This is a genomic window from Trinickia soli, assembly GCF_002879855.1.
GTDB classification, from domain to species: domain Bacteria; phylum Pseudomonadota; class Gammaproteobacteria; order Burkholderiales; family Burkholderiaceae; genus Trinickia; species Trinickia soli.
Genome location: NZ_PNYB01000017.1, coordinates 1 through 57,671 on the forward strand (window position 1 = coordinate 1; position 57,671 = coordinate 57,671).

Genomic DNA, 57,671 nt, shown 5'->3' on the forward strand with positions numbered 1-57,671 from the left:
CGCGGCGACCTCGGTGAACGCGACCGACGGGCCGAGCAGCGCGGCCGCGGCGATCAGGGCGGCAAGCCATGTGCGCAGCGCGCTCAATTGCTTGCCCCCGTCGCAGCGGCCGGCGGCGCAACCGCGGGTGCGCCGAAATCGACGCGCGGCGGCTTGGCGATCTCGGTTTCGTTGGCCACCGAAAAGTTCGGTCGTTCGTTGAGCCCGAACCATCTCGCCGTCAGGTTCGATGGAAACGAGCGCACGGTCGTGTTGTAGGCCTGAACGGCTTGAATGTAGCGATTGCGCGCCACCGTGATCCGGTTTTCGGTGCCTTCGAGTTGCGCCTGTAAATCGCGGAAGTTGGCGTCGGACTTCAGTTGCGGATAGTTCTCCGACACGACCAGCAGCCGTGACAGAGACGATGTCAACTGCCCTTGCGCCGCCTGAAACTTCGCAAAGGCTTCCGGGTTGTCGAGCACGTCGGGCGTGACCGTGATCGAGCCGACGCGCGCGCGCGCCGCGGTGACCTGCGTGAGCACCTCGCGCTCCTGCTGCGCGTAGCCCTTCACCGTGTTGACGAGGTTCGGCACTAAATCGGCGCGCCGCTGATACTGATTGACGACCTCGGACCAACTGGCCTTGACCTGCTCGTCCTGCGACTGCAATCGGTTATAACCGCAGCCCACGAGGAACAGCGACAAACACATCGTCAGGGAAAACCATGGCTTGCGCATCCGCACTCTCCCATCCTTCGATTGCCCCCGGTTCGGTGCGCGGCTTACCGCGCATCGTCCTGTCAATCGTGCATGGGCGCGGCCAAGATCCCTTGATTCAACTCAACGATCTGGTTGTTTTATACGCGCTCGATAATCATGGCAATGCCCTGCCCAACGCCGATGCACATCGTGCATAGCGCATAGCGACCGCCCGTGCGGAGCAATTGGTACATGGCGGTGGTGGCCAAACGCGCACCCGACGCGCCAAGCGGGTGGCCGAGCGCAATCGCGCCCCCGTTCGGGTTCACGCGCTCGTCGGCGGCACCGATGTCGAGCGCACGCGTCACGGCCAGCGCCTGCGCAGCGAACGCTTCGTTCAGCTCGATCACGTCCATCTGATCGAGTTTCAACCGCGCGACGCTCAAGACCTTGCGCACGGCGTCGATCGGGCCGACGCCCATGATCCGCGGTGCAACGCCGGCGGTGGCTGTGGCTACGATGCGCGCACGGGGCTGCAGCCCGAAGCGCGACGCTGTTCTTTCGCTGGCCAGCAACAACGCACAAGCGCCGTCGTTGACGCCCGACGCGTTGCCCGCTGTCACGGTGCCGTCGGGACGCACGACACCTTTGAGCCTCGCCAGCGCTTCGAGCGTCGTGGCGCGCGGATGCTCGTCTTTCGTGACGATGAGCGGATCGCCCTTCTTTTGAGCCACCGTGACCGCGACGATCTCTTCGTCGAAGCGCCCACTTTCCTGCGCCGCCGCCGTGCGTTGCTGACTGCGTAGCGCGAAAGCGTCCTGATCTTCGCGGCTGATACCGAACTCGGCGGCGACGTTCTCGGCCGTCTCGGGCATCGAATCGACGCCGTACATCGCGCGCATCGCCGGATTCACGAACCGCCAGCCGATCGTCGTGTCTTCGATCTTTGCTGCGCGGCTGAAGGCGCTCTCGGCTTTGGCCATGACGAACGGCGCACGACTCATGCTTTCCACGCCGCCTGCAATCATCAGCTCAGTCTCGCCGCTCTTGATCGCGCGCGCCGCAATGCCAAGCGCATCGAGTCCCGACCCGCACAGGCGGTTAACGGTGCTGCCCGGCACGGTCACGCTCAAGCCTGCGAGCAGGCCGGCCATGCGCGCGACGTTGCGATTGTCTTCGCCCGCCTGATTGGCGCACCCGTAAATGACGTCGTCGATGGCGGCCCAATCGACCGACGCGTTGCGCGCCATGAGCGCTTTGATAGGCAGCGCGGCCAGATCGTCAGCGCGCACCGTCGACAGCACGCCGCCGTAGCGACCGACAGGCGTCCTGATTGCATCGCAAATGAAGGCGTTTTCCATCGAAGATCCTTGGCAAAGGCGCGGCTCGCGCGCATTGCAACTCATCTTGGCGATGGGCGGTTTTATCGTCAAGTGCGATTATCACAATAGTGTGCGATTATCGAACCTTCGCACAATCGAAGGGAAGCATCATGAAACGCGCCGGCCGCCCCCAGGAATCCGAAACGCACGTCGACACCGTCGCGCCAGCCGAGCGCGATGAAGGCCCTGCCGCGGACGCGGCTTCGGTGAGCGACCCCAACTTCATGACCTCGCTCGAACGTGGCTTGGCCGTGCTGCAAGCGTTTTCGCAAGAACGTCGCGTGTTGACGACGTCGCAGATCAGTCAACGCACGGGCATTCCGCGCGCGGCAGTCAGGCGCTGCCTGTATACGCTCGAGAAGCTGGGTTTCGTGGCGGAAGAAGACAACCGGTTGTTCTCGCTGCGCCCGCGCGTGCTCAAGCTCGGTCACGCGTACCTCGCTACCACGCCGCTTGCTCACGCGGCTCAACCTGTGCTGCGCCATATCAGCGCCACGCTCAACGAGTCGAGTTCGGTCGCCATTCTCGACGGCGACGAGATCCTCTATATCGCGCGCGCGTCGACCTCACGCATCATGTCGGTCGATCTTCATATCGGCAGCCGCCTGCCCGCGTATTGCACGTCGATGGGGCGCGTGCTGCTCGCACAATTGGGCGCCGAGGCGCTCGACGCGTACCTCGATCGCACGAAGCTCATCCAATACACGCCGCGTACGATCGTTTCGAAAGAAGGACTGCGCAGCACGCTCGAATCGGTCCGTAACAACGGCTATGCGCTCGTCGACCAGGAATTGGAGGTCGGACTGCGCTCGATCGCAGTGCCGGTGCTCGGTGCCGACGGACATGCGATCGCTGCGCTCAACGTCGGCGTGCAAGCCGCGCGCATCGCGATCGCCGAAATGGAAAGCCGGGTCCTGCCGGCGTTGCGCGAAGGGGCGCAGGAATTAGCGCTGCTCTCGCTCTGACTGCGTCAGGAACGCCAGGAGCGCCGCGTTGAACGCCTGCGCCGCTTCGACGTTCGAAAGGTGCGAGGCATCCAACGCGACCATGCGCGCGCCCGGCACGCGGTCGACGATGAACCGGGCATCGTCGATTGTCGTGACCGGATCGTATCGCCCGGCAATCACCAGCGTAGGCGCGGCGATCCTTTCGATCTCCCCGCGCAGATCGGCCGTGGACAATGCGTCGCAACACGCGGCGTATCCGTGCTGCGGCGTGGCGCGCAATTGATCGGTCAGCCGCGCAACGACGTTCGGCCGCCGCTCGATGACTTCGGTGGTAAACCATCGCCCCGCCGCGCCGTCCGCCACTTCATTCATGCCGCGCGCCCTCACGAGCGCGGCGCGCTGGCTCCATCCCTCGTATGACCCGATGCGCGCAGCGGTATTGGCCACGATCAATGTATCGATTCGTTCGCACGCATGCACGCCGAGCCATTGGCCCGTCAGGCCGCCCATCGAAATTCCGCAAAAATGCGCGCGTTCGATAGCCAATGCATCGAGCACGGTCAGCACATCTTGACCGAGCATGTCGAGCGTGCAGGGACCCGGTGAAGAAATCGAGTCTCCATGGCCGCGCGTGTCATAGCGCACGATGCGATAGCGCTCGGCGAGTGCATCGAGTTGTGGAGACCACATCTCGAGCGTCGTCCCGAGCGAATTCGAAAATACGATCGCCGGTGCATCCTGCGGGCCTGCGGTCGTATAAGCGATACCGTTCACGTGCTGCATGCTGACTCCAATAATGCTCAACGCTCACATCTCTTTGCGGCTCAGGCTCGTGCCCAAAGCCAGGTCGATGCCCGGGCGCTTCACGTCGTTCATTCAAGAGGGCTGCGCCTTCGCAGCGAAGCAATCGATCAGGCTCGCAAAAGCGGCACAGGCGTCACGTCCTGCAGGGCCTCGAACGCAAGCCCTTCGACGATATCGATCACGACGAGACCGCCGGCAGTCACGTCTATCACGGCCAGGTCCGTGTAGATTCGATCCACGCACTCGATGCCGGTCAGCGGATAGGTACACTGCGGCACGAGCTTGCACTCGCCGGACTTCGTCAAGTGATCCATCATGACGAACACCTGTTTGGCGCCGATCGCGAGATCCATTGCGCCGCCGACGGCAGGAATCGCATCGGGCGCACCTGTGTGCCAATTCGCGAGATCTCCTGTTTGCGATACCTGGAACGCGCCCAGCACGCAGATGTCGAGATGCCCGCCCCGCATCATCGCGAACGAATCGCCATGATGGAAGAATGCGCCGCCCTGGAGCAGCGTCACGGGTTCCTTGCCCGCATTGATCAGTTCGGGGTCTTCCTCGCCCGCTGCGGGTGCGGGCCCCATGCCGAGCAAACCGTTCTCGCTATGAAGAAAGATCTCGCGCTCGGGCGGCAGGTAGTTGGCCACCTTCGTCGGCAAGCCGATCCCGAGATTGACGTATGCGCCTTCAGGAATGTCGCGTGCGACACGTTGAGCGATTTGATCGCGCGTCCATTTGTTCATCGAAAACCTCCTCACGCGGCGCGCGCAAGCGTTTCAGGCACCGCGACCACGCGCTGCGTAAAAATTCCCGGCGTGACGATGACCTCGGGATCGAGTGCGCCGAGCGGTACGATTTCCGCCACCTGCGCGATCGTCGTCGTCGCGGCCATCGCCATGATCGGCCCAAAATTGCGTGCCGCCTTCCGATACACGAGGTTGCCCCAGCGGTCCCCCCGATGCGCCTTGATCAGCGCGAATTCGGCTTTGATGGGGTATTCGAGCACATAGGGCTTGCCGTCGATCACGCGCGTTTCCTTGCCTTGCGCCAAGCGCGTGCCGTAGCCGGTCGGCGTAAAGACGGCGCCGAGTCCCGCTCCGGCCGCCTGGATGCGCAGCGCGAGATTGCCCTGCGGCACGAGTTCGAGCTCGATCTCGCCAGCACGGAACAACGCATCGAATACCTGTGAATCGGCCTGACGCGGGAACGAGCAAATGATCTTGCGCACACGTCGCGCCTTCAACAACGCAGCAAGGCCGAGCTCGCCGTTGCCGGCATTGTTGTTGACGATGGTGAGCTCGCGCGCGCCTTGTGCAATCAGCGCGTCGATGAGTTCGGCAGGCTGCCCGGCCGAACCGAAGCCGCCGATCATGACGGTTGCGCCGTCCGTGATATCGGCGACGGCGGCTTCAAGTGACGAAATGGTCTTATCGATCATCGGTATTCGCGCTGGCGACAGCGCCTCCTTCCTTCCAATTGCCGATCAATTTAGAGGCACTCATGCCCCAGGTCAACGGCGATTATCGCAATACTGTGCGGTGATCGCACATTCCTCCCCTGCCCCTCGCGAACCTGATCGGCATGCCGGGGGTCGGCACTCAGATGTCGAAGAACACCGTCTCGCGACCGCCGTCGGGCGTGTCCTGCAAACGGATATCGAGTGAGTACACCGGTACGCCGTCGCGCTCGCTGCGTTGCGCGATCAACGTCTGGCGTCGCACTGCCCATTCGATGCCGCTCAGGACAGGGTCGCGCCCATTCGCTTCGACTTCATCGTTGAAATAGAGCCTTGTGTGCAGTCCAAGATTGATGCCGCGCGCGAACAGTACGAGGCATACGTGCGGCGCCTGTGGCACGCCGCCCGCACCGGCAGCGCGGCCCGGCTTGATCGTCTCGAACCGGAACACCCCCGTATCAAAGTTGGCGCAGGCCCGCCCCCACCCTCGGAACGACGGATCGAGCGGCAGGTTCTGCAGATCGGCGGGATGCGCATATTTACCGTGCGCATTGGCTTGCCAGAGTTCGACGAGGACATCGCGCACGAGCGAGCCGGACCCATCGAATACGCGGCCTTCGATTGCAATGCGCTGCCCGCGTGTTTCGGGGGAAACGAGCACAGGGCCGAAGTCGTTTTCGAAGATGTCGAAGCCCGCCTGCTTCGGCGCAAGGCCGATATGAACGTACGGGCCCGCCGTTTGCGAAGCGGTCTCCGGCAAGCGCACGGGAGCCAACGAAGCAGTCGGCGAACGGGGCGAAAAGGTGGTGCGATTCATGCCTTGTCTCCTTGCCTGGCGGCCTCGAACCAGGTCATGCGCCGACCGCGCAATGTGATGTCGAAGCGGTAACAGCGACTGTCGAGCGCGATGTCGTTGCCGGTGTCTTGCAGCGCGATCAACCCTCGCACCTGCTCTTCGCCCGGTATCGTCTTGACGATCGGGCATTGCGCGATGAGCGGATCGCCCTCGAAATACATCTGCGTGATGAGGCGCTGCGCCCACCCGTCTCCGTTCAGCGAATAGTGGATGTGCGAGGGCCGCCAATCGTTGATGCGATTGCGCCAGGGATAAGGGCCGGGCTTGATCGTGCGGTAGGCGTAGTAGCCGTTTTCGTCTGTGAGCATGCGGCCGCAGCCGCCGAAGTTCGGATCGATCGGCGCGATGTATTTGTCGTTGCGATGGCGGTAACGGCCACCGGCATTGGCCTGCCACACCTCCACCAGAGCGTTCGGCACGGGACGGCCGAACTCATCGCGCACGAAGCCGTGTACGACGATCCGCTCGCCGATCGGCAATCCGTCTTTGGCGAAGTTCAGAATCAAATCGTTGTCGAGCGGCCCGAGCTCGTCGGCGCGAAACACCGGACCCGTGCGTTCCGATACGGTGTTCAACGTCGAAATCAACGCGTTGCGCGGCGAGCGCAGCACGCTCGTCTTGTATTCCGGCGTGTAGGCAGCCGGATGCGCGGCCGTGTCACGCTGGGCGAAATCGCCATGAATCCGGCTGGCGGCAGCCGTCGGCAGGTCTGACATATGAACGCTCTCCTCCGCATAAACATGCCCCGCCATCACTGGAGCGGGACGGGGCGGGATTCCCGACGCCCACTCTAGGGCTCATGCAGACGCGCGTAAATTGACTTCTGCTCCGCGGTTCCATAACGTGCGGGAATGGAAAACCGAATCAACTTTCGGCACGTCAGTTGTTTTCTGGCCATCGCGCGCGAGCGTCATGTCGGCCGCGCCGCCGAGCGCCTGAACCTCACGCAGCCCGCCGTTTCGAAGACGCTTGCCGAGCTCGAATCGCTTGCGAACGTCCGGCTCGTCGAACGCGGTCGACATGGCGCACGCCTGACTCCTGCCGGCGAGCACTTTCTTCGCTACGCCGTCGATGTCGAGCAGGCGATGAAATCGGCCGCCGGGGCATTGGAGCACCCCGTCGCGCCGCCCGTGAAAGTCCTCCAACTCGGCGCGCTGCCGACAGTCGCAAGCGGCATCCTCCCCAACGCGCTGCTGCGTCTTCGCGAACGCCAGCCGCATGCGGGCGTGCGGCTTCAGACGGCGACCAATGACATGTTGCTGTCGGCGCTCAAAGCCGGACGGCTCGATTGCGCGATCGGCCGCATGGCGGAGCCTTCGACGATGCAAGGCATCTCGTTCGAACTGCTGTATGCCGAACCGCTCGTAATGGCCGTGCGTCCGCGCCATCCGCTCTTGAGCGAACGCCGCCCATCGCCCCAAGCCGTACTCGCTTATCCGCTCGTCGTCGCGCCGAGCGGCACGGTGCCGAGGCTCAATACGGACGCCTTCTTCGACGCACACGCGCTATGCGTGCCTGGCAATTGCACGGAAACGCTATCGGTTTCCGTCGCACGCCTGCTCGCGCGCCGCTCAGACGCGGTATGGATCACGCCAGAGTTCGCCGCGCGCGACGATCTGGAACGCGGCGAACTGGCAAGGCTGCCGCTGACTGTTGCGAACGCCGAAGAGCCCGTCGGCCTGCTGCGTCCCAGTGCTGGCGAGCCGATCGAGCTCGTCGAAGCGCTGGCCGCGATTCTGCGCGAGTTGACGCTCGCCGATAACCGGCAAGACGCTTCGCGTGCGCGCCGGCCGCTACGCCCCGTCTCCGCCAAGCGCACTCGCAAGCGTTGAGCGCAAGGGGATGCTTGGTGGAGTACCTGCCCGGCACTTGACCATCGGCGCAAGCCGAGCTTAGGATTCAGGCATTCGTTCGATACTCACGCACTTGTTCGATAATCGAACACATCGTCGATTAAGCGTGTCGGGCCCCTACGTATGACGGCGTTCGAGTGCCTCGACCGCCCGCGTCATTTCCTTCCTCTTCCGAGCTCAATTCAGCGCCATGTTCGCGTACCAAGGACGACTCAACGACAGGCTCACCTCGACCGATGCGATGCTCGACGTATTCGCGCCGAGCGCGACAGTGCAACGCATGCTCGATGTCGAAGCCGCGCTCGCGCGCGCACTCGCGAAAGCGGGCGTGATCCCTGCCTCCGCAGCCGCGCCGATCGAAGCGGCCTGCCATGTCGATCGAATCGATGCGGACAAACTGACGGCCGCAGCGGCGCGCGCGGGCAATCTCGCCATACCGCTCGTCAGGCAGTTGACCGCGTGCGTCGCGAGTCAGGCGCCGGAGGCGGCCAAATACGTGCATTGGGGTGCGACGAGCCAAGACATCATCGATAGCGGCATGGTGCTTCAGCTGCGCGATGCACTCGATCGCATCGACCTGGGTGTGGCCGCTTTGTGCGACGCGCTCGCCACGCAGGCCGCAAAGCATCGCGATACGCCGATGATCGGACGAACCTGGTTGCAACAAGCGCTTCCGATCACCTTGGGCCTGAAGTTCGCACAATGGCTCGATGCGTTTGAACGCCATAAGGAGCGCCTGGCCCAACTGCGCATGCGCGCCATCGCGCTGCAGTTCGGCGGCGCGGCCGGCACGCTGGCGAGCCTCGGAGACGCGGCACAGCCCGTCGCACAAGCGCTCGCGAAAGAGCTCGCCCTGCCTTTGCCGAGCGTGCCATGGCATACGCAACGCGACCGCATCGCCGAGGCGGCCACCGTGTTCGGTCTGCTGACTGGCACGCTCGGCAAAATCGCGCGTGACGTGTCGCTGCAAATGCAAACCGAGGTCGGCGAGCTGGCGGAGCCGTCGGCCGCGGGCAAAGGCGGCTCGTCGACGATGCCGCACAAGCGCAATCCTGTCGGTTGCGCCGCCGCACTGACCGCCGCGGCGCGCGTGCCAGGGCTCGTCGCCACGATGCTGGGCGCCATGGTGCAAGAACACGAGCGCGCGCTCGGCGGTTGGCAAGCCGAATGGGAAACGTTGCCTGACATTGCAAGACTCTGTTCCGGCGCGCTTGCAAACGTCACCGACATGGTAAGCGGACTCGAAGTCGACACGACACGGCTGACAGCCAATCTGCAGATGACGCGCGGCCTCGTCCTTGCCGAGGCCGTGATGCTCGCGCTGGGCACTTCGCTTGGACGTATGCGGGCGCACGAGCTGGTCGAACACGCGTCGCACAAAGCTGTTCAAAGCGGTCGGACGTTGCGCGACGTGCTGTGCGACAACCCCGACGTCACCGGCGTGCTCGACGAGCGACAACTGAATGCGCTATTCGATCCCGCCAACTACAGCGGGCAGGCGCGACAGTTCGTCGACGCCGTGCTCGAACGCTATCGAGCCCACCGCTGATTACCCTCCCATGCCATTCGATTCCCGCACCCCATCATGAAAGACGAAGAACGCTACGAAACCGGTTTGCAGACGCGCCGCGCCGTCCTCGGAGACGCACACGTCGACCGGTCGCTCGCCAACCGCACCCCTTTGACGGAAGAGTTTCAAGCGCTGATCACGCGCTACGCCTGGGGTGAGATCTGGACGCGCGAGGGGTTGCCTCGCCATACGCGCAGCCTGTTGACCATCGCGATGATGGTGGCGCTCAACCGTCAAGAGGAACTGGCGTTGCATTTGCGCGCAGCCGCCAACAATGGCGTCACGCGCGACGAAATCAAGGAAGTGCTGCTGCAAAGCGCGATCTACTGCGGCGTGCCCGCCGCCAATTCCGCCTTTCATCTCGCCGAACGGATCTTTAGCGAGCAAGACGGGCAGACCTGATACGCCACCGCCCGCGCTCGGGCGCAAGGGCGACGCGCACCGAAGGACATCCCTGCGGCGCGCGTCGCTGCCGATCGCGCGGCTTTGTTTCAGAACAGCATTGCCATGCCCAGCATGCCGACGAACTGCGAACGAGTAGAAGACGGCGTGCCGTTTTGCGAATCGCCCACAGCAGGCGCGGCATCGACGATATTGCCTGCGCCCTTGCTGCCGAGCGTCTGGCCACTCGCGTGCTGGTATGCCTGCAACGCATAGAGAGTCGTCCGCTTCGAGAGGTGATAGGCCTCCTTCAGCGAATACTGTTGATAGCGTGCGGCGTCGGAAATCCCGTTCGCCTTCGACGCCGACGTGAGTGCGATGCCGGCGCCGATGTCGAACGCGGGCGTGAAACGATAGCTTGCCAGCGCCGCATACGTATTGAACACGGCGGTCGACCCGAACAGCGATTGCGCGCCGGACTTGTATTCGACGTTCGAGTAAGAGAGCCCGAGCACGAGATTGCCGAGCGTATAGTTGCCGGCAGCCGCGAGATGTTGAATCGCCCTCGCCGAGACATAACCCGTATTGAGCGCCGAGACGCCGAAGCTCCCGGTCGAGGCGGGATCGAAGCCGCCGGTCTGCTGGGCGTTGTCCATGCGCAGATATCCGAGCGCCAGCGAAACGGGACCGCTCACGTAACGCAGTGCGCCGCTATAGGTTTGTCCTTTGCCGGTACTGCCGGCAATGCCGCCGAAGGCGTACATCGCGCTCGCCTGCAAGCCGCCCCAGTTCGGGGACGTATAAACCAGCGCGTTGTTGATCCGCACGGTCGTATCCAGCCCGTCGATGTCGCCGGGGTGGGCGCCCGTTGCGCCGGTCAGCCACGCGCTGCCCGTCAGCGGGCCGACGAACGTGTAATACGGCGTGTATTGACGCCCGGCCGTCAGCGTACCGAATCGAACGTTTTGGAGTCCTAAGTATGCTTCTCGATTGAACATCAAACCGGATGACGCGAACGCCCCCGTATTGAGATCGAAGCCGTTTTGCAGATCGAAGATCGCCGTCGTGCCGCCCCCCAGATCTTCCTTGCCTTGCAAGCCGAACTTGGAAGCGTAGAGGTTGCCCTGTCGCAAGTAGACGTTCGAGCTGCCTTTCTGGTTGTTGACGTAAGTCACCGCGTCGTCCACTGCGCCATACAGCGTGACGCTGCTTTGCGCGAACACGGGCGCGCAAGCGAGCGCCGCAGCAGCGGCCGCGAAGCGGCTGAGTTGAGTCCTGGTCGTTTTCATCGAACGTCTATCTCCATCTCCAAAGGTCATCGCCGCGGGTCTTTCCCGCGGTCTGTGGTGCATGCAAGTGAAACGAAAGTCCCGGACCCTCACGACATGGCGGCGTCCTCCCGGCGCCGCCGCGTTTGCGCAGCGAGCCTGACCGCCGCGTTGGGCGCACCGTAGCCGTCGTATCCGCCGCGGCGCTCGACAATCTCGAGAAAGAAGCGCTTATCGAGCGTTTCCGTATAGGCATGCAGAAACTCGCCGCCGTTTTCGTCGCGGTCATAGAGCAGGTGGTGCGCCCGCAGCCTCGAGAGAAGCGATTCCGGCAGCGCATAGCGGGCCGCGAGATCCTCGTAGTAGTTGCGCGGAATGCGCAGGAGCGGGAGTCCCGCCTGCTCGAACTGCGCCACCGCACGAAAGATATCGTTCGCGCCGAACGCAACGTGATTGAGCCCGGTGCCGTGGTAAGCCTGCACCGCTTCCGCCACGGCCGTATGACGATCGACCGAAGCGTTGAGCACGAGGCGCAATGACCGATCGCGATTGCAAAATGCACGCGAACGCACAAGACCGTATGGATCGGGCACGACGACGCTTGACGACGCCTGAAGTCCGAACACGGCTTTCAAGAACAACGTCCAGCTATCGAGAGAACCCATCGGCAACGCGAGGCAGACGTGATCGATGTCGATCAACGGACCCACTTCGCTTGGGCCATCCACGTCCGTCAGCACAAAGTCCGCTTCGAAGAGCGTCGGCTGGCCCGATCTTTCGTTCACCAGGTAGTTAAGACTTCCATCCGGAGAACGCACTGCCGGCACGACGCGCTCGTCGGGGCCCACGCGTCCTGTGAATGGCACGTAGCCGAAACGGGCAGCCCGTTCCAGCGCGAGATCGGCATCGTCGAGACGAAATGCCGCCGCGCAGAGTGAAAGGCCGTGTTGCTGAAAGAACGAACTGGCGAACGAATCGGGTTCCGCGTTCAAGACGATGGCGGCCGCGCCATGTTGATACAGGGTGACGTCTTTGGACCGATGCTGTCCCGCGCGGCGAAAGCCCAGCTTTTCGAGCCAGCCGACGAGCCGGGTGCGCGAAGCCGCATCGACGGCGAACTCCAGGAATTGTGTCGTCAGGCGCGCCGGCGCCGCAGGGGGCGCGAACAGCGGTAATTCTTCGTTGCCAGCCACGCCTGCCGTCAACGCGCGCGTTTGCTCTTCGAGCAACAGCAGCGACCGGTAGCCGTCGGCAGCCGTCGCGGCGGGCGGTGCCCCGCGAAAGCCGTCATTGAACACCTCCAACGAAAGCGGCCCGCGGTATCCCGCCCGCAAGATGCGGGAGGTGAATTCGGCCAACGCGAAATCCCCCTGCCCCGGAAAACAGCGGTAGTGGCGGCTCCATTCGAGCACGTCCATGTTCATCCTCGGCGCGTCGGCAATTTGCACGAAGCCGATACGCTCCCCCGGGATCGTCTCGATCTCATCCAGCGGATCGTCGATCGACAGCGTGTGAAAGCTATCGAGCGCAAGCGTCAGATTCGGATGATCGACGGCGCGCACGAGTCGCCACGCATGGCGGTACGAATTGACGTGCCGACCCCAGGCCAGCGCTTCGTAGCAGGCCGTCACGCCGGCTGCTTGCGCCTGCTCGGCCAACACGCCGAGTTGTTCGACGATCAGCCCGTCGTCGCACACCGTATCGGGCAACACGCTGCTGCAGACAAGCAAACGGTCCGTGCCAAGCGCATGCATCACGTCGAACTTGCGTTTGATGCGCTCGACATTGCGCGCCAGCCGCTCTGCGCCAACCCCTTCGAAATCTCGGAACGGCTGATACAGCACGATCTTCAGATCGAGATCGTCGGCGATGCGGCGCACGTCGCCCGGCGTGCCGTCGTAATAAAGCAGGTCGTTTTCGAAGATCTCGACACATCGAAATCCCGCGGCGTGAATCGCCCGCAGCTTCTCGGCAAGCGTGCCGCTGATCGATACGGTCGCGATCGATACGGTCGCGATCGATCTGGCTGACGGTACATCGGGATGGCACAAAGTGTCGCTCTGCATGGTCTGCTCGATCCGCTCCAAAACACGCCCCAACTATAGGTGACGCACTATAGATGAACTAACTAGTTGGTACAAATTAGAGAAAACCCCAGAATGACTTCGGCATGGACTGGCGGCACACTTGCCAGCAATCGGACGACGCAAGGCCGTTCGTTCAGCATTCGCTTACACGGAGTCGTTGTTATGACATTTGCTTCGGTTCTGGTCCTGAACGGGCCGAATCTCAATCTGCTGGGCACGCGCGAGCCGGCCATCTACGGCAGCGAAACCCTCGCCGATGTCGCGCAGCGTTGCGCGCAAGCCGGCGAACGCCTTGGACTGGCGATCGACTTCAAGCAGTCGAATGCCGAAGATCGTTTGATCGACTGGCTGCACGATGCGCGCACGAACGTCGACGGCATCGTCATCAATCCGGCCGCTTACACGCACACGTCCGTTGCGCTGGCCGATGCATTGACGGCGATCGCCAAGCCTGTCATCGAAGTCCATATCTCGAACGTGCATAAGCGCGAAGCATTCCGGCACCATTCGTTCGTCTCCCCCATCGCCGAGGCGGTCATCGTGGGCTGCGGCACCCAGGGCTACGTCCTGGCGCTCGAACGCATGGCGACGCTGCTCAAGGCGGGGGACCGTTCATGAGCGCCGAGATCAAACGCGGTAAGCACTCGATCCTCGTCGGCCTGATCGGCAAGGGCATCGGCGGATCGCTGAGCCCGGCCATGCATGAGGAAGAAGGGTGGCAACAGGGACTGAACTATGTCTATCGCCGCATCGATCTGGAGACACTCGGGCTCGATGCCGACGCACTGCCCGAGCTGATCGATGCCGCCGAGCGGATGGGCTTCGATGGGCTGAACATCACTTACCCGTGCAAACAGGCCGTGATTCCGCTGCTCGATGCACTGTCCGAGGACGCGCGCGCATTGGGGGCAGTCAATACGGTGCTGTTCAAGGACGGCAAGCGCCTCGGCTTCAACACGGACTGGTCCGGCTTCATGCGTTCGTTCCAAACCGGCCTGCCCGATGCGTCGCTTGCACGCGTGGTTCAGCTTGGTGCCGGCGGCGCAGGGGCCGCGGTGGCTCACGCGGCACTGGGCCTCGGGGCCGGACACGTTGCTTTGTTCGATGTCGACCAAGCGCGCGCGGCCTCGCTGGCAGATCAATTGCAACAACGATTCCCGGCGGCGACAGTCGTCTGCGGCGACTCGCTCCCCGTTGCGATGCAGGACGCTACAGGGCTCATTCACGCGACGCCGACCGGCATGGCGAAACTGCCAGGCATGCCCTTACCCGCCGAACTGCTGCATCGGGGGCTCTGGGTAGCCGACGTCGTCTACTTTCCGATCCGCACCGCGCTGATCGAGGCGGCGGAAAAAGCGGGCTGCCGCACGTTGAGCGGCGGCGGGATGGCGGTCTACCAGGCGGTGGACGCGTTTCGCATCTTCGCCGGCGTGGAACCGAACGCCGGCCGCATGTACGCGCACTTGCAGGCGCTGCTCTCGCAGTAGCGCAGTAGCGCAACCGCGCAATAAATCCACTACACCGACTCAGGTCGACAGGAGACAAACGACATGGCCCCTCCGATTACACCGCGCTCGCTCAGCGGTGCGCCGCTGCAAGCGGCGACGCACTCGTCCGCGGCTCGACCCTCACGGGCCCGATACCGAATCCTCGGCCTGTTGGCCGCGGGGACGATGATCAATTACCTCGATCGAACCGTGCTCGGCATCGCCGCGCCCCAATTGACGAAGGAACTCGGCATCAACGCAGCGTTGATGGGCGTGATTTTTTCCGCGTTTTCGTGGAGCTATGTCGTATCGCAGATCCCGGGCGGGATGTTTCTCGACCGCTTCGGCAGCAAGTTGACCTATTTTCTGTCGATGACGCTATGGTCGCTCTGCACGCTTGCTCAGGGTTTCGTGGGCGGCGTCAGCGCGCTGTTTGCGTGCCGGCTCGGCCTCGGCGTGACCGAATCGCCCTGCTTTCCGACCAATAGCCGGGTCGTGGCCACCTGGTTTCCGCAAACGGAGCGTGCGTTTGCCACGGGCACCTATACCGTGGGCGAATATGTCGGCCTCGCATTCTTCAGCCCCCTGCTGTTCGCGTTGATGGGCGCGTACGGTTGGCGCACGCTGTTTTATGTCGTCGGCGGCGTCGGTATTGTTTTCGGCTTGATCTGGTGGCGCTTTTATCGCGAGCCTCATGAGCATCCGGCCGCGAACGAAGCCGAACTCGACTATATCGAAGCGGGCGGCGGGCTGACCCGACACACCCCGAGCGCGCAGGGCAACAAGCGCCCGAAGGTGGCGTGGCGCGACATCGGCCGGCTTCTCAAACATCGACAGCTCACGGGTATCTGCCTCGGCCAGTTCGCCGGCAATTCGACGCTCGTGTTCTTTTTGACGTGGTTTCCCACTTATCTCGCGACGGAACGCCACATGGGCTGGCTGAAAATCGGCTTCTTCGCCGTGATGCCTTTCATCGCGGCGTCGGTCGGCGTCATGTTCGGTGGCACCTTCTCGGACTGGCTGCTGCGCAAAGGCAAATCTCCGAACGTTGCACGTAAGCTGCCGATCATTGCAGGGCTGTTGCTGGCGTCGACGATCATCCTCGCGAACTACGTGCAGAGCAACACGGCCGTCATTGCCATCCTGTCGCTCGCATTCTTCGCGCAAGGCATGGCCGCGCTCGGCTGGACGCTCGTGTCGGATATCGCCCCCGACGGCATGCTCGGCTTGACCGGCGGCATCTTCAACGTCGCCGCGAATCTGGCCGGCATCATCACGCCGCTCGTCATCGGCCTGATCGTCAGCACAACGGGCTCTTTCGTCGGCGCGCTTGCATTCATCGGCATCATCGCGCTGATCGGCGCAGCGTCGTACATCTTCATCGTCGGCGATATCAAGCGAATCGCACTCTGAAGTACGCTCGGATTGCGGCCGGACATGCCCGGCCGCCGTGGGCCGCCGGGCCGTTTCGAGGAAAAACCGCCGTGCTAAAATCGCGCCCATTTACTCTGAAGGCGCAAGACGACATGGGAAGACCGGCGGCCTCGCCCAACAGCACCAGCGCCAAAGTCGACGCTCGACGCAAGTACGATCCGGAAGAGACCAAGCGCAACATCCTCGAAGTGGCCACGGCAGAGTTCTCTGCCATGGGGCTCGCCGGCGCACGCGTCGACGCGATCGCCGAGCGCACCCATACGACCAAGCGCATGCTGTATTACTACTTCGGCAGCAAGGAAGGGCTGTACGAAGCGGTGCTCGACAAGGTCTACGGCGACATCCGCGCGCTCGAGCAAGACCTGCACGTCAGCGAACTCGAACCGGTCGAAGGCATGCGCCGGCTCGTCGAATTCACCTTCGACTATCACGATCGGCACCGCGATTTCGTCCGCCTCGTCACGATCGAAAACATTCACGGCGCGAAGTATCTCGAGCAAATGAAGACGTTTCGCAGCCGCAATGCGAGCGCGATCGCGACGATCGAAGATCTCCTTGCGCGCGGCGTGGCGTTGGGGCAGTTCCGGGACGATATCGACCCTATCGATCTGCACCTCATGATCAGCTCGTTTTGCTTTCATCGCGTGAGCAACCGCTCGACGTTCGGCGCTGCGTTCGGGCGCGATCCCTCGCACCCGCGGTTGCGCGCGAAGCATCGCGAGATGATCGTCGATGCGGTCTTGCGATTCGTGAAGAAGCAACGCTGAGCCTTCGCCCGGCGGCGCAAATGCGTGCGTTACGGCGCCCGCGCAGCCGATCGCGCGCTCGCCAGCGCGTCGAGATTGCCTTCGCCGAACCCGTGATAGCCGTTGCGTTGCACGATTTCGAAGAAGATTTCACCGGGCCGGCGCTTCGCGAACGTTTGAAAGAAAAGGCGCGGCGCGCCATCGGGGCCGATTTCCCCGTCGATCAGGATGCGACGCGTGCGCAGCGCGTCGAGATCGACACCATGTCCGGGCAAGCGCGCGTCGATCGAATCGTAGTAGGTCCCCGGCGGTTCGATAAATTCCACGCCATTGGCAACCAAAGCATCCACCGACTCGAATATGTCGTCGGTCGCCAGAGCGATATGTTGTACGCCTTCGCCCGGGTGATCGGGCAGATACGCATGCATCTGCTCCGTCCTTGCCGTACCTTCCTCGTAGAGCGGAATCCGCACCTCCCCACAAGGGGACACCATCACGCGCGAATCGCGCGAGACGTGTCCATCGGGATCGATTGTGTGAATTTCGCTGAAGTGCAGCAGGTTCTCATAGAAGTCGAGCCATTCCTGCATGCGGCCGGCTCCGACCGTTTGCGCCATGTGATCCACACGCCGCAGGCCGGTGCCGGCATGGCTGAGATCGTCGTGCGCCGTCGCAATGTCGATCGGCCTGAAGTCGATGTCGAAGATCGAAATGTCGCCCACGCCGCCGCGCAGCCCGCCCCGTCCCCGCCAACGATCCACAAAGTAAATGTGTGAATCGCCGATCCCTTGAATAGCCGGGATCTTCAGCTCCGATGCGCCCCGGCGCTCACCTTCGAATGGCCACGCACCGAGATCGATCGCGCGCTTGAAAGCGCGCGAGGCGCTGCCGACACGCATGCCGAGCGCGCAGATGCCCATGCCGTACTCTTGCGCATAACGCGCGGCGAACGAATCGGGTTCGGCATTGACCAGAAAATTCATGCCGCCCTGGCGATACAGCTTCACCGCCTTACTGATGTGCTGCGCAATCGCCTTGAATCCGAACTGCTCCAGACGGCAGCCCAAATCCTGCGGCTCGCGCGCGGCAAATTCGACGAATTCGAGGCCGGCCAGCCCGAGCGGGTTGAGCGGGTCGGCAGCCCGCGCGGAGAGATCGTCGGACGATAAGGCTACAGGGCACATGCGGGGAACCTCCGGGCGGCGTTGCCTCAATTTTAACTAAATCGTTCACATTAGGGACAGCATCGGGCACATGCATGGGCGAACCGACCGACTCGGGGCAAACCCGGAAACGGTGCGATTGCCGCACGCCCTTGCGCGATAATCGCGCGTCGAGCGCGAAAAGCGGATTGCGCACGGTCCGAGAGCCGCCCTATCCTCCACGAACCACCCCATGACAAATCGCGCATGCCGCGAAGATAGAGGCAGGAGACACTGGATGACCCCCAACTTCGACACCCCGGACCACGTCCACCGTGCGAGTCTTCACAAACCGAAGAGCCAGGCGCAACGCGCAGCCATCGGCAGCGCCGTCGGCGCTGTCGTCGATTGGTATGACTTTCTGCTTTATGGGATCGTCGCCGCGCTGGTCTTCAATACGGCGTTCTTCCCCAAGGTCAGCCCGACGATGGGTACGCTCGCTGCATTTGCGACATTCGGAGTCGGGTTCCTGTTTCGCCCGTTGGGCGGGATCGTGTTCGGGCACTATGGCGACCGTCTCGGGCGCAAGCGCATGCTCGTCCTGACCGTGATGCTGATGGGCCTGTCGACCGTCGCGATCGGCCTGCTGCCGACGTTCGCGACGATCGGCTGGTGGGCTCCCGTGCTGCTCGTGACGATGCGGGCGGTCCAGGGCTTCGCCGTGGGCGGCGAGTGGGGCGGTGCGGCGTTGATGGCGGTCGAATCCGCGCCCAAAGGCAACAAGGCCTTTTACAGCAGCGGCGTGCAGGTGGGATACGGCGTCGGCCTCGTACTCGCGACCGGCTTCGTCTCGTTGCTGAGCCATGGTCTCGGCGACGCGTCATTCCGCGCGTGGGGCTGGCGTCTGCCGTTCGTCTTCAGCATCGTCCTCGTCGCGATCGGCCTGTGGGTGCGGTCCAGCATGGACGAATCGAGCGAGTTCGTCGAAACGGTCGAGCATCGGCATCGCAAGGTCAAGCTTCCCGTGATCGAAGCGTTGACACGGCACCCGAAGGCGTTTGCGTACATCGTCGCATTGCGGCTCGCCGAGTTGTTCTCGATGTATATCGTCACCGCGTTTGCGTTGAGCTATTCGACGGCCAACCTCGGCATGTCGCGCGACCTGTTCCTCAACATCGGGTTGCTCGTCGGCGCGCTCAGTTGCGTGACCATTCCCTGCTTCGCATGGCTCGCGGACCGCTTCGGGCTCAAGCGCATCTATCTCATCGGCGCAGCGATCGGCCTCGCGAGCGCCGTCCCGTTCTTCGTGGCCCTCGAAGCGCGGGCGACCGTTTGGATCGTGATTTTTTCGGTTCTGCTCGCCAATGTCGCGCACGACATGGTGGTCAGCGTGCAGCAGCCGCTTTTCACCGAACTTTTCGGGGCCGAGTATCGCTATAGCGGCGCCGGGGTCGGCTATCAATTTGCAAGCGTCGTCGGTGGTGGGTTTACGCCGTTCATCGCGGTGGCGCTCACGACCCTCGCGGGCGGCTCCTGGCATCTCGTGGCCGGCTATCTCGCCGCCGGGTGCCTGTTTTCTCTGATCGTCGGCGCGCGCATGAAACCGGAATGAAGAAGGCCGCTCTCGACAAGCGCGATTGGATCGCGGGCCTCGAAAAGGGCCTGGCGATTCTCGAGGCCTTCGATAGCGAACATGCGCGCATGACGCCGACGCAGGCGGCGGCGCTGACCGGCCTCTCGCGCACTGCCGCGCGCCGCTATCTGCTGACGCTCGAATCGCTCGGCTATGTCTATACGGATGGCCGCTTGTTCGGCTTGACCCCGCGCGTGCTGCGCGTCGGGTGGTCGTATTTCGATTCGGCCCGACTGCCGCGAACCGTGCAGCCGTACCTGCAACAGCTCAGTGCATCGACCAACGAATCGGCCTATGTCAGCGTGCTCGACGATTGGGAGCTTGTGGTCATTGCGCGAAACGGCGTCTCCCGCGTGATGACCACAGGGTTCGTGTTGGGCGCACGCGTGCCGGCTCCGCTCATATCGCCCGGCGTCGTGCTGCTCGCGCATCACGAAGATCAAGCCGCCGTCGCGGCATGGCTCGAAAGTGTCGTGCTGCCGCCCTATACACCGCACACGATGACGACGAAAGCGCGCTTGCGCGAAAAGATCGAGCAGGCGCGTGCCGACGGCTATGCACTGATCGAGCAACAACTGCAGCTCGGCGTACGAGGAATCGCCGTGCCGCTCAGAAACCGGCACGGCGAAGTCATCGCTGCGCTCAGTACGAACATGCCGATCGGCGAGGAAAGCGCGGATGCAGCATTGAAGCGCGTATTGCCGCATTTGCAGGAAACCGCAATCGCGATGCTGAACGTCCTTTGACGGATCGAGGTGACGATGCGCCGACGACGATCGATCGCAATGGTCGCGGTTCACTTATTCGCTTACGGCTGCCCGCTGTTAACCGAACCTTAAGGTTGCCGTGCCACTCTGTAACCAGCGGCCGGGAGCAACATCGCCCCTGGACGCAGCCGCCAGAGAGGTACGAATCATGCCTGTCACTACCAGGACCATCGCTATCGCCACAGCGCTCGTCATCGTCCCGGCGCTTTCGTTCGCGCAATCCTCCCACGCACCACTCACCCGCGCTGACGTAAGGGCTCAGTTGATCGAGCTCGAACAGGCAGGCTACAGCCCGGCGCGAAATGACGACGCTTCCTACCCTGCCGATATTCAAGCGGCGGAGGCACGAATCTCCGCAGGGATGGCTGCGGCACAACCGGGCACCGGTATCGGTGGTACAACGGCTGGAACAACGGAGACTGGCCATCGACCCGGCGTTGGACACTGGCGTTCAATGTATGGTGGTCACTGACTCAACTTCGCCAAGCGCACGATGCCGGCAACGGAGGGAAGAATGTCAAAGCGTTTAACTTGGTCTACGTCGCTACTCGCGTGCGCCGCCATTTTGCTTGCCGCACCGCTCGGCGCGGCGGCAAGCGAACCCGCAAAGGTGGTCGTCAAACTGGTGGACGGTGGCAATGGGCACATGTCATTGGTGATCAGCCCAAAGCAGATTCCGCCGGGCCCGGTGGAATTCACGATCGAAAACCAATCGGGCACGATCAAGCATGAATTCCTGTTCGCACGATGGCAGAAGCCGGATGGCGCTCTGCCCTACGATGAGAAAACGCAGCAGGTTCAGGAAGACGCGGTGAAGGGGCTGGAGGGCGTGGAAGATCTGCGCCCGCACGAAAGCGTGACGGCGCAATTCACCTTGAGCAAAGGCCGGTATGTCGTGTTTTGCAACGAGCCGGGGCATTACCGCAGCGGCATGCATGCCGATTTCATAGTGGGATCTGCCAGATAAGCCCCTAGTTGAACGCCGGCGCCTCGCGAGGTCACTCGCAAAGTGCGCCGGCTCTCCCGCCATTTATAGGGCGGCCCCGGTGCTCGCCGGCACCCGCGAACCCACCGCGCTCGATCGCGGGGTTTCCCGTAACACCAGCCGCTCCCATCGCAGGTCGGCGAAACATGGCCCTTGTGTGGCTTCGCTGAACTTGATGTCGTTGTGTTCGGCGTTCCATTCCATGAGTTGGACCCGGCCGTCATGACCGACGCCGACATCCCAACCCACGCAACGATCAAACGCCACCTTCCGATGAAGCGCAAGCACCGTGGCGACGCATTGATCGAACGAGGGCACCGTGACGCCCGCGAATCGAACCTTGCTGTCCGGATGCTCGCGCACGCGCATCCAATTCGGCAGATACCCCACTTCGCTTAGCTCGCCCGTCGTGCAATCCACGGCAACCCTGACGTTGCTGGCCGATTGCACGTGCGTATCGACATCGCGCCCCAGGCGCAAATAGCAAGCGCGAATGGACGGCACGCCGTCGTCGCTGACCGCCGTCGTGATGCGTAGCGTGGCGACCGAACGCGGAGCGAAACGTCTCAACGTTTCGTGCTGGACGATCTTTTCCTGAAAAACTCCATTGCCGAGCGCTTTAATTTTTTCTACATCGAATGTTGTTCGGTCGAGGAAAAAAATCCCCTTCCCTTGCATCGAGTTATCGATTTTGAAAACGACCGTGTCGCGGCCGGCAAACAGGAGAAGATGGACCGCGTCCGGCGCAATCGGCGTGTTATCCGGTGCGATGAAAAGCCCGTTTGCAAAATACGCAATGTCCGGAAACGCCGCGCAACTGAATATTGGCCGTTGCAGCGCTTTCAAGCTCGAAACCTTCCCATACCCACCTTTTAGCTTGGGAACGACCACGCCGCCGTAAAAATTGTCTGGAATCCATCCTTCCTTGAAGCATCCGGCGATGGCCGAATACACATACAACCACGGTGCGTAGCGTGCGTGCCCCAGCACCTCGCGCGCGTATGCATCGGCGCGTGCAATATCCGTTGGGTTCGTTTTACCAAGACACTGCTCAAGCGTGCGGTGAATAGCAGTAGCTTGTACACGGTGATACCGATGAAAACGCACAGCCGCAGCTTGGCGCGCCAGACTCTTTGCGAACGTTACAGCATCGATTTTCATGACCCCTCCTTCCTCTCCTGGCCACGAAAAAACCGCTGCGGGCGCGCACCACCGATGAACGGCAGAGCGCGCCCCATTTATAAACCACGTGTTCAGCGCCATTTTTTCGCAGCTTATTGGCTTGCGCCAGTCCTCGTTCGCTGACCGTTGAAACGAATAGAGCTTACATCCGGTTCATCGCGCAATTTTTTAAAATAATTCGCTGCGGCTTTAAACCAACAGCAGCTATCGCCGCACTCGCCAGCATCACAGTCGCGGCCAGAGCCACCGCGATGTGCAAGCCCGCGATCATCTCGCCTTCCGGGCCGACGACGAGCGCACCGAACACGCCAACGCCCAACACACCGCCGATTTGTCGCGCCGTATTGAGCACCCCCGAGGCCACGCCCGTCAGGCTTTTTTCGACGTGGTCAAGCAGCGCCGTGTTGATCGACGGGACGGCCAGCGCGACCCCGACGCCGATCGCAATCAACGGACAGGCGACCAACAGATAGCTGGTTGTGCGCTCAATCAGCGCTAAAGACAGGAGGCCGACCGCAGCCAACACCTGGCCCGCGATCATCGGCATCCGGTAGCCGAATCTGGCCGTCAGTGCGCCGGAGACGAGATTGGCGACGGTGACGACGGCGGTCATCGGCACAAACGCAAGGCCGGCCTGGAGCGCCGAAAATTTCCACACGCTTTGGAAGAAGAGGCTGATGGCGAACATCAAGCCGTAGTAGCCGAAGTTCAGCGCCAGCCCCGTCAGCGAACTGACGTTGACAGCCGGTATCCGGAACAGCGAGAGCGGCAACATCGGCTGTTGCTGGCGTTTTTCGACGAATACGAACAACTGGCCGGTAACGATGAAGCAGGCCATACCGGCCACTGTCGTCGCATTCGTCCAGCCGCGATCGCCCGTTGCCATCACGGCGACCGTTAGCGCCACCAGCGACACGACCGCAAGCAATTGTCCGACGAAGTCGATACGGCGAGCTGCGTCGGGGGTACTGTCGGGAACATGTCGAATCGTCAGCCAAATGCCGATGATGCCGACTGGAACGTTGATCAAAAAGATGCTTCTCCAACCGAAACTGCTGATCAACAAGCCACCGACGATAGGCCCTGCTCCGAGCGCAAGTGCGGCTGTCCCGGCCCAGATGCTGACGGCTTTGGCGCGCGATGCGGCATCGGGAAAAATGAGGCGCAGCAAGGCCAGCGATGACGGCACGCACAAGGCCGCGCCGATCCCTTGCGCTGTTCGGGCCGCAATGAGCGCGGCCGCATCAGGTGCGATACCGCACGCTACCGAGGCCAGCGTGAATACGGCAAAACCGCACGTGAAGACGCGTCGCGCGCCGAACCGGTCACCGAGCGCCCCCGCGCTCAACAGGAGGCTGGCGAACGCGAGCGCGTAGGCGTTGAGCACCCAGCCGAGGTGCGCCGGGTCGACGGCCAACGCGAACCGGATGCGCTCGAGCGCAACGTTCACGACAGTGACATCGAGGCAAATGATTGCGAAGCCGAGACTGGTCGCCAGCAGTGCCAGACGCGGCGATCGAGTGAGAGTTGCGTGCATGGTGAATAGAATCCGTCGCGAGCATCACAAGCGGGATTGCTTTCCTATCGCTCACAGCACACATTAATTACCCGCAAAAGTTTGATAAAGTGGCCCACGCTTGCCACAGAATCCATTAAAACTTGGTAATTGACGAATGGACCTTCTCAAAGCCATGACCGTTTTCGTTCGCGTGGTCGAAGCGGGCAGCCTCACGGCGGCGGCGGAAGCCTGCGCGCTCTCGGCCACGATGGTCGGCAACCACCTGCACGCGCTCGAAGCCCGGCTCGGCGCCCGCCTCATCCACCGCACAACGCGAAAGCAGCAAGTCACGCCGTTCGGGCGGGCTTATTACGAGCGGTGTGTCGAGATACTTGGCCTTGTCGACGATGCCGAACGTTTGGCGCTCGATCATCTCTCGACTCCGCGCGGACATCTACGCATTACGGCCCCTGCGATTTTCAGCAACGAATGCCTGATTCCCGCCATCGCCGATTACTGCGACCGCTATCCCGAGGTGCAATTGGACGTGGTCACGTCGGATGCCGTGTCCGATCTCATGGAGGACGGATTCGAAGCGGCCATCCGCTTGGGGACGCCCAACACACCCGATCTCGTCGCGCGACCGTTGCGGCCGTATCGTCTTGTGCTGTGCGCGTCGCCGTCCTACCTGAAAGCCAACGGCACCCCGAAAAAACCCGAAGATCTGCGTTCGCATCAATGTCTGACGTACGCCTATCCGCCGCGCTCCGAGCTGCGGGCCGCACAGCCCGAGTGGCTGCTATCGCTGCACGACGCGCATGTGAGCGTCCCGGTGGGCGGGCGCTTGAAGATCGATAGCGCCGCGGCGCTGCGCAAGGCTGTCCTCGCCGGCTTGGGTATTGCGATGCTGCCTTCGATCCTGGTGGAGGCTGACATCAAAGAAAAACGCCTCGCGCGTGTTCTACCCAGGTATGCGCCGCCCGCGCGCCCGCTTAATTTGCTCTACCTGCGCGATCGTCGAATGTCGCCGAAGCTGCGCAGCTTCATCGAATTCGTGATGGAGCGCTTCGGGCCGGTTTCCTCGCGGCGAGAAGCGTCATCACGCTGAAGGGCGGCGCCGCAATCGATTGGGCGTCGGATCAATCGAGCGCTTTACCGCCCGTTTCCTCGAACATCGACACGGCAATCAGCGAAATCGCGACACAGCCGATCATGTACCAGGCCGGCGCCATCTTGTTGCCGGACACGCGAATCAGCCAGGCGGCCACGAGCTGAGCCGTCCCGCCGAACGCCGAAACTGCAATGGCATAGGCGCTCGACATATAAGCCGCGCGCAAATGCTTCGGAAAGTTTTCGGGAATCAGCGCGTAAGAAGGCGCCGAGCCCATCGTATAGCAGAGCATCAGCACGATCAGCGCCGCGAGCACCACGGGCAACGTCAGGAAGTGGGTCATGACCCAGAATGCCGGGTACAGCAGCACGATCAGCAAGATGCGGCCGATGATGATCAACGGCTTGCGACGCCCCAGTCGATCCGACCAGGCCCCGTAGATCGGACACATCACGAGCGAGATCGTGCTCGCCGCCACGCCCGCAAGCATCGACATCTTCGACGGCAGCCCAAGGTATTGGATGCAGTAGGTCGGCATGTAATAGATCATCACGTACGCCGAAACCGACATGCCCATAATCGAAAAGATCATCAGAAACCAGTTGCGCAGATACAGTCCGCGCTTCGGATCGTGCTGCTTCGCAGTTGTCTTCAACGTGCGCGGCTCTTCGCGAATGTGCCGGCGCAGGTAAATCCCCACGGGCGCAATCAACACCCCGAGAAGGAACGGAATACGCCATCCCCAGCTGTGCATCGTCGCTTCGGGCAGCAGGAAGGCGAGGCTTGCCGCGAGACCCGACCCGAGCAACGCCGCCCCGCCCTGACTCGCGAGCTGCCAGCTTGCGCGAAAGCCCCGGCTCGTCGCACCGCCCATTTCCAACAATGTGGCCGTTGCCGCGCCGAATTCACCGCCTTGCGCGAAGCCCTGCACGAGGCGGGCGATCACGATCGACACAGGCGCGGCAAGGCCGATCTGCGCATAAGTCGGCATCAGCCCGATCCACACCGAGCCGATCGCCATCAACAGAATCGTGAGCGTCAGCGCCGGCTTGCGGCCGGCGCGATCGGCGTAGCGACCGAGCACGAAGCCCCCGATCGGACGCATCACGAAGCCGACGGCGAACACCGCGAACGCGAGCAGTGAGGACGTGACCGGATCGCCTGCGGGAAAGAACTCACGCCCGATCGTCAGCGCGAAGTAGCTGTAGACCGTGAAGTCGAAGAATTCGAGCAGGTTGCCAATCACCGCTGCCAATACGATCTTGCGCTGCTGAGACGTCGACATTGCGGGGGCGTCCGCGTCCGTCAGAAGGCGTGAGTCCGTCACGGTGCTCATGCTTGCTCCTTGCTCAAAAAGCGTTCGACCAGCCGTGTCCAAAATGCAGCGCCGATGGTCAGGTTCTCGTCATTGAAGTCGTAGTGGGCGCTGTGCAACATGGGCCGCCCTGCTCCATTGCCCAAGCGAAAGAAGCAGCCAGGGCGCTGCTGCAGGTAGTACGCGAAATCTTCGCTGCCTGACATCGGCGGGAATGGAGCGATGACGTGCTCGGGGCCGACCAGTTCCTCGGCCACGTTGCGCGCAAATTCGGTCTCGGCCTCGCTATTGATGAGGACCGGGTAGCCGCGGATGAAGTCGATCTCGGCCTTGGCGCCGTATGCTTCGGCTTGAGCGGCCACGATCGTGCGGATGCGCTGCTCGAGCGTGTCGCGCACCTCGGGCGAGAATGAGCGCACGCTCATTTCGAGCACGGCGTCCTCGGGGATCACGTTGGGCGCATGGCCGGCGCGGAATGAACCGACGGTCACAACCGCCGCTTCGTTCGGATCGACATTGCGCGACACGATCGTTTGCAACGCCATCACGATGCTGCTGCCCACGACTACGGGATCGATCGTCAGATGTGGCCGTGCCGCATGACCGCCGCGGCCGTGGATGCGTACCTTGACGCGATCGGCGGCGGCCATCATCGGCCCCGCGCGAAAACCGAACGTCCCGGCCGGCACGCCCGGGTGATTGTGAAGGCCGAAGATCGCCTCGCAAGGGAAGCGCTCGAACAGGCCATCGGCGATCATGCGCTGCGCCCCGCTGTCGTAGCCGGTTTCCTCGGCCGGCTGAAAGATCAGATGCACGGTGCCGTCGAAACGCCGCGTTTTCGCGAGGTGTTGGGCGGCGCCGAGCAAGACGGCGGTATGGCCGTCGTGGCCGCATGCGTGCATCTTGCCGTCGTGAATGCTCGCGTAGTCGAGCCCGGTCTCTTCCTTGATCGGCAGCGCGTCCATGTCGGCACGCACGCCGACCGTGCGCGCGCTGGTGCCGGCCTTCAGCGATGCCACGAGCCCATGCCCGCCGATGTTGCGCGTCACGTCATAGCCCCAACCGGTCAGCTTGTCGGCCACGAAGTCCGACGTGTCCGCTTCTTCGTAGGACAGCTCTGGATGGCGGTGCAGGTGATGACGGATTTCGTCGAGCTCCGATTTAGCCTCGGCCAAATCGGCAACTTCGCAGTAGCGGCTCTCGCTCATTGTTTGGCACTCCTCCCTTATTCCCTTGCAGCTGCAACCGAATTGAAACGGCCGGCGGTCGCATTGAAGCAATGTATGGCAAACCGCCGATAACTGTCGCGGAGTATTGCATCGACGAAAATGCCAACCCATGACAGAATCGCGTTCAAAACGTTGCCTTTAAGTCAACGCTCGGGGAGCGAAGCACGATACCAGGAGACACGAGACATGCGCAAGGCAGCTGGCGGCACGGATGCGGCGACCACGGATTGGGTCGACGGAATCGGCGAGCGCGCGCTGCGTTATCTGGCCGAAATCTCGGCGATGGGCGGGGTACGAATGGCGGCCGAGGCGCTCGGCGTCAACGCGTCGGTGATTAGTCGGCAAGTGGCTGCACTCGAGCGGCGGCTACGCTTTCCGTTGATCGAGCGGCGCGGACGGCATGCGATCGTGACAGAGATCGGCCAAGTGCTGATCGATCACTATCGCGACGGGCAACGGCGCGAACGCGATCTGGCCGCGCGGTTGGAAGAGTATCGGCACCTGCGGCGCGGGCGCGTGGCGCTCGGCGTGGGCGAGGGTTTCATCGGCAATCTGATCGGGCGCGCGCTGCAACGCTTTTCGATGACTTACCCCGATATCCTCGTCGAGATCCGGTCAGGGCCCACGCCTACCGTGCTTTCGTTGGTGCGCGATGATGTTGTCGATATCGGCCTGTGTGCGCGTTCCGCGGATGATCCTGCGATGCGCATTCATCTGTTCGCAGAGAGACCTCTATGCGCGGTCGTCGCGCCTACGCATCGCTTCGCACAGATGACGAAGGTGTCGCCCGTGGAGCTTGCCCATGAGCGACTGATTTTCATGACCGAAGCCTTCGGCGTGCAGCATTTCCTGCAATCGCTGCTCGACGACGTCCGCCTCAATGTGATTCCGGCCTATCGCGTCGATTTGTTCAATACGGCACAGACGCTCGCTGCCGCAGGGCTTGGCGTCGCATTCATGTCGTCGGTTACCGCTCGGCGTAGCATTGAATTGGGCGAACTGGTGGCCGTGCCTATCGATCATCCGATCGCCACCGGTTTCGCCAGTCAGATGGTCACGCGTGTCGGGCGGCGGCTTTCGCCTGCCGCCGATCATCTGTGGAAGCAGTTGGCGCAGAGTTTTATGCGGTCGGGGGGGTAGGAGTGAGCCGTCAGGCCAAGTGCTCCGCCCATCTCATCTCACGTACCAGCTTGGCCATAGAAAATCCTCGAGGCTCGTGTCACTGAGACGCGGTTTCTTACGTACGAGATCCTGCCGCATACTTTGAAGAACCGTTTCATTGCTCGATCGAGCACGACTCGCCATGCCGGGCGGAAGGAAAAAGAGCACCTGCTTCAGCCCCTTGTCCTTCCCATTGAAGGGCTCCTGCTTGTCGATCTTGCTGGCGCAGGGCTCCACGGCCATCATGAACCGATCCTCGTCACCTGCCGCCCGCAACTTGTACTGCGTGGTGCACGGTTGCAGTTCCGACCATATCAACTTGGCCGCGCTGCCATGCTTGTCCAGCAGCATGCTTTCCGGATGGCCCACCTGGTCTCCTCCATGCGTGACATCGAAGGTGCCGTCATGCAGCAGAGCGGCGGCGATATTCGATTTTCCTTTTAATAGCGAGCGATTTTCCAGCAAATAGTCTTTGACGGCGGCGCGCACGCGCCGCTCAATGTCCGGGTCATCGGGGTAACCGAAATAATGCTCGACCATATGGATCAAATCGCCTGATAGACCCAATGGATCGATCCAGCCCAACCCATTGCGGCCGTACGCGTACGGGTCGATGCCGCCAAGCATTCGGATCGGATCGGGACTGACGAACTGTCCGATAGCCGGATCGTAATAGCGGAACCGGTTGTAGTGCAGCCCCGATTCCGGGTCGTAATACTGCCCCTGAAATCGCAGAGGTTGCTCAATTTCAGCGCGCATGCCAGCGGGATCCACTTTGCCCCAGGCATCGCAACGGCCTTCCCAGACGAGCTTGCCCGATCGGTCCGTGAGCCGCATCGGCATCCCGTTCAGGTCAGTGTGAAAGACATATTGCGACTCCCAACGAGGAGATATGCCCGGTGATGAAACTTCCGCTTGCTGCGGATCGTCATCAATGCCATCCGGTACGGCCGACGAATAACGCGAAAGGGTACACGCGAGCGGCCGAAACGTTCCCGGATAGTTGACCCATTCGCTCGCCTGTAGCTGCCGCTCGACAGGCAACGCGGATAAGTCGGCCGCCCCCGTCAACGATATCCTGGCGCGCTCGTCGCCATATGCGATTTCGCCGACCAGCGCATCGCCCTCCCAGAAAAATCGATGCGTGTGCTCGCCTTCCGCACGCCAATACGCTGCACCGCTCGGCGCGCGGATTGCCCGTTCGATGCGAGAGACTTTCCGCGTACGCCGATGGAAAACGTCATAGGCATAGCGCGTGTGGACACGCAAAGCCCCGTCTTCCGGCGCAACAGCCCGCCGCACCGAAAGCGCTTCCACCAACAGTCCGTCGTCGTCCCAACGCAACCTCAAATCCTGTTGCTCCTCCTGCTTACGCAAGAGGTTGCCGATACGGTCGAACGTATAGCGGCAGCCCGCGTACTCTCCCTCGCGCAACCAAGTGTCGCCGCCCCGCCGACCGTCTTCACGAACCCGCGTGCTCAACAGATCGCCTGCGCGGTCGTACAGGAAACGATGAAGTTTGCCGGCCGGGTCGAGGTGCGCCGTCAGCTTGCCCATCCTGTCGTAGTCGAACCGCTCCATGCCCAGCCGCGAATCACACCTCTCTTTGATTTCGCGGTTCGGGTCATAAGCGTATTCCGTCGCGAACACGGGACCGGCGTCAGCCAACAGGATCTGCCGCGCCAATTCCCCGGCCGGCGTATACGAGTAGTCGCGCCGCAATTGGTCGCCGAGACGTTCTACGCAAACGCGGCCCATTGGGTCGCGCTCGAGCCTGAACGGGAGCGCACCGTCGATTTGAATCGAATCGATCTCACCCCGTGCGTCGTAACCGTAGCGCACGGTGTGTGCAATCGTCGCGCCGGCCACCGATATGTTCGTGCATCGCTCGATGCGTCGGCCAGCGTCGTCGTACCGGTGCGTTATCGAAAAGTCGTCTTGCCGTTCTTCGACGAGGCGCCCCGCTTCGTCGTAGCGCATTTCTACGCGACCGTCCGGACTGGCCGCCACGATCAACCGACCGAAGCGGTCGTACGAAAAATGTTCCGTGCGGACCCCATCCGGTTGACGCGGATCTTCCACCTGTTTCTCTACGATCCGTCCGACCGTATCCGTTACGTAGACAATCTCTTGCCCCAACGGATCGATGCTGCGATCCAATTGACCCAGTGGACCGTACCGGTAGCGGCGCGGCTGACGCCAAAAATCGATTTCCTCGACGATTCGGCCCAACGCATCGCGCTTCATTTCGTAGCGTGCACCGCGCTTGTTGACTACGCCGATCAGTCGCTCCTCGGTGTCGTAGCAGTACTCGACGACATTTCCGTCGGGCGTCTCCCGTTTGAGAACGTGCCCCAGCGCTGAATAGGCCTGTTGCGTCAAATTTCCAGCCGGATCGAGATGACGCAGTAAATTTCCGTCAGCGTCATAGACGCAATGCGTCTCGCTGCCGCCGGGCTCGATTGCGCGCGTCAGATTGCCATTGCGGTCGTATTCATAGCGAGTGACGTGACCCAGCGCATCGACGATCTGAATCAGGTTTCCCAAGATGTCGCATGTGTACTGCGTGCGATGGCCCAGCGCATCGATCACCCCTGCCGGGTGCCCTCGCTGGTCGTACTCGAACCTCGTGACAGCGCCGCCCGGCGCGATACTGGCGACCGCCTGCCCGCATGGATCGTATTCGTAGCGGACGCCCGCTTGCGACGGCATCGACTGCATCAGCAGGTTGCCTCGTTCGTCCCACTCATAGCGCCATTGCCCGCCGCCGGGCTCCGTCACCGACAGGGGCTTGTTCTCCGCATTGAACTCTGCGAGCAACCTGCCGCCATCGGGCAGTGTGTGCTTGATCAAATTGCCGCAGGCGTCGTACTCCCAGGCGGTCGTGCGCCCTGCGGGGTCGATTTCGGCGTTGGCGCGCCCGCAAGCGTCGTACCGGTAACTCGTAATACCGCCGAGCGGATCGATGCGTGCCAATGGCAGGCCGCGCTCATTGGCCTGGAGAATCGTCGTGTGCCCCAGCGAATTGGTGACTCGCGTTTCTCGATGCTCGATGTCGTAGTCGAAGCGGTAATCGAGAACGCCGTTGTCACCCCATGTGTGATCAACCCGCCACACGCCGTCCTCGTGCTGCCTGTAGCTGTAGTGGAACGACACGCCACGCGCGCTCGTATGCCGCACCATCCGGTGCGGCTGCGCGTACTCGAATCGACGCGGCTGCCCCATCGCATTCGAGGCGGCGACCAGGTTGTCGGCGTCATCGTGCTCGTAGCCTACCAACCTATGTGCCGAGCGCCCTTCTTCGATCAACGTCAATGCCCCCAGCAGAGCCGGAAGCCCGCGAGCGCGGCGCTGGCCCACCGCGGCATCGCATTCGATCACGCGCCCGGTTGCCGCCTCCCTCGTGCGCTCCGTGATTCGCATCAGGTCGCCCTCTGGTCCGCGCTCGAACACCCAGGCGTTGCCGTGAAGATCGGCCATTCGCGTGATCGGCACGATCGACGTCACGTCATCAAAAAGCGCTTCGACGGCCGGCCAACCGCCTCGCGGCAGGTCGAATTCATACTCGATCCCGGCAGCCGTACGCACGACGGGTCGTCCGTCTCTCCGATAGAGGGCATGCCCATATTGCCAATCGTGAATACGCGCAGGCCAGCCGGTCGCACCGGGCATTGCGTCGAACGCAGTCACATGATCCTGGAAATACGCCACCGCGCCCACGGCGCCACCGTGTCGCTTGAGTTCAAGCCGAATGTCGGCCGGTGTCTGCCATCCCATGCCAACCGCGCCGCGCCGCGCATCGTGACTAGCGTAATGCCGCCCCCACACGAGCGGCAGCCGCCCTGAAACCAGGAAATCGCGCTGGCTCATGACCACCTCCCCCGTGATCATGTTCACCGGGTCGGCGCCCAGCACGTTGCATCGCAGAAACCCCGGCTTCAAATGCAGCTTGTCCGCGAGCTTCTTCGCCCATTCCGACCCGCGAAAAGCCTTGAACAGCCCAACCGCCAACGCGGCCATATTCATGGTCGGCGGCCCGCCGACGAACACGGGCCGCCCGACCGGAATCGGCAGCATGAACGACGACGGCATCGAAGGATAAGTCCGCTGCGTATGCACACCGTTATGCTGCGGCGGCTCGAGTCCGATCGACCAGCAGCTCATCGCCGGCAGCGCCATGAACGACATCGGGTCGTTGTTCGCAAGCACGGTCTTGCTGCCCATGTACGACTCAGCATCGTTCGACGGCTCGGGCGGCACAGGCTCTTCGCTCGGCACCGGTGCAAACGATTCGCCCAACGGAAAATGCAGGCCCGGCACATGGTAAGTATGCGTTCCCGCAGTCGTGCGCATGAAACCGTTGACGAAGATCGGCCGTCCGCCGCCGCCCATCCCTACGCCCGCACCCGTCGCATTCGCCATATCGCCGGCGATGCGAGCCAGATCTCCGCCCATATTCGCCGCGTCTGATCCAAGGGTCATCGCCTTGGCCACCAACGCATTGCTTTCGGCATCGTCCAGCTTATTCCCAGCCCACTGCGCGGCGTCGCCGAGATCTTTCACGACGTCGGGGTGATCTTGCAGATAGTCGACCACCTTCTCTTCGACGATCGTCATGGCGATACTGCCGATCACGGCCATCGCGGCAGTGATGTATTCCCTGAGATCGAGGATGAAGCCGATATGGGGATGTGGCACAAACACGGGCGTCGGGCTTGGCGCGACGATCACCGCATGCAAATCCACGCCAACGACCGGGTCCAGATGTTTGACAGCGCGCATTTCCATCACACGCTCACCTTGCTACGCTCAATGCCGCGACCTTCTGGCTGAGCTCCTCACGCCGCCGGTCGAACGCACCCACTTGCGATGCCATCCATTTGACGACAAGCGGTAGCGTGCTGCTCGCACGCATCGATTCGTCGAGTGCGAGCCCTGCATCGAGCGCACTGAAGCCCGCTTCGAGCGCGTGCTCGCGTTCGCCAGATTTCTCCCAGCACACCGCGCTCATGCGCCATGCCTCGACCGTCATCAACGCATCTTTCGCGGCGCCGGTCGATGCGGCCGCGCGCTCATAGCAATAAGCCGCTGGTGCGAAGGACTTTTGCGTCAAATGTGCGCTTGCCTCGCCGAATAAACCGTTGGCCACCAGCTTGTGCCCGGCCGGGTGCCCGGCCGCTACTGCACGTTCGCCGCTTTTAACCGCGCATTGGTATGCCTCGATCGAACGCGCGTGCTCGCGCCATTTCAGATACGCGGCACCGGCGATCAAATGCACGACGACGCATTGATCGAACCAGTTCTCACGCTCCGCAATCGCCAATGCAGCAGTGCGAAGCCGTTCGAGCGTGGCGGCATCGCCCGAGCCGACCGTTTCCCCGAGCTCGATGAACAATCGACGAAATTCACCGCTCGCACCGCGCTCCCCCGACTCTGCAAGTAGTTCACGCGGGACGCTTTTCATCGAATAACGTCCTTCGATCATCCGTGCCGTCCGCGGATGGGCAGCCAACAGCGGCAACAATGATTCGACTTCGATGCGCGGCATGACGAAGCGCAGTTTTTCGCCGAACTGCGGCGCGCGTCCCATCGTCGTCAACAGTTCGCCAAGCCAATGCGTCAATGCCGCCTCATCCGCGCATTGCACGGGCTCGAGCACGAGCACAATCGCCGGAAAAATATCGGGGTGATGACGGATCAGGCTGTTGGCCACAGCGAACAGGTATGCAATCGAACCCGATTTCCCCCGGGGCGGCCTCTGCCAGTCGGCCTCTATCCCTTGCGCGTGCGACGCTTCGCGCCGGCTCTCGTAGAAGCGACCGATCTCATCGGTCAGCGCATCGCCATAGCGCGCTTCGTCGTAAAAGCCACTGCGCAACCGCAACACCGCACAGGAGAGCTCCTGTTGCGCCTGAAAATACAACTGCACGAGTTGCGCGTCCGCTTCGTTCGTCCGCCAAATCATCAACCGGGCGCCGCGGTCCTTGGCGAACGAGAGCCAGTCGGTATGCGCATCCATCAATCTGAGCTCGACCGGGTTCGTGGGTTGCCAGACTTGCATGATCTGCGTCTCTCAAGAGTCAAGGGTTCAGCTTCAAAACGCCACCTTCGACCGTATGCTCACCTGTGGCCGACGCGGTCACCGTCTTGCCGCGAATGCTGTGGCTATCCGACCCCACCGATTCGACGGTCACACCTTGAATCTCGATCTTGCCGCTCTTCGTGAGCGTGATGCTCGCGTTGCCGCAAAGCAGCGACAGTTGATTGCCCGCGATGATCACGACATCGTTGCCGACGCTCATCGTGTGGTTGCCAGCCACGCTCACCGTCTGCGCCCCGCCCACGTCGACCACATGCGCATGCGCGATCGACGATGTGCGCGCGCCGATCTCTTCGATGTGCGTCGCTGTAACCGTCGTCTTCATCTGCGGCGTGGTGGTGTGATAAAGCTGCCCGATGTTGACGGTTTTGTTCGCAACCACCGTCTCCGTATGGCTTCCGCCGATCGTGGCCTGCCGGTCGGTTCCGATCGTCACGGTCTGCGCCTGTCCCACCGCATGCGTATGACTACCCTGCACGGTGTGCGTCTCGTTGCCGCCGATTGTGGCCGTACGATGCTGCCCGATGCTGACGGTCTCGTTCTGCCCTACGCTTCTTTGCCGATCGCTGCCCACGCTCATCGTTTCGTTGTTGCCAACCGTATGCGTATGGTCGGCCCCGATCGTGAGCGTGTGATTCTGCTCGGTCTCGGCATCGAAGTTGCGTTCTGCATGCAGCCATAGCTGCTCGGCGCCCTTGCTGTCTTCGAAGCGCAGTGCATTGGCGTGCTCGGTCGCGCCACCGGGCGACGATCGCGACAACAGCCCGCTTTGTGTCGCATTCGCCGGCAAGTCCCATGGCGGCGTACGTTCGCCGTTGAACACGCGCCCCGTCACGATCGGATAGTCGGGATCGCCGTTTATGAAATCGACGACCACTTCATCGCCCACGCGCGGAATCTGCACGCCACCGAACCCGCTTCCCGCCCAGGGGCTCGATACGCGCACCCAGCACGATGAGTTCTGATCCGATTGGCCGTAGCGATCCCATCGAAACTGCAACTTGACCCGTCCATGTCGGTCCGTCCAGATTTCCTCCCCCGGCGGGCCGACCACCGTCGCCGTCTGCGGCCCATGTGTGCGCGGCCGGGGCGTCACGCGCGCAGGCCGATACGGCAGGCTCGACGGCTGCACGCGTAGCTGCGTGCAATGCTCCACCGTGTGTGCTTCATCGTTGCTCGCGTAAGGGTTCTCCTGAAACCGGTAGTCGCACCGCAAGACCAAATGCTCGCGGTTCTGATCGGCACGCGGGCAGCGCGTCAGCGTGAACAGATAACCGGGCGCCATGCCGCGCACGTCGCAACCCGCTTCCGCGCGTTCGTGCTCGGCCTGCAATTCCTCGAGCCGAAGCCGCGTATAACGTTCGCCTTGCGCGTCATCGCGATAGCCGCCCGGCCACTCGAACGCCTCGTAGCTGTCATGATCGTGCCCGCGTGGATCGACGCGCCTTGCCGACAAATCCGCGCGCGGTTTGATGTAGTCGTAGTCGCTCACCTGATGGGCGCCGACGCTGACCGCCTGCGCAGGGAGCCAACTGTCGATGTGCTCCTCGTCCGCAATCGTCGCGCGGTCGTGCGCCAGGTATGGAATCGTCTCGTAGCCCGGTAACGCGACATGCGATGACATCGCATCGCACAACACCAGCGTGTGGGAATCGGCCGCATGCTTGAAAAAATAATAGATGCCCTCGAATTCCATCAGCCGCGATACGAAGTTCGCGTCGCTCTCGTCGTATTGCACGCAATACTCGCGCGGGACATAGCTTTCGCTCAAGCGGGTTTCGACAGGAAAGCCATAGCGTGAAAGCACTTCCTGCACGATCTCGGGCACGGTCTTGTTTTGAAAGATGCGAAAGTCGGTGCGTCGCGTCGCCAGCCACAACCAGGGGCGAACGATCAGCTCGTAGCCGTAATGACGCTCGGCCCTGCGGCCGCTCAGCGATGCGCGCGCGACCACGCCGTTCATGTAGCGTATCGCGCCTCCCTGCGTCCGCACTTGCACCGTGACCGGTTTTCCCAACAACTCGCGCAAAGACAGACTATGGCTCGAGGCCAGCGCTTCGATGCGGTACTCGAACAGCGCGCTCAGCGCTTCTTCGCCCGTCAGGCGATGAAACTTCAGTTCGTCGCCGAGCGCTGATTCGAGCGTAAAGATTCTCGACATGGCTTCGTTCCTCGTCGAAGGGCGCTGGCTTGCTCCAACGCGCTATATAGCTGAGCGTCGAGCTTGTCGAACAACGTAGCGCGACTGACATCGGACATGGTCTTTCACCGGTTAAGGGAGAGGCGTTCGTCCCGTGCGAGAAGATCGAGGTACAGATCACGCGAGGTCTCTTGACTCATGCGCTGCCCAAGCCATGCGGACAGGCCCAGGCGATGTTGGCCGCCCAGCGTTTGACGGGGGATCTCGTCGGGCTCCAGTTCGAGCCGTGCATCCCACGCAAACTCGGCGCCGACATATCGGCGCACCCATTGCACGAGGCGCCTCGCGTATTTCCCATCCGGGAGAAATGCGCGATAGCGGTCATAGGGCATCGGCCCCAGCACAATGCGAAAGCGCGATTGCGCGTCGCGTACTGCACGCCCGAGGACCGCGCCGGCACCGAGCCGCGCATGCGCCGCCGTCGCATTGAGCGTGGTGCGTGCTGCCCCATCGATACGCACCCAATGCACGACGTACTCCTCGATGCGCGCCGCCACGCCGAAGTCGCCGCTCAACATGTGCGCGAGCCCGGCGGGATCGCGCGTTTGCCGGGCCCAATGGCCGGCATGAAAGTACAACGCGTGTGGGGGTAAGGCTTGTGCTGCGCTGTCCTGCGCATCGAGTCCTCCGTGGTGCGTATGGCCGGACAGACTCGCCACGTAGGCGTCGATGCGCGCAGGCCCGGGCCGATCGTGGTCGACGACGGCCTGTGCATCGGCCCATGCGCGGTAGAACAGCCCAATCAACCGGTGATGGAAGAGGTTGGCAAATGCCGCTAATGACGTATCGCCGAAGCTCTGCTCGCGTTCGTGCGCGTATTCGGTCAAATGAAGCGGCAACGGCCCGTTGGGTCCAAACAAGCCGAACCCGTGAACCGTCACACGCGGCGGCCCGGCGACTATCGGTGGCGAGGCGACCGATGCGACCATCCCCGGTGCGAAGCGCAACGACGGAAGCTGGCCAAGCCGCACGGGCTCGTCGCGCGGATGCGATGCCCGACCGAGCGTCGCGCTCTGCCCACTCAGCGCGTCGAGCCAACGCAGCAAATGAAACAGATCGTGTTGCGGCGCGGCGTCGCGCAACCGCATCCAATATGCGTCATAGCGCGCCTCATCACGGGAGGGTTGAGGCGAAGGCCGCAACTCGGGCGCATTCATATTGCGGGCCTACGTCCGATGCGCGAGGGCCACGCCGCGATATCGCCTCGCTGCGGGGAACACAGCGCGAACTGTGTGAATGAATTGATCGATGCATGGCGCGCGAAGAACTGCTCCAACGCAGCGCCCAGCAGATAGGGGCGCTCGCCCGAACACGCTTGTTCGTCGATGGTCATCTTGATGCGCACGCCGCGCCCGAACACGAGCGGACCCGGCTGTGGCACGCGCTCGAAAATCGAGGCGCAGGCGAGGCGGCGAATGGCTCGGATTTGCGCTTGCACGCCGGCATCGGTCGGATCGGCGTAGATGTCGAGGACGCTGCGCAGCGCATCGGCTGCAGCCTCATCGTCGATGCCGGTCAGCGCTTGATAATTCAGGCCCAGATGGCCGATCAACTGCCAGGTCGCTTGATCGCCGGCCAGTGGCGGGCGCGGGCGCGTCGGCCCGCGAATGATTTTGATGCGATCGATCGGCGCGGATAACTTCGTGGTCAAGTCGCTTGCGCCGCCCAACGGCATCATGAGTGGCAATTCGCGATTCGTGCAGAGCGTGTCGGCCGACAGCAACCCGATGCGTTCGTCGAACGGTGCATGCCGTCGGTCGACGAGCGCCACGTAGACGTCGGTCCCCTGATAGCGCGATCGCTCGCCGTTGCGCGACCCGTGCGTCGACACGACATGCGGCTCGCGGCGCAACGCGAAATACGCGCCGCCGCTCGATTCGTCATCCGCCGTCGACGCATACAGCGGATGAAATACGCAATCGCCCCCCTCGCCGACGCGATGGCCGATCACGCGTTGCACCCGATACACCTCATAGTCGCGCGCGTGGGTGCGATCGACCACGAGCTTGTAGTCGGCGCTGGACGCCGTGAGCGCCACCCGATCGGTACGTTTGGCGAAGAGATTGACGATCGGCGTGCAGTGCAACGCAAGCGCACTCGCGTCGATGTGGCGTTCGAGCGCCGCATCGCGTGTATCGAAGGGGACGATCAATTCGAGTTCGCCACCGCGAGCCTGCGCAATCGCGCGGTCGATGCCGCCGATAGCGAAGAATAAAAGGCGCGCTGGAAAGGCAAAGTACTCGTGCAGAATCCGATAGCCGTCGAATACGCGCGGGTCCGCAGGCAGCAGCGCTTGATCGGCGCCGAAACCTTCGTGCGAGATCGAGGCGGCATCGAGCCAGGCAAGCCAGCGCCCATCGGCGGGATCTCGACATGCGACGCCCAGGCCGTGCGCCGTCACGAGTTCGAGCAATTGCGCCGCATAAGGCTCGGCCGCCGCAACATGAAACGCGAGCCGCTCGATCGGCAAACGCGCCAGCGAAGCGCCCGCTTGCGCAGCGATACGAATGCGCAGGACACTGCGGGCACGGCCGAAGGCGCCGCTGCGTCGTGGGTTCGGCCAGTCTGGCGGCACGGCCGTCACGCGGACGTCGGCGATATCGACCGGCCACAAAACGACTTCATGCGCCGTGCGGAATTCGCAGGGCGTCGGCAGATGGCTCTGTATCGCGCTGCGCAGGCTCGTGCCCGCAGGCACCACGAACCCTTGATTCAACGAACCGGCTCGCAGATCGGCATGAAACCGAGCGACGGCCATCGACGGCATCGGCGCCAAATGATTCGGATAGATGATTTCAAGCAGCCGATGCGAAAAGCGCGGAAATTCGGCGTCCATCTTCATCTGCACGCGCGCTGTCAGAAAGCAAAAGCCTTCCAGCAAGCGTTCGACATAAGGATCCGCCACCTCGATGCCGTTCATGCCCAAGCGCCCCGCGACCTTCGGATACTCACGCGCGAATTCCGCGCCAAGTTCACGCAGATAGGCGAGCTCGCGGTTGTAGTAGTCGATAAAGTGCGCCCGCATCGATCAGCGCTCCGCAAGCGTATGTAAGGACGCGACGCCCGATTCGAGGTCGAGGTCGGTCCGTATCACCATCGGCGTGGGCCCGGACGGCCCCCACAGCGATGCAGCGATTTCAAACGTCAGCACGTTATGACGCACGCCCCCTTGTGCGGAATCTGCGATGCAACGCACTTCAACGCTATCGGGCAGCAGACGCGGCTCGAAGCGGACGATCGCCAGCCTGAGCATTTCTTCGAGCCGCCGCGCGTCGATCTCGGACATGCAGGTACCCGCCAGCGGCGCGATGCCATAGTTGACGACCGAGCACGCGACTTCGCCATAGCAGGCTTCCTGCGTGGCGTCGAGCACGCATGTGGTATTGAGCAGCCACGCCAAATCGCGCAGCACCGTTTCGCGCAATCCGGCAGCGTCAATCGATTGCACCGAATCGAACTCGGCGCGCGAGCGCGGCGCTGCATCGGTCAAGCGGTCTAGCAACGCAGGTTGCAATCGCTCGCGCGTGCGCCGGGCATCGGCGCGCACACCGCGGATGTCGTAGGTTTGCATAGCGGTGCAGACCGGTTACATCTCGGTGTTCTTCTTCACGTCCCACCCCATCGTGACCTCCGCGCCCTTGCCGCCGCTCTCGTTTTGCTCCCAATATTGTTTCTTCACGCGGGCGGCTTGAAAACCGTACTTCATGACGAGGCGATCGGTCGCGTCGCTATCGTCAGTCCCGGCGACCTGCGCGAGCGTGACGATCACCTCTTCGAGCGTCACGCGCGAAAATTCGATCTGCTTGCCGCCCGTCTTGCAAGACGAAATCTCGACCTTCGGCAGGTGTTTTCCGCTTGCACAGTATTTCATGATGGCCGGCGTCGACTTGTCCATGTATGCCGTCACGATCAGATCGTCGAAATTCGCTTTCCCCGCATTGCCGCCGCCTCCGCTGGACATCGCAGCCGGCTGCCTCGCGCCCCACGAAAACGAACGAATGTCGGTCCAGCCCGTATGTTGCGAGTCGGCCGATTCTCCCGTCGTGCCGTCGACCTTCAAGAACATCGCCACGCCCATAGCGCTCTCCGTTTAAGAATTTGAACCCAGGGGTTACCGGTCGTCGGCCTTCAGTGAGGGCAGTCTCGACACCAACCTCAGCGACACGGTCAGCCCCTCCAACTGGTAATGCGGCCTCAGAAAGAATTTCGCCGCGTAATAGCCCGGGTTGTCCTCGATCTCGTCGACCACCACCTGCGCTGCCGCGAGCGGCTTGCGCGCCTTGGTCTCCTGCGACGAGTTCACCGGGTCGCCATCCACGTAATTCATGATCCAGTCGTTGAGCCAACGCTGCATGTCCTCGCGCTCGCGAAACGAGCCAATCTTGTCGCGCACGATGCACTTGAGGTAATGCGCGAACCGGCTGCACGCGAACAAATACGGTAGACGCGCCGACAATCGCGCATTGGCCGTAGCGTCGGGATCGTCGTACTCATCGGGTTGAAACAGCGATTGCGCGCCGATGAACGCGGCCACATCCGAATTCTTGCGGTGGATCAGCGGAATCAGGCCATTCTTCGCGAGCTCGGCTTCGCGCCGGTCACTGATCGCGATCTCGGTCGGACATTTGAGGTCGACGCCATCATCGTCGGTGGGGAACGTATGGCAGGGAAGATGCTCGACCGCGCCGCCCGATTCCACGCCCCGGATGGCCGAGCACCAGCCGTATTGCTTGAACGAGCGGTTGATGTTCGTCGCCATCGCATAGGCCGCGTTCGACCACGTATACAGGTCATGCCGCGCGCCTTCGGTGTTTTCCTCGAAGTCGAACTCGTCGACCGGGTCGGTACGCGCGCCGTAGGGCAAGCGTGCGAGGAAACGCGGCATCGCGAGACCCACGTAGCGCGAATCTTCGGACGCGCGCAGGCTCCGCCAACCCGCGTATTCGGTGTTCTGGAAGATCTTCGTCAGATCGCGCGGATTGGACAACTCCTGCCATGAATCCATTTGCATCAGCGCCGACGACACACCGCCGATAAAAGGCGCGTGCGCGGCCGCGGCGATCTTCGATAGCTCGCGCAGCATTTCGATGTCCGGCGGGCTGTGATCGAAGTAGTAATCCCCAACGAGACAGCCGAACGGCTCGCCGCCGAGCTGACCGTACTCCTCCTCATAAACCTTCTTGAACAGCGGGCTTTGATCCCATGCCACGCCTTTATGGCGCTTGAGCATGCGCGCCAACTCATTCTTGCGGGCCGGCATGACGCGAACCTTCAACATCTCGTCGGATTCCGTATGGTTGACGAGATAATGCAACCCGCGCCATGAACCTTCCAGGCGCTGAAACGCGGCGTGATGAAGCACCTCGTTGATTTGCGCGCTCAGCTTGCGGTCGATTTCGGCGATCAACTGGCGCACCGTGTCGTATGCGTCCGATGAGACTGTCACCGTGTTTTCCAGTGCTTGATGCGCGAGGGTCTGCACCGCATGCTGCACTGCTTCGCGCGCCTGCTCCGTCTTCGGTTTGATTTCCTGGTTCAACAGCGCCGTGAATTCGTTGCTCGGGAGCACGTCGATCGGACGCGCCGTAGCGACGCCGAGACTATGAGGTTCCAGGTTATTCATCCGAGTCTCCTTCCGTAGCGATGCCATGGCCGTCAGCGGATTCGCCAGCTCGCGCCGCGCCGTCTTTCGAGAGCGCCTCGAGCAAGGCCGGATTGGCGAGCGCCTTGGCCAACAATGCCTCGGCGCCTCGTTTGCCGTCGATGTACGACAGCAGGTTGGCCAGCTCCGTGCGCGCCTGCAGCAGGCGCTGCAACGGTTCGACCTGGCGTGCGAGCGCAGCGGGCGCGAAATCGTCCATGCTCTGCAGCGACAATTCCACCTTCAGATTGCCGTGCCCGGTCAGCGTATTGGGCACCTCGAGCGACAGCGTTGGATTGATCGCCTTCATACGCTCATCGAAATTGTCGACGTCGATTTCCATGAACTTGCGATCGCCCAGGTCGGGCAAAGCGTCGTTGCGGTCGCCGGCCAGATCGGCCAGCACGCCCATCACAAAAGGCAACTGCACCTTGCGCTCGGCGCCATAAAGCTCGACGTCGTACTCGATCTGCACACGCGGCGCACGATTGCGGGCAATGAATTTCTGTCCGCTCGCCGACGATTTGAGGTTTGCCATATTGCTTTGCTCCTTGCGCACGCGGTGTGCGCGACACGGTTCAGGTCTCTTCGGTCAAGCGCCGTTCGCCGTCTGCGGGGCGGCCGCTCAGCATTTCCAACTGGTGCAGGCTGTCGGGCGCAATGTCCCGAATGATTTCGTAGAAGTTCAGGGCGAGCAGACGCTGCGCGCGGCGCAGGAAAATCGGCGCGGGGTGACTCGGTTCATGCTGTTCGAAATAGCGGCACATTTGTTCGAGGCCGAGGTCGACGTCGGCCCGGCTCGAAATCTGCATGGTCCGCCATGCGCTGGCATCGGCGGACGGGGCCTGCAAAGCAACGGCGTTCGGCGAACCATCTGCGGTTGCCCCCGGCGCCGGCTGCTTGCGTGAGGCATCGACTTGGGCTTCGCCTATCGATTTCCTTAGGTGTGCTAACGCTCCTTCAAACGCGCTTTCCTCTATCGACCATTCGTCTCCGAGCTTGTCGCGCACGATCGCTCTGATGTCCGCCAACGCGTCGAGCGCATCAAACGCGGCTCGCACCGTTGCGTCACCTTGGTCGAACGCGGCCCGCAACTCGTGCAACAGGCGATCGCTCGCGCCAGTCGTGTCTCTGACTTCCAGCGCCGCATCGGCCTCTTTCACCGTCAGCGCTCCGATCAACAAGCAATCGCGCGCGAAACGCGCTGCACCCTGCGGGCAGGTCAATGCATTGAGCGCATTGACGCGCGGCATCGGATCGCTGAAGTCGTCGATCGCAAGTTGCGGATGGACGCTATCCCAGTAGCGACTCAAGAGAGACGCCGCCAGACGCAACGCCTGCGCGTAACCGGGCAAGCCGTGCGCGCGCACCCATGCGCCAGCGAGCTCGGCAAGCACGCGCAGATCTTTCGTCCGCGCGAACAGCGCCGTTCCCAACGCCTCCACGCGAGCCCAATCGGGCGCTCGCGCCGCGATGACGGTCGCGCCGTATTGCTCCTCAGGCCGGCCTGCCGCGCATTGCTGCAACTGCAGGAAGTCTTCGTCGTACTCGAGATCGGGGCCGCAGGGCGCGTCACCAACGATCGGCGCGAGCATCGCTTCGTTCATCGGTCGCACGGCTTCTTCGCGTTTCATCATCGTCCTCGCGATCATTCGAACGTGTACGTGATGTCGACCGGCTGGCTGCCGGCCCCGATGCGGACCGTGCGGTGCAGCGGCGTCAATGAGCCATTGCGAATCTCGATGTCGTAGGTACCCGGCGCAAGATTCATCCGCATGAACGGAGGTGTCACGCCGCGACGCACACCGTCGACGTACACTTCGCCCCACGGATAGATATGGAAGCGCACCGGGACCGTCTGCGGCCGGTCAACCGCTGGCTGAGATGCCGCCGCCATCCGCGACGCATCGGCGGGATTCGCCAGATCGCGCTCGGGCCGTTGCATGGCCCGCTGCGGTGCCAGCGACGCGGCAACACCGGTCGATCTACCGGGCGTACCGGGCGTACCGGGCGCACCGGGCGCGCTGGCCTCGACTGCCGGGGCAACCACCGCGGCAGCTGGCGCAGACGCAGCTTGCACGACGCTCTGACCAGGCTCGCTCATCGACGCCGACATCGACGGCGCTGGCGCGGTCGCGCCCGACACGGTCGAAGCCGGCAGATGCTGAAGCGCAACAGCCTGTTGCGCGACGGCTGGAGCTTGCGCCGCGACCGGGGGCGCCGCGACGGGTGCCTGTATCACGAGACGAAGCAACGCCACTCCGATGACGAGCACCACCGCGACGATGAGCGCCGGCCCAACGAGCGTGTTCCAGCGACGCTCGGCGAACGCATGGCGCAGCCGTTTCAGGTGTGCGGACAGATCACGCATCCAAGGAAGGTCAATCAGCGCTGTCCGTGTTGGGGCCTCGGCGGAAGCAACGCGATCTGTCGCAGCCGCGGCCGTAGCCGGAGCGGGGGTTGCAGCAGCCGCGGCGAGAGGCTCGCTGCCTGGGGCACTCGGGACATCTCCCCCCGGCAGCGACGCCTTGGACTGTGCGACGCGTTCGACACTTGCGTACACACTCGCAGCCTGCGCGTTGCCCTCTGCATCGGCGCGCGTCGGCGTGTTTCGTTCACTGTGCGGCGAAGCTTTCGCGGGCGCGACGCTTTCCGCAACCGTCGGCACGGAAGCCGGATGCCCGCTGGTCGTCTCGCCAGGCGCATCACCGGGCACGGAAACGAACACCCCCGACGACGCCTCACGCAAGCCGAGCAACTGGGCGAACGCCGCGATCGAATCGGGCCGATCGTCGATCCGCAAAGCCAACGCTTTGTCGATCGCCGCCAGCACCCGTTGGTTGTACCGCAACTCTTCAGCAAGCGTGCGCGAAGCGAGCGGTTTGTACTGATCCTGGATGCTGCGTACGACAGCGGCCGGCGGAACTTCGCCCGTGATGAGCGCATAGGCCACCGCGCCCAGTGCATAGATATCGGTCCACGGGCCTTGTTTGAACGCGGGGTCGTCAGTGTATTGCTCGATCGGTGCGTAACCGGGCTTGAGCATCATCGCGGTTTCATCGACGATATCGCCGATCAGCTTGCGAGCCGCCCCGAAGTCGAGCAGCACGGGTTTGCCGCCCGGCTGCATCAGGATATTGTCGAGTGCAATGTCGCGATGGAAACACTGCGCGCGGTGCAGCACGTCGAGCGCTCCAAGCAACGCCGCGAGCATCGACAGCAATTCGGGCTGACCCATCCGCACGTTCTTGTCCGCGAGCTGCTTTAACGTTTGCCCCTCGTAGAACGGCATGACCATATACGCGGTGCCGTGGCTCTCCCAGAAATGCAGCACCTTCAGCAGCCCCGGGTGGTCGAACTGCGCCAGCAGCCTGGCTTCATTCAGAAAAGCCGCGCGCCCGGCATCGAACGCTTGCGCGAAACGCGTCGCGCGCAGCGCGACCGTATAGTCGCCGGCGCGCGCGGCGAGCATCGCGGGCATATATTCCTTCACGGCCACGACGCGCTGCAATGTGCGGTCGAACGCGCGATAGACGATGCCGAAACCGCCGACGCCCAGCACCGAGTCGAGCTGGAATTCCCCGAGCCGATGCCCGTTCGGCAATGGCCGGACGCTGTTCCCGGCGTCGCGATCGGCGCTCGCCACGCCCTCCGCGAATCGCGATTCCGTCATCTGACTGCCCTCCGTCTCTCACTGCGATGAACACGCGACACACGGCTTGCGTCGCGCCACATCGGTCTACTCGATGCGCTGCGCGCCTTCGCCGAACAAGCGCCGAAACAACGCACGGTCCAACGGCCCCGTATGCACGCCCGTCCGCGAGGGCGCGTGGGCCGCTTCGTGCGTCCACCAAAAGCTCGTCGCGCCATAGGGGTCGAAGCTCGCCAACACGTTCGACCATCCTCCTTGCGCGGCCGGCGACGGCGGCGGTGTACCCGGCGACCCGGCCTGCGCGGCCAATGCCGCATCGAACTGCTCCGCACCGTGCGCGTGTTCGATCGCGTCGGTCACCGCCTTGGCCATCGGCCCGAGACGCGCAAGCGCGACACGGCCCCAGTGCGGCGAATAGTCGGACGCGCTCATTGCATCGGCGACGACAAGCGGGTAATCACGCCCGACACGATCGTGACTGGGCCCAAGACAGCCGAACTGAACCCACCCTTCGCTCGTGCCGGCAGGAATCGCGAACGACCAGACCGGCGCCTGTGCGTACCCTCGCCCGAACGTCTCACGCCACGCTTCGTGCAACGCTGCCATCCCCTGCGCAAGCCAACGCTCCCAGCCCTGCGCAAGCGCACGCGGCATGCGTCGATTGACGAAATCGCCAGCGCCAGGCAACTTGCCGTACCAACCAGGCAGCGTCGGGCGCTCGCTTGCACAGATATCCTTCATGATTTCGCCGGGCACGTGAACGCCTCCAGTTGCGGAAGTCGAAACGGATTGCGGACCGAATCGGCCGTCACTTGCATCGCAAACGATTTATGGCCCAGCGAAAAGCTCGCAATCATCTGCTCGGACCCACGGCCGGCGCCTGTCGACGCACGGTCGAACATCCGCAGCAACGCCCACGGCCCCGACACGACGAAGCCATCAGTCGCCCCCGATAGATCCGTGATCTGCAGACGCACCTGATTGGTGCCGCCCGGCCCTGGCCATTTCACAGTGATCGGCGCTTGCGGCCCATGCGCATAGCGCACGACTTGCCCGTCGACATCGAGCACCCACTCCGACAGGGTGGGATCCATATCGAGCGGTTTGATCTGCACCGTGATCGACGGATCGTGTGCAGCGCCTGGGAAAAACGTATCGCGTATGACGGCCGCGTTTTGAAACGAGCTGACGAACGGCGCGCCCCCTCCGCCGACGAACTGCCACGGTTGCGCATTCGTATCGACATGCCCTTGCAGGTTCTTCTGAAAAAAATCGTCCATCATGCCGCCCGGTGCGAACAAGCGTGCAAAGTCGCCGGGCGTCACATCGATTGCGGAGCCGCGTGCAAACGGGTAGCGGCCCGAGATCGCCTGCCGGCAGAACTGGCCGATATTGGCTGAAGCGCTTTGCACGATGTTCCGGTCCTGCACGCTCGTCACGCTGCCCTGTGCGGCGTCGCTGAGTTCGACCAGCATTTGCCGAAACGGCGTTGGCGTGCGGCCGGCCGCCGCACGCAATCGATCGGGGGCGTCGGAAGGCGGAGGCGCCGCGCCGCCGCGAAGCGCCGAATCAGCCGCGTTCAGATAGATATAGACGGCGTCGATCTGCTTGATGAGGTCGCTCATCGGCGCCGCCGCACTGGAGGAATCGCGCGCCGTGAGTTCCCGCACGCCGGCGAAGTGTGCATCGACGACCGATTCGGGCTCGCTCGCATCGGTCGTAGCGGTGCTGCTCGCCGTTTGCTGATCACCGAAGATCTGGGCGAGCGATTCGCGCGCACCGTTGAACTTGTCCTGCGCTTGCGCGGTAAGGCCATGTGCCGGATTACCGTTCGGCACGAGCGACACCTCGTGTGCCAGCGCATTGGCGAACCGCTGCAGCGGCGAGTCTTGCGACGACAGCAAGCGCGCAACCTGCGTCGCCTGCGCGAGCGTGCTCATATCCTGCAGCCGCAGGTCAGCGAGGTAATCGTCCCAAACCCTCATGTAATCATCGAAGTAGAGCGAACGCACATTGTTGGCGAGCGTCTGCGCCGTGGCTGGCGTCAGTGCTTCCGTTTGCTTCGCACCCAACACCCACGCTTGCTCGCGCGCGAACGCATCGACCGCCTGATCGACGCGGCGATCGAATACATTCCAATATCCGTCGAAAGTCCAGAGCCCGGGCACACCCGCGTTCAAGCTTGCGCCGCTTTGCCGGCGAAAGACGAGCGCAGCATCGGCGCCCGCCATCCGGGACGCATCGGCGTCGTACTGTGCCGCGGCCGGTCGCAAGGTGCGCGCGAGTTGCACATAGAGACGTTGCGCAAACGTCAAGCGCAAGAGAGCGTCACGCGTGCGTGCAACGAGCGCGCTGTCGCGTGCGAATGGCGACGACACCACGCGCCCCGAAAACAACGCGGCAATGTGAGCACGCAGCGCATCGCGTTGGGCCGCCGTGAAACCGCGGGGCAGCGAGGGGGCATTCTCGAGATCGAGCACCGCCTCGATGAACACCGGATCATAGTGCGCGCTGTCGTACAACATCAGGTACGCCTTGAGCGCCTGGTATGCGTATGCGGGATCATTGGCGGGCGCATTGCGCACCGCTGCTTCGAGCTTGCGCGCGGCAAGCGGCAGCAACAGTTCGTCAAGCGCCCGGTGATAGACGTTATCGGCCGCGGACTGCAGTTTGTCGCCCTGAAACAGCCCCCAGCGATAACGCATGGCGGGGTTGTCGGGATCGACGTCATTGGCCTTCGCGATGTTCCGAATGGCATCGAGCACGGGTAGCGCGTGCGCGATGTCTTCCGCGTTGGTGGCCGTCGTGTTCAGCAAGCGCTGGTCGATCGCGGGCACGCGCGCCGTCACCTCGTTGACGTAGACCCGATTGCGCCAATAGCTGCCGATCCAACCGAACAGCAAAAGTGCGCACAGCAACGCAAGCAAGCCGTACCCTGCCGTGGCGATCACGCGCCTGCGCTGATACCAACGCAGATCCGCGCCCGCCAGCGCGGCTTCATTGAAGATGAGATCCTGCAGCAACGCCTTCAGAAAGAAACTCTTTCCGCCAGGCATCGCCTGCGCCACGGGCGGGACCGGATCGATGCGCAAGAAACGCTTGATGCCGCCCATCACACGGTCGAAAACCGTGCCCTCCTGCGTGCCGCTCGTGAGATACACGCCGCGCAACGGCGGCATCGAAGCAAACTTCGAATGCGAGAACACCTGCTCGATGAATTGACCCAGGACCTCGTGCAACCCTGCGAACTGCTGGGGCAGTGAATAGATGAGATCGCGCCGGTACGTGTCGGGCTCCGCGCTCAACAGCTCCGGCAACGCCTCGTTCAACCGCCGATGCAAAAGCCGATATTCGCGGTCGAAGGCGGCGCGCAGATCGAAACCCGGCGCGCCGGCCTCGGCCAACGGGAAAGTGAAGCCCCACACCTGGGTACGTTCAGCACGCCCCAGGTTCGCGAAGTATTCGGAAAATCCGGCCAGCAGGTCGGCTTTCGTGACCAGCACGTATACTGGAAGCCGAATTCCAAGCTCGGCGCGCAACTCCTGCAAACGCTTGCGCAAAGACATCGCATGTTCGGTGCGCTCCACTTCCGACGCCCCCAGCAGATCCGACACGCTGATCGTCAACAACGCACCGTTGAGCGGCTGCTTCGCGCGATACTTTTTGAGTAATCCCAAGAACCCTTTCCATTCATCCTCGTCGAGCACGCGATTGCTCTCGTGCGTCGTATACCGGCCGGCCGTGTCGATCAGCACCGCCTCGTTCGTGAACCACCAATCGCAATGGCGCGTGCCGCCCACGCCGCGCACGGCCGCACGACCGAACTGCTCCGCCAGCGGAAAGCTGAGCCCCGAGTTGACGAGCGCCGTCGTCTTGCCGGACCCCGGCGCGCCGATGAACACATACCAGGGCAATTCATACAGATAGCGCCTCGTCATTGCGTCGAACCAATGCGATAGCGCACCCCCACGTTGGGCGGCGTGGCCGAGCCGAACCGTCTTCAACAGGCGGGCGGCCTCGTCGAAGCGATTACGCAGCTCCTCCACATGCGGCGCCTGCTCGGTCTCCCGCGCAGCCGGTTGAGCTTGCCCACCTTGAAGCTGCGCCAGCAACTGCGCGTTCACGCGTGCCGCGCGCCAGCGCAAGAGCGTCGCACGCGCCACACATAGGCCAACGATGGCGACGATGACGATCAGCCGTGCCGCAACGCCTTCCAGCGGTCGATAGACGCCGATCGCCACGAGCGGACCGATCAGCCAGATGGCAGCGGCCAACGCAAGAAGGCCGACGACGATCCAGATTCGACGATTCATGAGGGCATGCGCAACGCGCGCCGTCATTGCCTTGGACGCGGTCATGGTTGCGCTCCTGTCGCCGCGGCTTGCGGCGCGGCCAGCAGCGTGATCTCGACGCGTCGATTGCGCGCGCGGTTGGCGGGAGAGTCGTTCGGCGCAACCGGGTCGCTTTGGGCGCGGCCTTCCGCGCGCATGCGCCCGGGATCGCTGAGGCGGCTCGCAAGCAATCGCGCAACCGACTGGGCCCGTTCTAACGAAAGATTCCAATTGGACGGAAAGCGTGCCGTATGCACGGGGACATCGTCGGTATAGCCCGCCACGACGATATTGCCGGGTACGCGTTCGAGCGCTTCCCCGATGCGATCCAGCACAGGTTGATAGCGATCGATGACCGAAGTCGAGCCCGATTCGAACAATCCGTCGCCGCGCAATACGACCACGCTGCGGTCGGCTTCATCGCGTACCTGCACGAGCCCGGCCTGGATCTGCGGTTCGAGAAAACCGGCGAGCCGCGGTGCGGGGGGCGCCTGCACCGGGGCCGGCGCGCTCACTTGTTGTCGCAGCTTCGGGATCGACAGACGATCGATCATCGCGAAGGCGCGATCCGAGCGAGCAGCCAACGAAAGATCGAGTCCGACGAACAGACCGAAACCCAGCAAAACGACGAGCGCGCCGAAGGCCCAGATCGGCACCCCATAGCGGCCCGGGCGCTCGCGCGCGATCAGCGCGTCGCGCCAATGCGGCGAAAGCGCAGGATCGAACTCGCCGCGCTCGCCGCGAATCGTGCGCGCCAGACGTTGACGCAACTCGTCGAGCTGCGCGCGCCCATTGTCGAGCACGCGATAGCGCCCTTCGAACCCCAGCGCCAGACAGTAATAGAGCAGTTCGAGCAGCGCGAGATGCTCACGCGGACGCTGCATCGATCGATCGAGCACCTCGAAGAATTTTTCGCCGCCCCATGCTTCGTTGTGGAACGCGACGAGCAAGCTGTCGGCAGACCAATTCGCCGCGCCGCCCCATGGCGTCAACGCGGCCGCTTCGTCGAGCGCGGTGCATAGGCAGTAGCGCGCCGCGCCGATTTGTTCGGCGCTGACCCCCGCCTGTCGCGCGCGCACCTCGAACTCACGCACCTGTGAGGCCAAATGCTCGCGCAACCAACCCGGATTCGGATGATGCACCGTGTAGCGAATCTGCGGCACCAGGTTGAGCAACGGATTCGCAGCGGCCACGAGCGGGTTGCGATCGTCCGCGACATCGACCATGGAGGCCGTAGCAGCCGACTCGGCCTCGTTCTCCACGAACGGCCTCGCCTCGCGTGCGAATGGCACCCGATTGGCGTCCAGCGTGGCGAATGCGCCGTGTTGGCTCGGAATGGGATCGTTCACTTGACTCATATCGAACTCGCGGCGCTAGCCCCGGATGGCCCACAACTCCATGGCCAGCCCAGGGAAATCTCCGGCAAGATGCAGGGCAAGCCCGGCAGAGCGATCGAGCTGGCGCCACAATTGAGCCCCTTTATCCACTTCGAAGTAAGTGCAGCCGGCGTGGTACGGAATCTGTCTCGGCGCGGCCGGTAATGCACGCACGGCGATGCCGGGAAGCTGCAGATGCATCAGATCGACGATGCGCTCGACGGGGCCCAGCTTGATTTGTGTCGGAAAGCGCGAACGAATCGTATCGGCCGGCATATCAGCCCGTATGGCCAGGATGAAGCCTGCTTGCTCGCGCAGCTCCGTATCGGGTATGACCGCGACGCGCACGCCGTTGCCGCCGTCTTGCAGCGCGATTTGCAGCGCGCCGCGATCGAGCACCGTCGATAGCGACCGGCGCAATTCGTCGAGCAACTCGCCGAAGCATGTGCGCAGATCGTCATGTTCGTAGGCCGCCAACGCGCGCGGCCGTCTGGTGTCCGGCATGAACGTCGCGAAGTCGCAGGCGAGCTTGAGCCATTCGCGAAACAGCGTTTCCGGATGCAGCCGGGGTATGTGTTCTGTGTGCCATGCCACCGCGAGATAGCGGTTCACGAGCTGCAGAAGCAAAAAATCGGCGACTTCGGAAACGCCCGCCCGGCCAGGTTCCGCAAGTCGATCGGCCAGCACTTCGCTGCGCTGTTCGAGCAGCCGCTGCAACTCGCGCATGTAATTGGACAACACGGGATCGGCATGCGCATCGAGCATGGGCGGAATGTAGCCGTCATCGAGCACCAGTTGTCGATCCCCGCGCCGCTCGACCACGCGCAACACGCCCAACGTTTGCCAGTCGTCGCCGGCGTCGGCCTCGAGCATCAACCTGAGGCGCAGCCGCCCCAACTGCACGAGCGCGGGCTCGAGCCCAATGTCGTTGACATCGGCAATCTCGCTCTCATGCACGACGTAACGCGCGAGCGGAGCGGCGGGATCCTGGCCGAACGAGACTTCGATACCGTCTCCGCGCCGGGCCGGTAGCGCGAGCACGACCGCGGCATCCTTGACGTCGTGTCCGATCTCGAGCGCTTGCGGTGCCTCCTCGGCGCGCGCGAAATCGAACGGCGTGCCGTCGGGCATGACCCCGGCCGCCGAGACGAGCGCGATCTTGCCCTGCGCGAGCGCTTCAGGGTCGATGCTCAACGATGCGAAGCCCCAGTGGAAACATTGCATCGGCGCGCAGCGCAGATGCACATAGCGCTCGAAATAGCGTTCGAGCTGCTGAAAGTGTTGAGGCCGAAGGAACATGCCTTCCGACCATACGACGCGTTCGCGCAATGACGGCGCGGCAAGTAGCGAAATGGCGATCTCGTTCATTGACCTCTGCCGTCTTGATCCAGCGGCTCCAATCCATCGTTTCGCACGGCAATCACCAAGCGCATCTCATGCGGCGATGTTTGCCAGAATTTGAGCAGGTTCGTGTGCTTGGCCGTCGGCAGGGCAATCATCGACTTCCATCGGCTCTTTTCGAGGGTGCGATATCCGGCCACCAGCCCCAGTTGCTGTACTGTTGCATCGCCTGCGTAATGCAGCGTGCGCGACTCTCCCGGCCTGAGCACAAATCGATCGACGCCCGCCAGATCTCCGCCCAACGCCTGCTCCGGCCTGTCCTGGAGCGAAAAATAATCGGCCCGCTGAAAGCCGTCTCCCGACTTCAAGCGAAATACCTCGACGGCAATCGGCGTCGGCCGTCGCCACCCATCTGGATTGATATCCGGCGCAACCTGCAGCGTGACCGAATAAGGAACCGATATCGATCGCTCAGTGGCTGCGCAACCTGAAATCAATGCAACAAAGGCGAAGAGGCAAGCGAATAAGCGAACCTGGTTCGCTTTCGAGACCCAATCCATGTTTAAAACAAACCCTCTAAACAAAGCGGTATATCGCGCCCCATTAATAATTATGGGTTTATGAAAGCAAACAGATTCAACGGTGCGACGGCGCAAGACGATAGCTGCCCGCGCTCGCGGGGACAGCGTCGAGCGAACGGATCGATTGAAGCGCGCAGAACTTCTCGTTATTTCACAAATTAATAATCCGAGATTTTCGGAAAAAGGTGAGTAGACTATAGTTCATCGGATCTGCGCTAGCAACACGTGGCACAGCAAAAAAAACGATCGCAAGAATTACCTGACAACCGGAAACACGTAATTAATGCTGAAACGACGGCGCGCACTTTGACATGAACATTTACTCTATAAGTAGAGCGATCGTACGACGCCTTTCGGCGACCGCCGCATTGATAGCGGTTGTCGTGACTGCTGCATGCATGAGCGTTTCTCCCAACCAACGCATTGCCGAAGACATGTTGCATAGCGCGCGCGACTCGTATACTGCGGGCAATTACACGCGCACGATTCAAATCCTGCATGACAGCAACGAAATCCAAACGTCAAGCCGGAAGACGCGTATTGAAGCGTACAAGCTGATGGCATTCAGCTATTGCGTCATCGGGCGGATCACGTTGTGTCGCGCCGAATTCGAGAAGGTGCTCCAACTGGATCCGCATTTCGAACTGTCGACCGCCGAAAAAGGACACCCGATCTGGGGCCCGGCGTTCGATGCAGCCCGCCGGCATCTTGCATCATCGTGACGCGCAGCACCGGGGAGCGCGCGGCATCACTTCGATATCTCTTGGACCGCCTATGCAATTGACTGTCATCGAACATGCCGGCAAGCCCGTCAAATCGAGGACGTCGGTCGAGTTCCGCCCCCCCGGCGGCACCATCGGCCGCAATGCCGACAATCAACTGGTGCTCCCCGACGAGACGCGCCAGATTTCCCGGCTTCAAGCGCTACTGCAAATCGACGGCACGCATTGCGTGCTGAAGAACCTGAGCAGCGTCTCGATCGTTCAGGTCAACGATGTCCCGTTGGCCTGCGCGCAGGAGCAGCCCGTCCGAACCGGCGACGCGATTCGTATCGGGCCTTACGTCCTGCAAGTGGACGAACCCACGGCCATGTCCAGCGACGCCAAGCCTGCGGCTCAAGACACAGCTGCGCCATTGCCGGACCGGAAAGAGCGTGCGCAAAGCGGCAGCGTCCTCGAGATTCCGACGGACCCGTTGGCGCTGTTCGCCTTGATCGATGGCGCGCGCGGCGCCGGCTCCGAAAGGGGACGCGCCGCAAGCGCGCCTGCCCGCGCGTCGACAAGGACCGATCGCTCGCCGCAGCAGATACCGTCAGTCTCCGCGCACGGTCTACACCAGACGCACGACGAGCCCGTCGCAGACGAAACGGCGACGCTCGGCGGGGACGGTTCGCGATCGCGTGCGCGCGGCTCCGAGCAAGCCGAAACATCGAACGTCGCGAACGAACCAGACGGCAACGAACGACACTCGGCTGACGCACTGCTGGCAGCCTTCCTCAAGGGCGCGGGGCTCGACAAAGCCACCTGCGATTGGTCAACCGAGCAGTTGAAAACGGCTGGCCAATTGCTTTCGCTCTTTGCGAATGGCACCGTCGAACTGCTGTCCTCACGCAGCATTCTCAAGCGGGAAGTGAAGGCCGACATGACCGTCCTGCTCGATCGCGAAAACAATCCGCTGAAGTTGCTCCCCGACGGCAGCGCCGCCCTGCGGCAAATGTTCGGCCTGCCGTTCCCCGGTTTCATGACGCCGGCCAGTGCGGTTGAAGATGCCTTCCACGACTTGCACGCACATCACATCGCCATGGTGGCGGGTATGCGTGCCGCGCTAATGGATTTGCTCACGCGGTTTTCGCCGGCACAAATCGAGAGCCGCGCCGGCACGCAAAGCCGTCTTGAGCGCTTGCTGCCGTTGGCCCGCGCCGCCAGGCTTTGGAAGCGCTACACGGATCTGCATGGCGACACTGTGCTGGCGGTGGAAGACGACTTCAGCGCGGTGTTCGGCAGAGCGTTCCTGAGCGCCTACGACGAGGAAGTCAAAAGCTACCATGCGCGTCGGCAGCCGAGGCGCGCGCGCGAGACATGAATGTTTCATGCGCGCACTTCACGGGCGCCGGCACGAGGGCAAACAATCAGGACTGCGTGGGATTTCAGGTGTCCGATGATCGCGCATGCTTCGTCGTCAGCGACGGCGTAGGCGGCGCGGCCGGTGGCGAGTTGGCGGCACGCTACGCCGTCGACGCGCTGCTCGCGTGCTGGCGCGCATCGCAGCGTCCCGTGGCCGAACTCGCCCCCGCCTGCGTCGGCGCAGCCAACGCAGCGATCCTGGCGCGGCAAGCGAACGACGACAGCCATCGTCAAATGAGCGCGACTGTCGTCGCGTTGTTTCTGGATCGGCGCGAGGCGACCGCGCAATGGGTTCACGTTGGTGACAGTCGCCTCTATCGTTTTCGCCGGGGCGCTCTGGTCGACCGAACGCGCGATCACAGCGTGACGCAGCAGCTTGCCGACGCGGGTTTTCCGGCCAATGGCGTGAGCGCCCATTTTTTGCATATGGCGCTCGGCATGCAAGGCCCGCTCGCGGCCAGCGAGAGCGGCGTGCACTCGTTGCAGGACGGCGACGTTTTTCTGCTGTGCACGGACGGTTTTTGGCAGATCGTACCCGAAAGCACGATCGAACATCGGCTACGTATCGTGCAGTCGGTCGACGACTGGGCGTGTTTGCTCGAACATGAAGCGTCCCGCCACCCCGGCAATCAACAAAGCGCCGACAACTACTCGGCGCTCGCCGTCTGGATCGGATGCCCGGAGAACGTCACGCTCGTGAGCGTGCGCCCCTAGCGCCGCCTGTCGATCGATGCACTCGCTCGACAGGCTCGCCCTCAAGCGAGAACGTGTGCGATCGCCTCCGCCACCGGCGCAACGTTGCGCTCGTTCAACCCCGCCACGCACATGCGGCCCGAACGCAGAATGTAGACGCCATATTGCTCGCGCAGACGATCGACCTGCTCCGCGTCGAGCCCAGTGTAGGTGAACATGCCGCGTTGCTTGATGTAGCGCGACAAGGCTTCGCCCGAGAGATGCGCGCTCAAGCGGTCGTGGATCGCTACACGCATGTCGGCAATTCTGCGGCACATCGCGGCCAACTCATCGCGCCACATCTGATTCAACGCCGGCGTCGTCAATACCTTCGTCACAATTTTCGCGCCGTGGGTGGGCGGATTGCTGTAGTTGGAGCGAACGGCGCTCGTCATCTGGCCCAATACGCGATCGGCTTCTTCCGCGCTCTGGCAGAGCACGCTGAGTCCGCCACACCGTTCGCCATAGAGCGAGAAATTCTTCGAGAACGAGTTGGCTACCAGCATGGGCACGCCGCGGCGCGTGAGTTCGCGCACGGCGAAAGCATCGTCATCGAGGTTGCTGCCGAAGCCCTGATAGGCGATATCGACGAACGGCAGCAGTTCGCGCTTTTGCAGCAC

The 57,671-nt window shown here is 62.8% G+C and carries 48 protein-coding genes (1 of these 48 running past the window's edge); 17 read left to right on the forward strand and 31 right to left on the reverse strand.

Annotated features, from left to right (window positions below; translation table 11 throughout):
• Positions 1–83: 83 nt before the first annotated feature.
• Positions 84–716, reverse strand: a complete 633-nt coding sequence (locus C0Z19_RS18825; RefSeq protein ID WP_102611355.1) for a LemA family protein — start codon at positions 714–716, stop codon at positions 84–86.
• Between the two features lie 119 nt (positions 717–835).
• The gene (gene pcaF / locus C0Z19_RS18830) at positions 836–2,038 is read right to left on the reverse strand and encodes a 3-oxoadipyl-CoA thiolase (protein ID WP_102611454.1); all 1,203 of its coding nucleotides are present in this window, start codon (positions 2,036–2,038) and stop codon (positions 836–838) included.
• 131 nt (positions 2,039–2,169) lie between these two features.
• On the opposite strand from pcaF, the gene C0Z19_RS18835 reads away from it, so the two are divergent.
• Complete coding sequence (locus C0Z19_RS18835) at positions 2,170–3,024, forward strand: IclR family transcriptional regulator domain-containing protein (protein ID WP_102611356.1); 855 nt, start codon at positions 2,170–2,172, stop codon at positions 3,022–3,024.
• On the opposite strand, the gene pcaD is transcribed toward C0Z19_RS18835, so the two are convergent.
• From pcaD to pcaH, 5 genes are all read right to left on the reverse strand, one after another.
• Positions 3,004–3,789: a 3-oxoadipate enol-lactonase gene (gene pcaD / locus C0Z19_RS18840; protein ID WP_102611357.1), complete on the reverse strand. Its 786-nt coding sequence runs from the start codon at positions 3,787–3,789 to the stop codon at positions 3,004–3,006. The genes C0Z19_RS18835 and pcaD overlap by 21 nt on opposite strands.
• Before the next feature lie 128 nt (positions 3,790–3,917).
• Positions 3,918–4,556 carry a 3-oxoacid CoA-transferase subunit B gene (locus C0Z19_RS18845; protein ID WP_102611358.1) on the reverse strand — a complete coding sequence of 213 codons (639 nt, stop codon included), beginning with the start codon at positions 4,554–4,556 and terminating at the stop codon, positions 3,918–3,920.
• Between the two features lie 11 nt (positions 4,557–4,567).
• Positions 4,568–5,251 carry a 3-oxoacid CoA-transferase subunit A gene (locus tag C0Z19_RS18850; protein WP_102611359.1) on the reverse strand — a complete coding sequence of 228 codons (684 nt, stop codon included), beginning with the start codon at positions 5,249–5,251 and terminating at the stop codon, positions 4,568–4,570.
• Between the two features lie 160 nt (positions 5,252–5,411).
• Positions 5,412–6,086, reverse strand: coding sequence for a protocatechuate 3,4-dioxygenase subunit alpha (pcaG, locus tag C0Z19_RS18855; RefSeq protein WP_102611360.1), 675 nt, complete (start codon positions 6,084–6,086; stop codon positions 5,412–5,414).
• Entirely contained in the window at positions 6,083–6,841 is a 759-nt protein-coding gene (gene pcaH, locus C0Z19_RS18860; RefSeq protein WP_102611361.1) for a protocatechuate 3,4-dioxygenase subunit beta, read from the reverse strand. The genes pcaG and pcaH overlap by 4 nt, the downstream gene beginning before the upstream one ends.
• A gap of 135 nt (positions 6,842–6,976) precedes the next feature.
• On the opposite strand from pcaH, the gene C0Z19_RS18865 reads away from it, so the two are divergent.
• The 3 genes from C0Z19_RS18865 (at position 6,977) to pcaC (ending at position 9,950) form a co-directional block, all read left to right on the forward strand.
• Complete coding sequence (locus C0Z19_RS18865; RefSeq protein ID WP_102611362.1) at positions 6,977–7,957, forward strand: LysR substrate-binding domain-containing protein; 981 nt, start codon at positions 6,977–6,979, stop codon at positions 7,955–7,957.
• Between the two features lie 211 nt (positions 7,958–8,168).
• Positions 8,169–9,527, forward strand: coding sequence for a 3-carboxy-cis,cis-muconate cycloisomerase (locus tag C0Z19_RS18870; RefSeq protein WP_102611363.1), 1,359 nt, complete (start codon positions 8,169–8,171; stop codon positions 9,525–9,527).
• 36 nt (positions 9,528–9,563) lie between these two features.
• Complete coding sequence (pcaC, locus tag C0Z19_RS18875) at positions 9,564–9,950, forward strand: 4-carboxymuconolactone decarboxylase (RefSeq protein WP_102611364.1); 387 nt, start codon at positions 9,564–9,566, stop codon at positions 9,948–9,950.
• 89 nt (positions 9,951–10,039) lie between these two features.
• Here the strand turns inward: pcaC and C0Z19_RS18880 are convergent, their stop codons facing one another.
• Both C0Z19_RS18880 and C0Z19_RS18885 read right to left on the reverse strand, forming a co-directional pair.
• Positions 10,040–11,218, reverse strand: coding sequence for a porin (locus C0Z19_RS18880; RefSeq protein ID WP_102611365.1), 1,179 nt, complete (start codon positions 11,216–11,218; stop codon positions 10,040–10,042).
• An 89-nt stretch (positions 11,219–11,307) separates the two neighbouring features.
• A complete protein-coding gene (locus C0Z19_RS18885) occupies positions 11,308–13,263 on the reverse strand; it encodes a bifunctional sugar phosphate isomerase/epimerase/4-hydroxyphenylpyruvate dioxygenase family protein (protein WP_102611366.1) in 1,956 nt (651 codons plus the stop codon).
• A gap of 183 nt (positions 13,264–13,446) precedes the next feature.
• On the opposite strand from C0Z19_RS18885, the gene aroQ reads away from it, so the two are divergent.
• From aroQ to C0Z19_RS18905, 4 genes are all read left to right on the forward strand, one after another.
• A complete protein-coding gene (gene aroQ / locus C0Z19_RS18890) occupies positions 13,447–13,902 on the forward strand; it encodes a type II 3-dehydroquinate dehydratase (RefSeq protein WP_102611367.1) in 456 nt (151 codons plus the stop codon).
• Positions 13,899–14,771 (forward strand): shikimate dehydrogenase, encoded by an 873-nt coding sequence (locus tag C0Z19_RS18895; RefSeq protein WP_102611368.1) that lies wholly within the window; start codon positions 13,899–13,901, stop codon positions 14,769–14,771. The genes aroQ and C0Z19_RS18895 overlap by 4 nt, the downstream gene beginning before the upstream one ends.
• Before the next feature lie 63 nt (positions 14,772–14,834).
• Complete coding sequence (locus C0Z19_RS18900) at positions 14,835–16,184, forward strand: MFS transporter (RefSeq protein WP_102611369.1); 1,350 nt, start codon at positions 14,835–14,837, stop codon at positions 16,182–16,184.
• A 113-nt stretch (positions 16,185–16,297) separates the two neighbouring features.
• On the forward strand, positions 16,298–16,972 hold the full coding sequence (locus C0Z19_RS18905) for a TetR/AcrR family transcriptional regulator (protein ID WP_102611370.1): 675 nt from the start codon (positions 16,298–16,300) through the stop codon (positions 16,970–16,972).
• A gap of 29 nt (positions 16,973–17,001) precedes the next feature.
• Here C0Z19_RS18905 and C0Z19_RS18910 read toward each other — a convergent pair whose 3' ends face one another.
• Entirely contained in the window at positions 17,002–18,135 is a 1,134-nt protein-coding gene (locus tag C0Z19_RS18910) for a 4-hydroxyphenylpyruvate dioxygenase family protein (protein ID WP_102611371.1), read from the reverse strand.
• 256 nt (positions 18,136–18,391) lie between these two features.
• Here C0Z19_RS18910 and shiA point away from each other — a divergent pair, with 256 nt between their 5' ends.
• From shiA to C0Z19_RS18930, 4 genes are all read left to right on the forward strand, one after another.
• Positions 18,392–19,705 (forward strand): shikimate transporter, encoded by a 1,314-nt coding sequence (gene shiA, locus C0Z19_RS18915; RefSeq protein ID WP_102611372.1) that lies wholly within the window; start codon positions 18,392–18,394, stop codon positions 19,703–19,705.
• Positions 19,702–20,472 (forward strand): IclR family transcriptional regulator domain-containing protein, encoded by a 771-nt coding sequence (locus C0Z19_RS18920; protein ID WP_102611373.1) that lies wholly within the window; start codon positions 19,702–19,704, stop codon positions 20,470–20,472. The genes shiA and C0Z19_RS18920 overlap by 4 nt, the downstream gene beginning before the upstream one ends.
• Before the next feature lie 169 nt (positions 20,473–20,641).
• A complete protein-coding gene (locus tag C0Z19_RS18925) occupies positions 20,642–20,965 on the forward strand; it encodes a DUF4148 domain-containing protein (RefSeq protein ID WP_102611374.1) in 324 nt (107 codons plus the stop codon).
• A 21-nt stretch (positions 20,966–20,986) separates the two neighbouring features.
• Positions 20,987–21,460 carry a hypothetical protein gene (locus tag C0Z19_RS18930; RefSeq protein WP_146012103.1) on the forward strand — a complete coding sequence of 158 codons (474 nt, stop codon included), beginning with the start codon at positions 20,987–20,989 and terminating at the stop codon, positions 21,458–21,460.
• A 63-nt stretch (positions 21,461–21,523) separates the two neighbouring features.
• On the opposite strand, the gene C0Z19_RS18935 is transcribed toward C0Z19_RS18930, so the two are convergent.
• Together C0Z19_RS18935 and C0Z19_RS18940 are read right to left on the reverse strand one after the other, a co-directional pair.
• Positions 21,524–22,639, reverse strand: coding sequence for a sugar-transfer associated ATP-grasp domain-containing protein (locus C0Z19_RS18935; RefSeq protein ID WP_102611376.1), 1,116 nt, complete (start codon positions 22,637–22,639; stop codon positions 21,524–21,526).
• A gap of 163 nt (positions 22,640–22,802) precedes the next feature.
• Positions 22,803–24,197 (reverse strand): MFS transporter, encoded by a 1,395-nt coding sequence (locus tag C0Z19_RS18940; RefSeq protein ID WP_102611377.1) that lies wholly within the window; start codon positions 24,195–24,197, stop codon positions 22,803–22,805.
• A 136-nt stretch (positions 24,198–24,333) separates the two neighbouring features.
• On the opposite strand from C0Z19_RS18940, the gene C0Z19_RS18945 reads away from it, so the two are divergent.
• On the forward strand, positions 24,334–25,266 hold the full coding sequence (locus C0Z19_RS18945; RefSeq protein ID WP_102611378.1) for a LysR family transcriptional regulator: 933 nt from the start codon (positions 24,334–24,336) through the stop codon (positions 25,264–25,266).
• A gap of 31 nt (positions 25,267–25,297) precedes the next feature.
• On the opposite strand, the gene C0Z19_RS18950 is transcribed toward C0Z19_RS18945, so the two are convergent.
• On the reverse strand, positions 25,298–26,605 hold the full coding sequence (locus tag C0Z19_RS18950) for an MFS transporter (protein WP_199180783.1): 1,308 nt from the start codon (positions 26,603–26,605) through the stop codon (positions 25,298–25,300).
• Positions 26,602–27,792, reverse strand: a complete 1,191-nt coding sequence (locus tag C0Z19_RS18955) for a M20 aminoacylase family protein (RefSeq protein ID WP_102611379.1) — start codon at positions 27,790–27,792, stop codon at positions 26,602–26,604. The genes C0Z19_RS18950 and C0Z19_RS18955 overlap by 4 nt, the downstream gene beginning before the upstream one ends.
• 207 nt (positions 27,793–27,999) lie before the next feature.
• Between C0Z19_RS18955 and C0Z19_RS18960 the strand changes: the two genes are divergently transcribed.
• Positions 28,000–28,953, forward strand: coding sequence for a LysR family transcriptional regulator (locus C0Z19_RS18960; RefSeq protein ID WP_102611380.1), 954 nt, complete (start codon positions 28,000–28,002; stop codon positions 28,951–28,953).
• Positions 28,954–28,986: 33 nt separating this feature from the next.
• Here C0Z19_RS18960 and C0Z19_RS18965 read toward each other — a convergent pair whose 3' ends face one another.
• The 16 genes from C0Z19_RS18965 to tssJ form a co-directional block, all read right to left on the reverse strand.
• Complete coding sequence (locus C0Z19_RS18965) at positions 28,987–33,762, reverse strand: RHS repeat-associated core domain-containing protein (RefSeq protein ID WP_102611381.1); 4,776 nt, start codon at positions 33,760–33,762, stop codon at positions 28,987–28,989.
• Between the two features lie 7 nt (positions 33,763–33,769).
• Positions 33,770–35,035: a hypothetical protein gene (locus C0Z19_RS18970; RefSeq protein WP_102611382.1), complete on the reverse strand. Its 1,266-nt coding sequence runs from the start codon at positions 35,033–35,035 to the stop codon at positions 33,770–33,772.
• A gap of 19 nt (positions 35,036–35,054) precedes the next feature.
• Complete coding sequence (locus C0Z19_RS18975) at positions 35,055–37,235, reverse strand: type VI secretion system Vgr family protein (RefSeq protein WP_102611383.1); 2,181 nt, start codon at positions 37,233–37,235, stop codon at positions 35,055–35,057.
• A 104-nt stretch (positions 37,236–37,339) separates the two neighbouring features.
• On the reverse strand, positions 37,340–38,431 hold the full coding sequence (gene tssG, locus C0Z19_RS18980) for a type VI secretion system baseplate subunit TssG (RefSeq protein WP_102611384.1): 1,092 nt from the start codon (positions 38,429–38,431) through the stop codon (positions 37,340–37,342).
• Entirely contained in the window at positions 38,428–40,299 is a 1,872-nt protein-coding gene (tssF, locus tag C0Z19_RS18985) for a type VI secretion system baseplate subunit TssF (RefSeq protein WP_102611385.1), read from the reverse strand. Before tssF ends, tssG begins: the two co-directional genes overlap by 4 nt.
• A gap of 3 nt (positions 40,300–40,302) precedes the next feature.
• Positions 40,303–40,845 carry a type VI secretion system baseplate subunit TssE gene (gene tssE / locus C0Z19_RS18990; RefSeq protein WP_102611386.1) on the reverse strand — a complete coding sequence of 181 codons (543 nt, stop codon included), beginning with the start codon at positions 40,843–40,845 and terminating at the stop codon, positions 40,303–40,305.
• Between the two features lie 15 nt (positions 40,846–40,860).
• Positions 40,861–41,352, reverse strand: coding sequence for an Hcp family type VI secretion system effector (locus C0Z19_RS18995; protein WP_102611387.1), 492 nt, complete (start codon positions 41,350–41,352; stop codon positions 40,861–40,863).
• A gap of 33 nt (positions 41,353–41,385) precedes the next feature.
• Complete coding sequence (gene tssC, locus C0Z19_RS19000) at positions 41,386–42,897, reverse strand: type VI secretion system contractile sheath large subunit (protein WP_102611388.1); 1,512 nt, start codon at positions 42,895–42,897, stop codon at positions 41,386–41,388.
• Entirely contained in the window at positions 42,890–43,453 is a 564-nt protein-coding gene (gene tssB / locus C0Z19_RS19005) for a type VI secretion system contractile sheath small subunit (protein ID WP_102611456.1), read from the reverse strand. Before tssB ends, tssC begins: the two co-directional genes overlap by 8 nt.
• Positions 43,454–43,493: 40 nt before the next feature.
• Entirely contained in the window at positions 43,494–44,552 is a 1,059-nt protein-coding gene (tssA, locus tag C0Z19_RS19010; protein ID WP_233196199.1) for a type VI secretion system protein TssA, read from the reverse strand.
• 11 nt (positions 44,553–44,563) lie between these two features.
• Positions 44,564–46,588, reverse strand: coding sequence for a serine/threonine protein kinase (locus C0Z19_RS19015; protein WP_102611389.1), 2,025 nt, complete (start codon positions 46,586–46,588; stop codon positions 44,564–44,566).
• Between the two features lie 66 nt (positions 46,589–46,654).
• Complete coding sequence (tagF, locus tag C0Z19_RS19020; protein ID WP_146012104.1) at positions 46,655–47,308, reverse strand: type VI secretion system-associated protein TagF; 654 nt, start codon at positions 47,306–47,308, stop codon at positions 46,655–46,657.
• Positions 47,305–50,925 (reverse strand): type VI secretion system membrane subunit TssM, encoded by a 3,621-nt coding sequence (gene tssM, locus C0Z19_RS19025; RefSeq protein WP_233196200.1) that lies wholly within the window; start codon positions 50,923–50,925, stop codon positions 47,305–47,307. Before tssM ends, tagF begins: the two co-directional genes overlap by 4 nt.
• Entirely contained in the window at positions 50,922–52,124 is a 1,203-nt protein-coding gene (locus tag C0Z19_RS19030) for a DotU family type VI secretion system protein (RefSeq protein ID WP_102611459.1), read from the reverse strand. The genes tssM and C0Z19_RS19030 overlap by 4 nt, the downstream gene beginning before the upstream one ends.
• A gap of 147 nt (positions 52,125–52,271) precedes the next feature.
• The gene (tssK, locus tag C0Z19_RS19035; RefSeq protein ID WP_102611391.1) at positions 52,272–53,642 is read right to left on the reverse strand and encodes a type VI secretion system baseplate subunit TssK; all 1,371 of its coding nucleotides are present in this window, start codon (positions 53,640–53,642) and stop codon (positions 52,272–52,274) included.
• Positions 53,639–54,271: a type VI secretion system lipoprotein TssJ gene (tssJ, locus tag C0Z19_RS19040; RefSeq protein ID WP_233196202.1), complete on the reverse strand. Its 633-nt coding sequence runs from the start codon at positions 54,269–54,271 to the stop codon at positions 53,639–53,641. Before tssJ ends, tssK begins: the two co-directional genes overlap by 4 nt.
• Positions 54,272–54,594: 323 nt before the next feature.
• Here tssJ and C0Z19_RS19045 point away from each other — a divergent pair, with 323 nt between their 5' ends.
• The 3 genes from C0Z19_RS19045 to C0Z19_RS19055 are packed head-to-tail and all read left to right on the forward strand — an operon-like array spanning position 54,595 to position 57,033.
• Positions 54,595–54,918, forward strand: a complete 324-nt coding sequence (locus C0Z19_RS19045; RefSeq protein ID WP_158243028.1) for a TssQ family T6SS-associated lipoprotein — start codon at positions 54,595–54,597, stop codon at positions 54,916–54,918.
• Positions 54,919–54,970: 52 nt separating this feature from the next.
• Positions 54,971–56,278 (forward strand): type VI secretion system-associated FHA domain protein TagH, encoded by a 1,308-nt coding sequence (gene tagH / locus C0Z19_RS19050; RefSeq protein ID WP_102611393.1) that lies wholly within the window; start codon positions 54,971–54,973, stop codon positions 56,276–56,278.
• On the forward strand, positions 56,275–57,033 hold the full coding sequence (locus tag C0Z19_RS19055; RefSeq protein ID WP_102611394.1) for a PP2C family protein-serine/threonine phosphatase: 759 nt from the start codon (positions 56,275–56,277) through the stop codon (positions 57,031–57,033). The genes tagH and C0Z19_RS19055 overlap by 4 nt, the downstream gene beginning before the upstream one ends.
• Before the next feature lie 41 nt (positions 57,034–57,074).
• Here C0Z19_RS19055 and C0Z19_RS19060 read toward each other — a convergent pair whose 3' ends face one another.
• On the reverse strand, positions 57,075–57,671 hold the final stretch of the coding sequence (locus C0Z19_RS19060; RefSeq protein ID WP_102611395.1) for an amino acid aminotransferase. It continues 597 nt past the right edge of the window; only the last 597 of its 1,194 coding nucleotides appear in the window; its start codon lies off the right edge, out of view; its stop codon occupies positions 57,075–57,077.

What these genes read in the sequence shown, in the direction of transcription:
- C0Z19_RS18870 (WP_102611363.1), top strand. Translation starts at nt 8,169, where the DNA reads ATGTTCGCGTACCAAGGACGACTCAACGACAGGCTCACCTCGACCGAT.
- pcaC (WP_102611364.1), top strand. Translation starts at nt 9,564, where the DNA reads ATGAAAGACGAAGAACGCTACGAAACCGGTTTGCAGACGCGCCGCGCC.
- tagF (WP_146012104.1), bottom strand. Translation starts at nt 47,308, where the DNA reads ATGAAGGATATCTGTGCAAGCGAGCGCCCGACGCTGCCTGGTTGGTAC.
- pcaF (WP_102611454.1), bottom strand. Translation starts at nt 2,038, where the DNA reads ATGGAAAACGCCTTCATTTGCGATGCAATCAGGACGCCTGTCGGTCGC.
- C0Z19_RS18960 (WP_102611380.1), top strand. Translation starts at nt 28,000, where the DNA reads ATGCGCAAGGCAGCTGGCGGCACGGATGCGGCGACCACGGATTGGGTC.
- shiA (WP_102611372.1), top strand. Translation starts at nt 18,392, where the DNA reads ATGACCCCCAACTTCGACACCCCGGACCACGTCCACCGTGCGAGTCTT.
- C0Z19_RS18910 (WP_102611371.1), bottom strand. Translation starts at nt 18,135, where the DNA reads ATGTGCCCTGTAGCCTTATCGTCCGACGATCTCTCCGCGCGGGCTGCC.
- C0Z19_RS18950 (WP_199180783.1), bottom strand. Translation starts at nt 26,605, where the DNA reads ATGAGCACCGTGACGGACTCACGCCTTCTGACGGACGCGGACGCCCCC.
- pcaH (WP_102611361.1), bottom strand. Translation starts at nt 6,841, where the DNA reads ATGTCAGACCTGCCGACGGCTGCCGCCAGCCGGATTCATGGCGATTTC.
- tssM (WP_233196200.1), bottom strand. Translation starts at nt 50,925, where the DNA reads ATGACCGCGTCCAAGGCAATGACGGCGCGCGTTGCGCATGCCCTCATG.
- C0Z19_RS18825 (WP_102611355.1), bottom strand. Translation starts at nt 716, where the DNA reads ATGCGCAAGCCATGGTTTTCCCTGACGATGTGTTTGTCGCTGTTCCTC.
- tssF (WP_102611385.1), bottom strand. Translation starts at nt 40,299, where the DNA reads ATGCGGGCGCACTTTATCGACTACTACAACCGCGAGCTCGCCTATCTG.
- C0Z19_RS18835 (WP_102611356.1), top strand. Translation starts at nt 2,170, where the DNA reads ATGAAACGCGCCGGCCGCCCCCAGGAATCCGAAACGCACGTCGACACC.
- C0Z19_RS18880 (WP_102611365.1), bottom strand. Translation starts at nt 11,218, where the DNA reads ATGAAAACGACCAGGACTCAACTCAGCCGCTTCGCGGCCGCTGCTGCG.
- C0Z19_RS18905 (WP_102611370.1), top strand. Translation starts at nt 16,298, where the DNA reads ATGGGAAGACCGGCGGCCTCGCCCAACAGCACCAGCGCCAAAGTCGAC.
- tagH (WP_102611393.1), top strand. Translation starts at nt 54,971, where the DNA reads ATGCAATTGACTGTCATCGAACATGCCGGCAAGCCCGTCAAATCGAGG.
- C0Z19_RS18850 (WP_102611359.1), bottom strand. Translation starts at nt 5,251, where the DNA reads ATGATCGATAAGACCATTTCGTCACTTGAAGCCGCCGTCGCCGATATC.
- tssG (WP_102611384.1), bottom strand. Translation starts at nt 38,431, where the DNA reads ATGAATGCGCCCGAGTTGCGGCCTTCGCCTCAACCCTCCCGTGATGAG.
- C0Z19_RS18995 (WP_102611387.1), bottom strand. Translation starts at nt 41,352, where the DNA reads ATGGGCGTGGCGATGTTCTTGAAGGTCGACGGCACGACGGGAGAATCG.
- tssB (WP_102611456.1), bottom strand. Translation starts at nt 43,453, where the DNA reads ATGGCAAACCTCAAATCGTCGGCGAGCGGACAGAAATTCATTGCCCGC.
- C0Z19_RS18895 (WP_102611368.1), top strand. Translation starts at nt 13,899, where the DNA reads ATGAGCGCCGAGATCAAACGCGGTAAGCACTCGATCCTCGTCGGCCTG.
- C0Z19_RS18900 (WP_102611369.1), top strand. Translation starts at nt 14,835, where the DNA reads ATGGCCCCTCCGATTACACCGCGCTCGCTCAGCGGTGCGCCGCTGCAA.
- C0Z19_RS19045 (WP_158243028.1), top strand. Translation starts at nt 54,595, where the DNA reads ATGAGCGTTTCTCCCAACCAACGCATTGCCGAAGACATGTTGCATAGC.
- tssK (WP_102611391.1), bottom strand. Translation starts at nt 53,642, where the DNA reads ATGAACGAGATCGCCATTTCGCTACTTGCCGCGCCGTCATTGCGCGAA.
- C0Z19_RS18925 (WP_102611374.1), top strand. Translation starts at nt 20,642, where the DNA reads ATGCCTGTCACTACCAGGACCATCGCTATCGCCACAGCGCTCGTCATC.
- C0Z19_RS18955 (WP_102611379.1), bottom strand. Translation starts at nt 27,792, where the DNA reads ATGAGCGAGAGCCGCTACTGCGAAGTTGCCGATTTGGCCGAGGCTAAA.
- C0Z19_RS18920 (WP_102611373.1), top strand. Translation starts at nt 19,702, where the DNA reads ATGAAGAAGGCCGCTCTCGACAAGCGCGATTGGATCGCGGGCCTCGAA.
- tssA (WP_233196199.1), bottom strand. Translation starts at nt 44,552, where the DNA reads ATGATGAAACGCGAAGAAGCCGTGCGACCGATGAACGAAGCGATGCTC.
- C0Z19_RS19030 (WP_102611459.1), bottom strand. Translation starts at nt 52,124, where the DNA reads ATGGTCGATGTCGCGGACGATCGCAACCCGCTCGTGGCCGCTGCGAAT.
- tssC (WP_102611388.1), bottom strand. Translation starts at nt 42,897, where the DNA reads ATGAATAACCTGGAACCTCATAGTCTCGGCGTCGCTACGGCGCGTCCG.
- tssE (WP_102611386.1), bottom strand. Translation starts at nt 40,845, where the DNA reads ATGCAAACCTACGACATCCGCGGTGTGCGCGCCGATGCCCGGCGCACG.
- C0Z19_RS18945 (WP_102611378.1), top strand. Translation starts at nt 24,334, where the DNA reads ATGGACCTTCTCAAAGCCATGACCGTTTTCGTTCGCGTGGTCGAAGCG.
- C0Z19_RS19055 (WP_102611394.1), top strand. Translation starts at nt 56,275, where the DNA reads ATGAATGTTTCATGCGCGCACTTCACGGGCGCCGGCACGAGGGCAAAC.
- C0Z19_RS18885 (WP_102611366.1), bottom strand. Translation starts at nt 13,263, where the DNA reads ATGCAGAGCGACACTTTGTGCCATCCCGATGTACCGTCAGCCAGATCG.
- C0Z19_RS18935 (WP_102611376.1), bottom strand. Translation starts at nt 22,639, where the DNA reads ATGAAAATCGATGCTGTAACGTTCGCAAAGAGTCTGGCGCGCCAAGCT.
- pcaG (WP_102611360.1), bottom strand. Translation starts at nt 6,086, where the DNA reads ATGAATCGCACCACCTTTTCGCCCCGTTCGCCGACTGCTTCGTTGGCT.
- C0Z19_RS18970 (WP_102611382.1), bottom strand. Translation starts at nt 35,035, where the DNA reads ATGCAAGTCTGGCAACCCACGAACCCGGTCGAGCTCAGATTGATGGAT.
- pcaD (WP_102611357.1), bottom strand. Translation starts at nt 3,789, where the DNA reads ATGCAGCACGTGAACGGTATCGCTTATACGACCGCAGGCCCGCAGGAT.
- aroQ (WP_102611367.1), top strand. Translation starts at nt 13,447, where the DNA reads ATGACATTTGCTTCGGTTCTGGTCCTGAACGGGCCGAATCTCAATCTG.
- C0Z19_RS18845 (WP_102611358.1), bottom strand. Translation starts at nt 4,556, where the DNA reads ATGAACAAATGGACGCGCGATCAAATCGCTCAACGTGTCGCACGCGAC.
- C0Z19_RS18965 (WP_102611381.1), bottom strand. Translation starts at nt 33,762, where the DNA reads ATGGAAATGCGCGCTGTCAAACATCTGGACCCGGTCGTTGGCGTGGAT.
- C0Z19_RS18940 (WP_102611377.1), bottom strand. Translation starts at nt 24,197, where the DNA reads ATGCACGCAACTCTCACTCGATCGCCGCGTCTGGCACTGCTGGCGACC.
- C0Z19_RS18865 (WP_102611362.1), top strand. Translation starts at nt 6,977, where the DNA reads ATGGAAAACCGAATCAACTTTCGGCACGTCAGTTGTTTTCTGGCCATC.
- C0Z19_RS18930 (WP_146012103.1), top strand. Translation starts at nt 20,987, where the DNA reads ATGCCGGCAACGGAGGGAAGAATGTCAAAGCGTTTAACTTGGTCTACG.
- C0Z19_RS19015 (WP_102611389.1), bottom strand. Translation starts at nt 46,588, where the DNA reads ATGACGGAATCGCGATTCGCGGAGGGCGTGGCGAGCGCCGATCGCGAC.
- C0Z19_RS18975 (WP_102611383.1), bottom strand. Translation starts at nt 37,235, where the DNA reads ATGTCGAGAATCTTTACGCTCGAATCAGCGCTCGGCGACGAACTGAAG.